The sequence below is a fragment of the Pseudomonas sp. MIACH genome, from assembly GCF_001269925.1.
In the GTDB taxonomy this organism is placed as follows: domain Bacteria; phylum Pseudomonadota; class Gammaproteobacteria; order Pseudomonadales; family Pseudomonadaceae; genus Aquipseudomonas.
In genome coordinates, this window is the sequence record NZ_LHVO01000012.1 from 1 (window position 1) to 57,671 (window position 57,671).

The 57,671-nt window shown below is 62.1% G+C and carries 51 protein-coding genes (1 of these 51 running past the window's edge); 29 read left to right on the forward strand and 22 right to left on the reverse strand.

What is annotated here, in order from left to right; translation table 11 throughout:
* From AD670_RS03610 to AD670_RS03660, 11 genes are all read left to right on the forward strand, one after another.
* Positions 1-1,054, forward strand: a 1,054-nt coding sequence (locus tag AD670_RS03610; protein ID WP_218187621.1) for a hypothetical protein, incomplete at its 5' end; no start/stop codon positions are given.
* Positions 1,055-1,306: 252 nt separating this feature from the next.
* Positions 1,307-2,503: an SfnB family sulfur acquisition oxidoreductase gene (locus tag AD670_RS03615; protein ID WP_053128421.1), complete on the forward strand. Its 1,197-nt coding sequence runs from the start codon at positions 1,307-1,309 to the stop codon at positions 2,501-2,503.
* A gap of 11 nt (positions 2,504-2,514) precedes the next feature.
* The gene (locus tag AD670_RS03620; RefSeq protein WP_053128422.1) at positions 2,515-2,841 is read left to right on the forward strand and encodes an acyl-CoA dehydrogenase; all 327 of its coding nucleotides are present in this window, start codon (positions 2,515-2,517) and stop codon (positions 2,839-2,841) included.
* Positions 2,841-4,271 carry an LLM class flavin-dependent oxidoreductase gene (locus AD670_RS03625; protein ID WP_053128432.1) on the forward strand — a complete coding sequence of 477 codons (1,431 nt, stop codon included), beginning with the start codon at positions 2,841-2,843 and terminating at the stop codon, positions 4,269-4,271. The genes AD670_RS03620 and AD670_RS03625 overlap by 1 nt, the downstream gene beginning before the upstream one ends.
* 126 nt (positions 4,272-4,397) lie before the next feature.
* The gene (locus tag AD670_RS03630; RefSeq protein ID WP_053128434.1) at positions 4,398-5,246 is read left to right on the forward strand and encodes an AMP-binding protein; all 849 of its coding nucleotides are present in this window, start codon (positions 4,398-4,400) and stop codon (positions 5,244-5,246) included.
* Positions 5,243-6,013 (forward strand): ABC transporter ATP-binding protein, encoded by a 771-nt coding sequence (locus AD670_RS03635; protein ID WP_053128436.1) that lies wholly within the window; start codon positions 5,243-5,245, stop codon positions 6,011-6,013. The genes AD670_RS03630 and AD670_RS03635 overlap by 4 nt, the downstream gene beginning before the upstream one ends.
* Positions 6,013-6,894 (forward strand): branched-chain amino acid ABC transporter permease, encoded by an 882-nt coding sequence (locus tag AD670_RS03640; protein ID WP_027606301.1) that lies wholly within the window; start codon positions 6,013-6,015, stop codon positions 6,892-6,894. The genes AD670_RS03635 and AD670_RS03640 overlap by 1 nt, the downstream gene beginning before the upstream one ends.
* 4 nt (positions 6,895-6,898) lie before the next feature.
* Positions 6,899-7,948, forward strand: a complete 1,050-nt coding sequence (locus AD670_RS03645) for a branched-chain amino acid ABC transporter permease (protein WP_053128438.1) — start codon at positions 6,899-6,901, stop codon at positions 7,946-7,948.
* 18 nt (positions 7,949-7,966) lie between these two features.
* Positions 7,967-9,307 (forward strand): ABC transporter substrate-binding protein, encoded by a 1,341-nt coding sequence (locus AD670_RS03650; RefSeq protein ID WP_053128440.1) that lies wholly within the window; start codon positions 7,967-7,969, stop codon positions 9,305-9,307.
* Positions 9,308-9,310: 3 nt separating this feature from the next.
* Entirely contained in the window at positions 9,311-10,078 is a 768-nt protein-coding gene (locus AD670_RS03655; protein WP_053128442.1) for an ABC transporter ATP-binding protein, read from the forward strand.
* A gap of 12 nt (positions 10,079-10,090) precedes the next feature.
* Positions 10,091-11,485: an FAD/NAD(P)-binding protein gene (locus AD670_RS03660; protein ID WP_053128443.1), complete on the forward strand. Its 1,395-nt coding sequence runs from the start codon at positions 10,091-10,093 to the stop codon at positions 11,483-11,485.
* A 114-nt stretch (positions 11,486-11,599) separates the two neighbouring features.
* On the opposite strand, the gene AD670_RS03665 is transcribed toward AD670_RS03660, so the two are convergent.
* The 4 genes from AD670_RS03665 to AD670_RS03680 are packed head-to-tail and all read right to left on the reverse strand — an operon-like array spanning position 11,600 to position 16,205.
* Positions 11,600-12,844 carry an efflux RND transporter periplasmic adaptor subunit gene (locus AD670_RS03665; protein WP_053128444.1) on the reverse strand — a complete coding sequence of 415 codons (1,245 nt, stop codon included), beginning with the start codon at positions 12,842-12,844 and terminating at the stop codon, positions 11,600-11,602.
* Positions 12,834-14,312, reverse strand: coding sequence for a TolC family protein (locus AD670_RS03670; protein ID WP_053128445.1), 1,479 nt, complete (start codon positions 14,310-14,312; stop codon positions 12,834-12,836). The genes AD670_RS03665 and AD670_RS03670 overlap by 11 nt, the downstream gene beginning before the upstream one ends.
* A complete protein-coding gene (locus tag AD670_RS03675; RefSeq protein ID WP_053128446.1) occupies positions 14,305-15,504 on the reverse strand; it encodes an ABC transporter permease in 1,200 nt (399 codons plus the stop codon). The genes AD670_RS03670 and AD670_RS03675 overlap by 8 nt, the downstream gene beginning before the upstream one ends.
* Positions 15,501-16,205, reverse strand: coding sequence for an ABC transporter ATP-binding protein (locus AD670_RS03680; protein WP_053128448.1), 705 nt, complete (start codon positions 16,203-16,205; stop codon positions 15,501-15,503). Before AD670_RS03680 ends, AD670_RS03675 begins: the two co-directional genes overlap by 4 nt.
* Before the next feature lie 360 nt (positions 16,206-16,565).
* Between AD670_RS03680 and AD670_RS03685 the strand changes: the two genes are divergently transcribed.
* A complete protein-coding gene (locus AD670_RS03685) occupies positions 16,566-17,318 on the forward strand; it encodes a TetR/AcrR family transcriptional regulator (protein WP_053128450.1) in 753 nt (250 codons plus the stop codon).
* Between the two features lie 281 nt (positions 17,319-17,599).
* Positions 17,600-19,360: a hypothetical protein gene (locus tag AD670_RS03690; protein WP_053128451.1), complete on the forward strand. Its 1,761-nt coding sequence runs from the start codon at positions 17,600-17,602 to the stop codon at positions 19,358-19,360.
* A gap of 10 nt (positions 19,361-19,370) precedes the next feature.
* Here the strand turns inward: AD670_RS03690 and AD670_RS03695 are convergent, their stop codons facing one another.
* Positions 19,371-20,432, reverse strand: coding sequence for an FUSC family protein (locus AD670_RS03695; protein WP_053128453.1), 1,062 nt, complete (start codon positions 20,430-20,432; stop codon positions 19,371-19,373).
* Between the two features lie 49 nt (positions 20,433-20,481).
* Positions 20,482-22,098, reverse strand: coding sequence for an NADP-dependent glyceraldehyde-3-phosphate dehydrogenase (locus tag AD670_RS03700; RefSeq protein WP_053128454.1), 1,617 nt, complete (start codon positions 22,096-22,098; stop codon positions 20,482-20,484).
* A gap of 152 nt (positions 22,099-22,250) precedes the next feature.
* On the opposite strand from AD670_RS03700, the gene AD670_RS03705 reads away from it, so the two are divergent.
* From AD670_RS03705 to AD670_RS03715, 3 genes are all read left to right on the forward strand, one after another.
* Positions 22,251-23,114 (forward strand): Dyp-type peroxidase, encoded by an 864-nt coding sequence (locus tag AD670_RS03705; protein WP_053128456.1) that lies wholly within the window; start codon positions 22,251-22,253, stop codon positions 23,112-23,114.
* Positions 23,115-23,234: 120 nt separating this feature from the next.
* Positions 23,235-24,602, forward strand: coding sequence for an MFS transporter (locus AD670_RS03710; protein WP_053128458.1), 1,368 nt, complete (start codon positions 23,235-23,237; stop codon positions 24,600-24,602).
* A 57-nt stretch (positions 24,603-24,659) separates the two neighbouring features.
* Positions 24,660-25,793: an MFS transporter gene (locus AD670_RS03715; protein ID WP_053128460.1), complete on the forward strand. Its 1,134-nt coding sequence runs from the start codon at positions 24,660-24,662 to the stop codon at positions 25,791-25,793.
* Between the two features lies 1 nt (position 25,794).
* Here the strand turns inward: AD670_RS03715 and AD670_RS03720 are convergent, their stop codons facing one another.
* The gene (locus AD670_RS03720) at positions 25,795-26,316 is read right to left on the reverse strand and encodes a DUF3087 family protein (RefSeq protein WP_053128462.1); all 522 of its coding nucleotides are present in this window, start codon (positions 26,314-26,316) and stop codon (positions 25,795-25,797) included.
* Between the two features lie 134 nt (positions 26,317-26,450).
* On the opposite strand from AD670_RS03720, the gene AD670_RS03725 reads away from it, so the two are divergent.
* A complete protein-coding gene (locus AD670_RS03725; protein ID WP_053128464.1) occupies positions 26,451-26,630 on the forward strand; it encodes a hypothetical protein in 180 nt (59 codons plus the stop codon).
* 12 nt (positions 26,631-26,642) lie between these two features.
* Complete coding sequence (locus tag AD670_RS03730; protein WP_053128466.1) at positions 26,643-26,843, forward strand: DUF6021 family protein; 201 nt, start codon at positions 26,643-26,645, stop codon at positions 26,841-26,843.
* Positions 26,844-26,874: 31 nt separating this feature from the next.
* Here the strand turns inward: AD670_RS03730 and AD670_RS03735 are convergent, their stop codons facing one another.
* Positions 26,875-27,111: a DUF6555 family protein gene (locus AD670_RS03735; protein ID WP_053128467.1), complete on the reverse strand. Its 237-nt coding sequence runs from the start codon at positions 27,109-27,111 to the stop codon at positions 26,875-26,877.
* A gap of 120 nt (positions 27,112-27,231) precedes the next feature.
* On the opposite strand from AD670_RS03735, the gene AD670_RS03740 reads away from it, so the two are divergent.
* The 11 genes from AD670_RS03740 to tssK all read left to right on the forward strand — a co-directional run bounded on the left by AD670_RS03740 (position 27,232) and on the right by tssK (position 41,418).
* Positions 27,232-28,056, forward strand: a complete 825-nt coding sequence (locus AD670_RS03740) for an arylamine N-acetyltransferase (RefSeq protein ID WP_053128468.1) — start codon at positions 27,232-27,234, stop codon at positions 28,054-28,056.
* Positions 28,057-28,308: 252 nt separating this feature from the next.
* On the forward strand, positions 28,309-29,343 hold the full coding sequence (gene tssA, locus AD670_RS03745) for a type VI secretion system protein TssA (protein ID WP_053128469.1): 1,035 nt from the start codon (positions 28,309-28,311) through the stop codon (positions 29,341-29,343).
* Between the two features lie 38 nt (positions 29,344-29,381).
* Complete coding sequence (gene tssB, locus AD670_RS03750) at positions 29,382-29,882, forward strand: type VI secretion system contractile sheath small subunit (RefSeq protein WP_053128470.1); 501 nt, start codon at positions 29,382-29,384, stop codon at positions 29,880-29,882.
* A gap of 88 nt (positions 29,883-29,970) precedes the next feature.
* The gene (tssC, locus tag AD670_RS03755; RefSeq protein WP_218187622.1) at positions 29,971-31,461 is read left to right on the forward strand and encodes a type VI secretion system contractile sheath large subunit; all 1,491 of its coding nucleotides are present in this window, start codon (positions 29,971-29,973) and stop codon (positions 31,459-31,461) included.
* Between the two features lie 31 nt (positions 31,462-31,492).
* Positions 31,493-31,975, forward strand: coding sequence for a type VI secretion system tube protein Hcp (locus AD670_RS03760; RefSeq protein ID WP_053128475.1), 483 nt, complete (start codon positions 31,493-31,495; stop codon positions 31,973-31,975).
* 64 nt (positions 31,976-32,039) lie between these two features.
* Positions 32,040-32,558, forward strand: a complete 519-nt coding sequence (gene tssE / locus AD670_RS03765; RefSeq protein WP_053128476.1) for a type VI secretion system baseplate subunit TssE — start codon at positions 32,040-32,042, stop codon at positions 32,556-32,558.
* Entirely contained in the window at positions 32,555-34,432 is a 1,878-nt protein-coding gene (gene tssF, locus AD670_RS03770) for a type VI secretion system baseplate subunit TssF (protein ID WP_053128482.1), read from the forward strand. Before tssE ends, tssF begins: the two co-directional genes overlap by 4 nt.
* The gene (gene tssG, locus AD670_RS03775; RefSeq protein WP_256243858.1) at positions 34,417-35,436 is read left to right on the forward strand and encodes a type VI secretion system baseplate subunit TssG; all 1,020 of its coding nucleotides are present in this window, start codon (positions 34,417-34,419) and stop codon (positions 35,434-35,436) included. The genes tssF and tssG overlap by 16 nt, the downstream gene beginning before the upstream one ends.
* Positions 35,429-38,050 carry a type VI secretion system ATPase TssH gene (gene tssH, locus AD670_RS03780; RefSeq protein ID WP_053128485.1) on the forward strand — a complete coding sequence of 874 codons (2,622 nt, stop codon included), beginning with the start codon at positions 35,429-35,431 and terminating at the stop codon, positions 38,048-38,050. The genes tssG and tssH overlap by 8 nt, the downstream gene beginning before the upstream one ends.
* 36 nt (positions 38,051-38,086) lie before the next feature.
* Positions 38,087-40,048 carry a type VI secretion system Vgr family protein gene (locus AD670_RS03785; protein WP_053128486.1) on the forward strand — a complete coding sequence of 654 codons (1,962 nt, stop codon included), beginning with the start codon at positions 38,087-38,089 and terminating at the stop codon, positions 40,046-40,048.
* A 38-nt stretch (positions 40,049-40,086) separates the two neighbouring features.
* Positions 40,087-41,418 carry a type VI secretion system baseplate subunit TssK gene (gene tssK, locus AD670_RS03790; RefSeq protein ID WP_053128586.1) on the forward strand — a complete coding sequence of 444 codons (1,332 nt, stop codon included), beginning with the start codon at positions 40,087-40,089 and terminating at the stop codon, positions 41,416-41,418.
* A gap of 294 nt (positions 41,419-41,712) precedes the next feature.
* Here the strand turns inward: tssK and nuoN are convergent, their stop codons facing one another.
* The 14 genes from nuoN to aceA all read right to left on the reverse strand — a co-directional run.
* Positions 41,713-43,176, reverse strand: coding sequence for an NADH-quinone oxidoreductase subunit NuoN (gene nuoN / locus AD670_RS03795; protein ID WP_053128487.1), 1,464 nt, complete (start codon positions 43,174-43,176; stop codon positions 41,713-41,715).
* 7 nt (positions 43,177-43,183) lie between these two features.
* Positions 43,184-44,716: an NADH-quinone oxidoreductase subunit M gene (nuoM, locus tag AD670_RS03800; protein WP_048728604.1), complete on the reverse strand. Its 1,533-nt coding sequence runs from the start codon at positions 44,714-44,716 to the stop codon at positions 43,184-43,186.
* A 39-nt stretch (positions 44,717-44,755) separates the two neighbouring features.
* Positions 44,756-46,609, reverse strand: coding sequence for an NADH-quinone oxidoreductase subunit L (nuoL, locus tag AD670_RS03805; protein WP_053128488.1), 1,854 nt, complete (start codon positions 46,607-46,609; stop codon positions 44,756-44,758).
* Entirely contained in the window at positions 46,606-46,914 is a 309-nt protein-coding gene (gene nuoK / locus AD670_RS03810; RefSeq protein ID WP_003174727.1) for an NADH-quinone oxidoreductase subunit NuoK, read from the reverse strand. The genes nuoL and nuoK overlap by 4 nt, the downstream gene beginning before the upstream one ends.
* 2 nt (positions 46,915-46,916) lie before the next feature.
* Complete coding sequence (nuoJ, locus tag AD670_RS03815) at positions 46,917-47,420, reverse strand: NADH-quinone oxidoreductase subunit J (protein WP_003174726.1); 504 nt, start codon at positions 47,418-47,420, stop codon at positions 46,917-46,919.
* 9 nt (positions 47,421-47,429) lie between these two features.
* A complete protein-coding gene (gene nuoI / locus AD670_RS03820) occupies positions 47,430-47,978 on the reverse strand; it encodes an NADH-quinone oxidoreductase subunit NuoI (RefSeq protein ID WP_003174725.1) in 549 nt (182 codons plus the stop codon).
* 11 nt (positions 47,979-47,989) lie between these two features.
* The gene (gene nuoH, locus AD670_RS03825; RefSeq protein WP_017737147.1) at positions 47,990-48,997 is read right to left on the reverse strand and encodes an NADH-quinone oxidoreductase subunit NuoH; all 1,008 of its coding nucleotides are present in this window, start codon (positions 48,995-48,997) and stop codon (positions 47,990-47,992) included.
* The gene (gene nuoG / locus AD670_RS03830; protein ID WP_053128489.1) at positions 48,994-51,708 is read right to left on the reverse strand and encodes an NADH-quinone oxidoreductase subunit NuoG; all 2,715 of its coding nucleotides are present in this window, start codon (positions 51,706-51,708) and stop codon (positions 48,994-48,996) included. Before nuoG ends, nuoH begins: the two co-directional genes overlap by 4 nt.
* Before the next feature lie 135 nt (positions 51,709-51,843).
* Complete coding sequence (gene nuoF, locus AD670_RS03835; RefSeq protein WP_027606325.1) at positions 51,844-53,199, reverse strand: NADH-quinone oxidoreductase subunit NuoF; 1,356 nt, start codon at positions 53,197-53,199, stop codon at positions 51,844-51,846.
* Complete coding sequence (nuoE, locus tag AD670_RS03840) at positions 53,196-53,693, reverse strand: NADH-quinone oxidoreductase subunit NuoE (protein ID WP_003232080.1); 498 nt, start codon at positions 53,691-53,693, stop codon at positions 53,196-53,198. Before nuoE ends, nuoF begins: the two co-directional genes overlap by 4 nt.
* 2 nt (positions 53,694-53,695) lie before the next feature.
* Positions 53,696-55,480 (reverse strand): NADH-quinone oxidoreductase subunit C/D, encoded by a 1,785-nt coding sequence (nuoC, locus tag AD670_RS03845; protein WP_053128491.1) that lies wholly within the window; start codon positions 55,478-55,480, stop codon positions 53,696-53,698.
* A 72-nt stretch (positions 55,481-55,552) separates the two neighbouring features.
* Entirely contained in the window at positions 55,553-56,227 is a 675-nt protein-coding gene (locus AD670_RS03850; protein WP_003174719.1) for an NADH-quinone oxidoreductase subunit B family protein, read from the reverse strand.
* Positions 56,228-56,237: 10 nt separating this feature from the next.
* On the reverse strand, positions 56,238-56,651 hold the full coding sequence (locus tag AD670_RS03855; RefSeq protein ID WP_003219575.1) for an NADH-quinone oxidoreductase subunit A: 414 nt from the start codon (positions 56,649-56,651) through the stop codon (positions 56,238-56,240).
* A 593-nt stretch (positions 56,652-57,244) separates the two neighbouring features.
* A protein-coding gene (gene aceA / locus AD670_RS03860) for an isocitrate lyase (RefSeq protein WP_003219577.1) crosses the window boundary here: on the reverse strand, positions 57,245-57,671 show its 3' end. It continues 899 nt past the right edge of the window; 427 of the gene's 1,326 nt are visible here — the last part of the coding sequence; its start codon lies beyond the right edge, outside the window; the stop codon is at positions 57,245-57,247.

Here is a 57,671-nt window from a genome sequence, read left to right on the forward strand (position 1 = left end):
GTCCAAGGTCGAGCCGAGCTTCAAGGACCTCGGTACATTCTTGTTAGATACCAGTCTGATGCCTGAACTCATTAGGGGGGCGGGTGAGAAGTCGCTCGTCAGCGACTCTGGAATTAAAAAAAACATCGATTCTTATCATGCTCTCGTTCAGCGCTATAAGCAGGCAGATAGCCACCTTGAAAACATTTATCAACGTTTTCCTGATGGCGAGCATCGGCGAACGCCGGGAGTGCTTAATGAAGTAAAGGCACAAAACCTGATTAAATTTTCGGCGCTGGAACAACTGAATGATTTACTGCCTTCGGAGCTAAAGTTTGACCAGCAGCAACACTACTTTGCGTCTCGGCTGATTAATAATTGGGATTATTTGAATTTTTCCTTTTGCAATTTTGGTTACTTTCAACCCGATAATGCCAAGGGTCAATACAGAGGCATGACTGTTGATTTTGGCGGAAGCGGTACCTTGGGTTTTGGTGGGCTTTCCAAGGCAGAGAGTTTTGAGCGTGCAACCCAGGGGGCACGACCGGAGAACCCATTGAAGTCCACCAGCCTGTTTGAGCGAAAGGATTCAACATTCTCCAGCGATTTTCCCCCCTCGCTAACGGGTATCAGCACTATCCCGCGGAGCCGGCCGCTACTTTCTACCATCAAAGATCTAGTCAAGACTGAAAACGATGTTTATGAAGCCAAAAATGTCCAGACTCACGAAAAGGCGCTCGGGCCGGCTTTGGAAGTCGCCTACAGATTGTCGATATTACCTGATCAAGCAATTCAGCAGTTTTTTGCCGAAAACTGGGTGGCAGGCAGTCAGGATTTTCCATATCGCGACAAGAGCCCGGAACATAATGTCAGCACACAACAAATGACAACGATCATGGTCGACAGGAAGAACGCATTTATCGACCTGTTCGGGCAGCGAAACATTCAACGCTGGGAGGCCAACAACTCTGGCAGCGCAGCGCAGGCGAGGGCTCAGGTGGAGCGTTCGGTCAATAGCCTGATTGAAGGCCAGCATAAGATCAGGCCACTTGGCGTTGGTAGCCAGACGATCTGACGCTGTCTACAACAAGCCTTCCTTGAACGTAACGCCTTGTTTATCGCGTTGGTTCTCTGGGGAAAAACTGATGGTCGTTTCGACACGAGAGGATTCAGCTGTTGGTAGCGCAACAGCAATTGGACATTTTGCTGTTTGGTGATGGGCAAAAAATAGCTCTTATTCCTGTAACCCATTGGCGCCTATGGTGATTTAAATCCGGCACGACTCCTGCAATTACTCCGATATCCCATCGGAGCCTGGAGTCGGCCCATGTCTGCCCACCCTCAACAACCTGCCCATATCATCCGCTCAGACGCGGAGGCCATCGAGGTCGCCAAACGCCTGGCCGAGCGCTTTGCCGTCGACGCCAGCGCGCGTGACCGTGAGCGGCGCCTGCCTGTCGCCGAACTGGACGAATTTTCCGCCAGCGGCCTGTGGGGTATCACCGTTCCCAAGGCCTATGGCGGCGCCGAGGTGTCCTATGTGACGGTGGCCGAGGTGATCAAGTTGATCTCCGCCGCCGACCCGTCCTTGGGGCAAATCCCGCAGAACCACCTGGGCGTGGTGGATATCCTGCTGCAAACCGCGACGGAGGAACAAAAGCGTCACTACTTCGGCAAGGTCCTGGCGGGTTATCGCTTCGGTAACGCCTTCTCCGAGGCCAAGAGCAAAAACGCCGGCACCTTCGATACCCAGATCCGCTTTCACGACGACACCGCGCAAATCAACGGCGAGAAGTTCTACTGCACCGGCGCGTTGTTCGCGCATATCGTGCCCACCGTAGGTAACAACGAAAAAGGCCAGGCCTTCATCGGCCTCGTCGAGCGCGATGCGCCAGGCCTTACCGTCATCGACAACTGGGACGGCTTCGGCCAGCGCACCACCGCCAGCGGCGGCGTAACCCTCGACGGCGTGAGCGTGCCCTTGAGCGCGGTGATTCCCGCCCACCTGGCGTTTGACCAACCCACGGCCGATGGGCCGATTTCGCAAATTATCCAGGCCGCTGTGGACACCGGCATTGCCCTCGGCGCCCTTGAACAGGCAAAAATCTTCGCGCGCCAGGCCCGTCCCTGGATCGATAGCCAGCAGGATCACGGCTGGCAGGACCCGTTCACCATCGCCGCCATCGGTGATTTGCAATGGCGTGTGCACGGCACCGAAGCGATCCTCGCCAAGGCCGGCCTGGCCGTCGACCGCGCCCTCGCCGAACCGGATGAAGACACCGTCGCCCAGGCCTCGCTGGTCGTCGCCCAGGCCAAGGTCCTGTCGGCCGAAACCGCGTTGCTCGCCAGCAGCAAACTCTTCGAACTGGCCGGCACCCGCTCCGTCACCGCCAAGCACAACCTCGACCGCTTCTGGCGCAACGCGCGGACCCACACCCTGCACGACCCGGCCCGCTGGAAATACCACCTGATCGGCAATTACGTGCTCAACGGCGTCAAGCCTGCGCGCCACGCCTGGAACTGAGGACCTGACCCATGACCGCACTGACGCTCGCACGCCAACTGCTGGACAGCACCCGTCGCCACGTCGAAAAAAGCGACGACCCCTACGTGATCAGCCGCTTCGGCGATTGGCAGATTCGCGTGGATGTGGCGGCCGCCTTGCTGGAACGCGCCGAAACCGATCCAAGCCCGGTCGCCCTCACCGAAGCGCAGATCGCCGCCGCTGAAGCCTTGCTCTTTGCCAGCAACACCGAATTCGAACTCACCGGCCAACGCACCGCGCTGCCATCGACCCTGGATGATCCGTTGCGCCGCAAATACCAGGTCGTCGGCAACTACCACCTCAACGGAGTGCTGTGATGTCCCGTGAAATCCGCTTGAACGCCTTCGACATGAACTGTGTCGGCCACCAATCGCCGGGCCTGTGGGCGCATCCGCGTGATCGCTCGTGGCAGTACAAGGATCTTGAGTACTGGACCGACCTGGCGAAGATCCTTGAGCGCGGCAAGTTCGACGGCCTGTTTATCGCCGACGTGCTGGGCATCTACGACGTCTACAACGGCAATGGCGACGCGGCGATTCGCCAGGCGACCCAGGTGCCGGTCAACGATCCGTTATCGCTGATCGCACCGATGGCGCTGGTCACCGAACACCTGGGTTTTGGCCTGACCGCGTCGCTGTCGTTCGAGCACCCGTATCCGTTTGCCCGCCGTCTCTCGACCCTCGACCACCTGACCAAGGGTCGTATCGGCTGGAACATCGTCACCTCCTACCTGGAAAGCGGCGCCAAGAACCTTGGCCAGAAAGCCCAGACCGAACACGACGCACGCTACGACTACGCCGAGGAATACCTGGAGGTCTGCTACAAGCTCTGGGAAGGCAGTTGGGAAGAGGGCGCGGTACTGCGCGACCGCGAACGTCGGATTTTCAGCGACCCGAGCAAGATCCACGAGATCCGCCATGTCGGCAAACACTTCCAGGTGCCCGGCATCCACCTGTGCGAACCGTCGCCGCAGCGCACGCCGGTGCTGTACCAGGCCGGTGCGTCCAGCCGTGGCAAGCAGTTCGCCGCCGAGCAGGCCGAATGCGTGTTCGTTGCCGCGCCGTCCAAGGTGCTGCTGAAAAAGACCGTCGCCGATATCCGCCGCCGTGCCGCCGAAGCTGGGCGCGACCCGAAGAAGATCCTGATCTTCAACTTGCAGACGGTGATCGTCGATGAGACCGACGCCAAGGCCAAGGCCAAATTCGACGAATACAAATCCTACGCCAGTTATGAAGGCGCGATGGCACTGATCTCCGGCTGGACCGGGATCGATTTCAGCCAGTTCAAGCCGGATGAACCGCTCAAGCACGTGCACACCAATGCGATTCAATCGGCGGTGGAAGCTTTCTCCACGGCGGACCCGAACAAGGTCTGGACGCCCAACGAACTGGCCGATTGGGTCGGTATCGGCGGCTTTGGCCCGCTGTTCGTCGGCGGCCCGGAAACCGTGGCGGACCTGTTGCAGGAGTGGGTCGAAGAGACCGACGTCGACGGCTTCAACCTAGCCTATGCGCTGACCCACGAAACCTTTGTCGACGCCGTCGAATGGCTGGTGCCGGAGTTGCAGAAGCGCGGCGTGTACAAGACCGAATACGCCCAGGGCACGTTGCGCGAGAAGTTGTTCGGCGACGGTGCAAGGTTGGGTGCGAACCACCCGGGCGCCGGCTATCGCGATCTATCGAATGCACATAAATCCAATGTGGGGGGCTTGCCCCCGATGGCGGTGGCTCAGTCAAAGGCGTTCTAACTGACACACCGCCATCGGGAGCAAGCCGAATCGTCGCACCGCCCCTCCCACAGTTGTCCTGTGTCGATCCAAATAATCAAGCCAGCGGACCACCGCACGCACACCCCCCAATAGGAGCAACCCCCTATGAGCGTGCACGAACCAACGGCCCTCCTGGAGCACCTGCAACGCTGGGCACAACTCACGCCGTTGCACATCGCCCTGCGCCACAAGCGCCAGGGCCAGTGGTACGCCTGGCGCTGGATCGACATCTTGCGCGACGTCGAACGCCTGGCCGATGGTTTGCGCCAGCAAGATTTCAGTCAACAGTCACGCTTGGTGCTCTGCGGCGCCTTTGAACCGAACCTGCTGTTGCTGGCGTTGGCGGCCCAGTCCGTCGGCGGGCAGGTGCTGACGCTGGCCGATAACCTCGAGCCGCAGGCCTTGGAGCAACAGCTGTGGCGTATTCATCCCAGCCACGCCTACGTTCAAGGTCGCCAGCGCGATTGGACGTTCACCCAGCGGTTGAATTTCGCCCAACTGCTCGGCCCTGTGGACCCGGCGCAACACCTGCAGCGGTGGTGGCAGCCAGCGGACGAAACCGCGCTGTGGAGCGAAGAGGGCACCCAGTGGCAAGGCGGCTTGGCCGTGGTGCTCGAGCAGTGGCTGAGCAGCGGCCACGGCCTGGCCTTCCCGGAAAGCCTGGCCTCGGCGCGGCGTGATCGCAGCGAAGTCGCGCCCACCGGCCTGCTGCTGTCGCCCGCCCGTTTGCTGCACCTGGCCGACGAGATCGAAAGCCGCCTGGCACCCCACGGCACCTGGCGTCGGCGCCTGTGCGACTGGGCCATCGCCCACCCGCACAGCGGCCTGCGCCGCCTGCTGAAAAACCGCGTGCGCAAACTGCTGGGTTTCCAGCGGCTGGTCTCTATCTGGCAGCCCCTCAAGTCCAATGCTGAGCCGACGTGGCTTGCCGAATTCAAACGGGAGCGTGCATGAGCCAAGCCATTCTCCAGGTGCGGGACATCTCGCTGTCGTTCAAGGGCGTCAAGGCGATCAATGGGCTGTCGTTCGAGGTAGCGCGCGGTGAAATCTGCGCGTTGATCGGGCCCAACGGCGCCGGCAAGAGTTCATTGCTCAACGTACTTAACGGCGTGTATCGCTTCGATGCCGGCGAGATCGTTTTCGAGGCGCAACACTTCCACCGCATCGACCCCCTGGGCGCCGCGCGCCGTGGTATCGGCCGTACCTTCCAGAACAACGCCCTGTTCAAGAAAATGAGCGTGCTCGACAACATCCTCACCGGCCTGTCGCGGCATATGCGCACCACCTTTATCGAACAGGCCCTCGGTTTGCCACGCGCACGCCGTGAAGCCGAAACCTTCCGCCTGCGCGCCCAGGGCATCCTTGAATTCCTGGAGCTGCAAGCCTACCGCGATGTGCTGGTGGGCAACCTGTCCTATGGCCTGCAAAAGCGCGTGGAGCTGGGCCGTGCGTTGATCGCCGGGCCGAGCCTGTTGCTGCTGGACGAACCCATGGCCGGCATGAACGCCGAGGAAAAACAGGAAATGGCGCGCTTTGTCGCCGACGTGAACCGCGACCTCGGCACCACCGTGGTGTTGATCGAACACGACATGGGCGTGGTCATGGGCCTGTCCGACCATGTGGTGGTACTCGACTACGGGCGCAAGGTCGGTGACGGCACACCCGCCGAGGTGCAGGCCAACCCCGAGGTGATCGCGGCCTACCTGGGAGTGACGCACTGATGACGTTCTTCTTCGAAACCCTGCTCGGCGGCCTGCTCGCCGGCACCATGTACTCCCTGGTCGCCATCGGCTTCGTGCTGATCTACAAGGCCAGCGGCGTGTTCAATTTTGCCCAGGGCTCGATGCTGCTGTTTGCCGCGCTGACCTTCGTCAGCCTCCATGACCAAGGCGTGCCGTTTGCCCTGGCGTTGCTGTTGACGGTGATCGTGATGATCGTCGGCGCCTTGCTCATCGAACGCCTGGTGCTGCGGCCACTGGTGAACCGCTCGCAAATCACGCTGTTCATGGCGACCTTGGGCCTGTCGTTCATTATCGAAGGCCTGGCCCAAGGCGTGATGGGCTCGCAAGTGCGCGCCCTGGACCTGGGCATCGACGACGTACCGCTGTTCGTCGGTCCGCTGATGCTCAGCCAGTTCGACCTGATCGCCGCAGCCGTTGCCGTGGTGCTGGTGACGGTGCTGGCGCTGCTGTTCAACAAGACCCGCATTGGCGTGTCGCTGCGCGCGGTGGCGGATGACACCACGGCTGCGCTGTCCATCGGCATCAACCTCAACCGCATCTGGCAGATCGTCTGGGCAGTGGCCGGCATTGTCGGGCTGGTGGCGGGGTTGTTGTGGGGCGCGCGCCAGGGCGTGCAGTTTTCGCTCTCGCTGGTGGTGCTCAAGGCGTTGCCGGTGTTGATCATCGGCGGCTTCACCTCGATTGGCGGGGCGATTGTCGGCGGGCTGATTGTCGGTGCGGCGGAGAACCTCGCCGAGGTGTATATCGGTCCGCTGATCGGTGGCGGTATCACGCCGTGGTTCGCCTATGTCCTGGCATTGTCCTTCCTGTACATCCGTCCCGCCGGCCTGTTCGGCGAGCGCGCCATCGAGCGAGTCTGAAAGCATGTCGATCCCTGTTGCTGAACACACCGCACCGTTGCTGCTGATTCAACGGCGCGTGCCCTGGAGCCTGGTCGGCCTGCTGGCAGTGGCGTTTATCGTGGTGCCGCTGTGGGGCAATGACTATTGGCTCAACGCGATCCTGATCCCGTTCCTGGTGCTGTCGCTGGCCGGGCTGGGCCTGAATTTACTCACCGGCTACACCGGACAAACCTCGGTCGGTGCCGCCGGGTTCATGGCCGTCGGCGCCTTCGCCACCTATGGGTTTCTGCTGCGCCTGCCGGAGCTGGGCCTGCCGGTGGCGCTGCTCGGCGGCGGGATCATCAGTGCGTTGGTCGGGCTGCTGTTTGGCTTGCCCAGCTCGCGGATCAAAGGCTTCTACCTGATGGTCACGACGTTGGCCGCGCAGTTTTTCCTGGAGTGGCTGTTCGTCAAATTCCCCTGGTTCTACAACTACGGTTCGTCCGGAACCATTTCGGCGCCGAAGCTGGCGTTGTTCGGCCATGACCTCAACACGCCGCTGGGCCGCTACTGGCTGACCCTGGTCACGGTGCTGCTGTTGACCTGGGCCGCCGTCAACCTGGTGCGCAGCCAGGTGGGCCGCAACTGGATGGCGATCCGCGACATGGACACCGCCGCCGCCGTGGTCGGCATCCCGGTGGTGCGCTACAAGCGCCTGGCGTTTGCGGTCAGTTCGTTCTACCTCGGCATCGCCGGCGCGTTGTGGGCGTTTGCCTACCTGGGCACGGCCAGCGCCAGCAGCTTCGACATCAATCGCTCATTCCAGATCCTGTTCATCATCATTATCGGCGGCATGGGCAGCATCGCCGGCAACTTCGTCGGCGCGGCGTTTATCAGTCTGCTGCCGATCTTCCTCAGCCATGCCGGGCAGGCGTTGTTCGGTGGCTCGGTGGACGCGGGGCAGTTGCAGAACCTGCAGAAAATCATTTTTGGCGTGTTGATCATCGTGTTCCTGATCAAGGAGCCCGAGGGCTTGATTCGCCTGTTGCACAACCTTCGCGATCGGCTGCGTCAGTGGCCCCTACGTTTCTGACTGAATAAGAGAATCCCTATGCGTGCATCCTTGAAACGCTCCCTGGCCGGCGCCGCCTTCGCGCTGGCTGCCCTGGCCGGTGCCGTGCCACAGGCAATGGCCTCGGCCGACCAGCAGTTCTTTCCCTTGGCCACCTACCGCGTCGGCGCCTACGCGTCCAGCGGCGTGCAGGTGTGGGCCGGGATGATCGACTACCTGCGCTATATCAACGAGGTCGAAGGCGGCATCAATGGCGTCAAGCTGGTGTGGCAGGAATGCGAGACCGAGTGGACGGCGGAGAAGGGCATCGAGTGCTACGAGCGCTTCAAGAACGGCCTGGATGGCGCGCCGGTCGCGGTGTACCAGCCCAACGGCGCACCGGCGGCGTATGCGCTCAGCGAAAGGGCAGAGGTGGACAAGATCCCGCTGATCACCCTCGGCTACGGTCGCACCGAAGCCACCGACGGCACCGTGTTCCCGTACAACTTCCCGGTGATGCTGACGTTCTACAGCGAGGCGTCGACCCTGGTGAACTACATCGCCCAGCGCGAAGGCGGCTTCGACAAACTCAAGGGCAAGAAGATCGCCACGGTCTACCACGACTCGGCCTACGGCCGCGAAACCCTTGGCCCGCTGAAATTGCTGGCGGAAAAATACGGCTTTGAAAACATCCAGATTCCGGTGGCCGACCCGGGTAACGAACAGTCTGCGCAATGGCGCCAGGTACGCCAGGCCAACCCGGATTGGGTGTTCCTGCGCACCTGGGGCGTGTCCACGCCGGTGGCGGTGAAAACCGCGGCCCGCTTCGGCTTTCCGGTGGACCATATCATCGGTGATATCTGGGCCAGTTCCAGCGAAGACGTATTGCCCGCAGGTGCCGCCGCCAAGGGCTACCTGGCACTCACGCCTTACCCGGCAGGTGCGGATTTCGAGATCCACAAACGCCTCAAGCAATACATCCTCGACAAGGGCCACAGCGACCTCAAGGACCTGAAAAACTTCGGCAGCGTCTACTACAACTCCGGCCTGGTGAACGCCGCCGTAGCCGTGGAAGCGATCCGCACCGGCCAGGCCAAGTTCGGCAAGCGTCCGCTCAATGGCGAAGAAGGCCGCTGGGGCCTGGAACACCTGAATATCGATGACGCGCGCTTGAAGGACATGGGCTACCTGGGCTTGATGCAGAACCTCAAGTTGTCATGCCGCGACCACGAAGGCGGCGGTTCAGCGCGCGTGCAGCAATGGGACGGTGCCCACTGGACGCTGATCAGCGACTGGATCGCTGCCGACCGCGCGTTGCTGCGCCCGCTGATCGATGAAAAATCCGCCGCCTTCGCCAAGGAAAAAGGCCTGACGCCACGCACCTGCACCGGGGATGAATAAACCATGAGCCAGCTCGCTACCGAAGCCACCAGCCCGTCGTTGTTGACGGTCAACGATATTGAAGTGATCTACGACGGCGCGATCCTCGCCGTGGCCGGCGTGTCGCTGAGCGTGCCCAAGGGCGCTATCGTCGCCTTGCTCGGGGCCAATGGCGCCGGCAAGAGCACCACCCTCAAGGCGATCTCCGGGTTGGTGCGTGCCGAGCGCGCCGAAGTCAGCCGGGGCGTGATCGAATACGCCGGCGTCGACCTGGCCGGCGTCGACCCCAGCCAGCGCGTGCGCCAAGGCATGGTGCATGTGCTGGAAGGTCGCCATGTATTCGGCCAGCTCACCGTCGAAGACAACCTGCGCAGCGGCGGCTTTGTCCGGCGCCTGAGCCGCAAGGCCATGGAGCAAGACCTGGAGCGCATCTACGCCTGGTTCCCCCGGCTCAAGACCAAGCGCCACACCCGCGCCGGCCTGACGTCCGGCGGCGAGCAGCAAATGGTCGCCATTGGCCGCGCATTGATGACCCGTCCTACTTTGGTACTGCTCGACGAGCCGTCCATGGGTTTGGCGCCTATGATCGTGCAGGAGATCTTCGAGATCATCGCGCAGCTCAACCGCGAGCAGCAGGTGAGCTTCCTGATCGCCGAGCAGAACATCAACGTCGCGCTCAACTATGCGTCCCAGGGCTACGTGCTGGATACTGGGCGCGTGGCCTTGAGTGGCAGCGCCGCCGAGCTGTTGGCGCGGGGCGATTTGCACGATATTTATCTGGGTAAACAGTAAAGGCGAATATGCATGACTGAATCCCTCCGCAACGCTGATGTCCTGATCATCGGCGGCGGCCTGAGCGGCACGATGCTGGCGGTGCAACTGCTGCGCCGGCCTGGGCAGCGCCGGATCCTGGTGATCGAACCGCGCGTGGAACTGGGCCGTGGCGAGGCCTACAGCGCCGTCGAACTGGGCCACACCTTGAACGGCAATGCGGCGCGCATGAGCGTCGACCCGGACAATGCCGATGACCTGACCCAATGGCTCACCGACTACATTGGCGCCGGTGGTTGGCCCGAGTCGGACCAGCAGCACGTGCCTATCAGCGAACTGTTCCCGCCACGCGGGATTTTTGGCCTGTATGCGCAGCAACGGCTGGCTGAAGCCAAGGCGTTGTCGGCGTCCACCGTCGAGCATATCCGCGCCGAAGTCGTCGACCTGCAAGTCGGCGACGATTCAGTGTTGCTGACCCTCGACAATGGCCAGCAACTGCGCGGCGCCCAGGCGGTGTTGGCCACCGGCATGTTCCCGGCGGCGCGCACGCCGCAGACCGAATCCAGCGGTTTGAACGCTGCTGCGGTGGATCCTTGGGACGTGCAGGCCATGACCCGGATCGACCCGCAGGCGCCCGTGCTGATCATCGGCTCCGGGTTGACCATGGTCGACGCCGTGGTGTCCCTGGAACAGGCTGGGCATCGTGGGCCCATCGAGGTGTTTTCACGCCACGGCTTGTTGCCCCATGTGCGCCGGCAGCCACCGGGCTGGGAGGATTTTCTCGCTGCTGACCACGCCTTGCGCAGCCCTCGGCAACTGCTGCACGAGGTGCGTCGCCAATGCGGCCTCGCACTGGCGCAGGGTATCGATTGGCAGGCGCCACTGGACACCGTGCGTGCGCATATCGGCCGGTTGTGGAGCCAGGCCAGCGAGGGCGAGAAACGTCAGTTCGTGCGGCATGTGCGGCCCTGGTGGGAAAGCCATCACCACCGCTCACCGCCGTTGAGTGCGCAGCTGGTGGCAAGGCTGCATGAAGCTGGGCGGTTGCGCATTCGCGCGGCGTCGTTCAAGGGGCTGGAGCCTGCGGGTGAGGGTGTGACCATTCGTTTGCGTTATCGGGGCGAACAGGCGATCACCCAGGTGTCGGGCGCAGCGCTGATCAATTCCAGCGGCATCGAATACGACTGGCGCCGCGTGGCCCGGCCGCTGCCGCAGCAGTTGCTCAAGCGCGGGCTGATCACGCCGGGGCCGTTGGCGTTGGGGATTGCGGCGGACACGTCCGGCGCCGTGCTGGATGCCCAGGGCCAGGTCAGCGCGCGATTGTTCGCCATGGGCCCGCCGTTGCGGGGGATGTGGTGGGAGAGCACGGCGGTGACGGATGTGGCGCTTCAGGCCAAGGCATTGGCATTGAAGTTGGCGCATTTCTAAATGTGGGAGGCACCTGTGGGAGGGGGCTTGCTCCCGATAGCGGTGTGTCAGACACAGGTTTTTAACTGATCCACCGCCATCGGGAGCAAGCCCCCTCCCACAGGGGATCTCCATTTATCTTGAGGTCTTTACGAAGCCGGGTTTTAGGCCGAATACTTCCACCCCCTGCGGCGTCGATTGCCCGGTGGTCACCTTCACCCGCTCCACCGGCTTATCCATCGCTTCTCGATACTCCACCGTCCTATCCGCCTGGATCGCTTCGCTCGGAATCACTATCGCCTGCGCATTGTTGTAGGTGACGATGGTCAACCGCGCGCTCATCCCCAGCCGTACCCGCTGCAACTGTTGCGGGGTCAGCTTGGGAATCGACAACGTCACCGGAAACTGCGCGCTGCCCTGGCTGTCGCTGGCGATCGCCAAGCCGCTGACCACACTCACCGAGCCGCTCAGCCGTTCGCCGTCAAAGCCATCGCCCAGCACTTCTACCGCCTGGCCCTGATGCAGTTGGTTGATGTCCAGCTCAGAGACCTTGGCGACGATTTTCAGCCGCTCGATATTGGCCAGGCCGAACAGCACCTGGCCCTGGCTGACCCTGCTGCCGGCCTGAATGGGCGCGTTCGTGTTGCCGCCGCCTGGGGGCCCATTATTGCCGGGCGCGGGCACGACGATGCCGGAGAACGGCGCCTTGATCTCCTTGCCTGCTAGCAACGTGCGCAGGGCCTCGTATTTCACCGTGGCGTTGGTCAGCTCCATGTCGGCGATCTGGCGGTATTCGCCCTTGCCCTGATCGAGGGCCTGTTGCAGTTCGCTGCGGGCGGAGGCGAGGTCCAGTTGTTGCTGCTGGGTCTGCTGCTTGAGATCGTCCAGCTCATTGCGCGGGATGATGCCGCGCTTGAACAGGTTTTCGCTTTCAGTGAGTTTGCGTTGGGTGTTGCCGGCGGTCATCTCGGCAGTGCGCAGGCTACGGTGCGCACGGCTGACGGTGGGGCCGCTGTCCCAGTCCTGCATTTCCTGCACTGTGCGCCGCGCCTTGAGCTGGGCGGAGAGGGCCTCGCGCAGTTGCACTTCAAGGGTGGCCGGGTCCATGCGCAGCAGTACCTGGCCGGCTTCGACCCGCTGGCCTTGCTCCACCAGATTGGCCTGTACATTGCCATCGAACGGCGCGGTGAGGGTGAGGGTGGTGTCGGGCTCGATCTTGCCCACCAGGCCGATCTGGTGCACCAGCGGGTCGGGCTTGACGGCCAGCCATTGCTCGCCGGTGGTGGCCGGGCCTTCGGCCGGGCTGCGCAGGGCCAGCCCGGCGCCGGCCAGCAGCACGATCAACACAGCGCCCAGCAGGCCTTTCTGTTTAATAGTCATTGAGGGCGATTTCCCAACTTTCCAGCGTCATGCCCAGGGTCAAGTCGAGCTGGGTCTGGGCGTTCAAATAAGCGATCAGTGCGTTGAGCTGTGCGTTTTCGGCGTTGCGCAGGTCGGTCTCGAAACTCAGTACCTGGAAGTTGGTGGAGCGCCCGGCGCTGAGCTTTTCCCGCTCGATCTCGATCTTGCGCCGCGACAACTCCACCGCGCGCTGGGAGATTTCATACTGGCGCCAGCGGGTGCCAAGGTCGCGCACCACGTCGTTGACGTTGCGTTCCAGTTCCTGGCGGGCGTCGGTGATGCGGATCTCCTGGTCCTCCACGTTGACCCGCGCGCGCACTTCGGCCTGGCGCGTGCTGATGTCGCCGATGGGAATCTGCACCTGCACCCCGGCGTAGCTGTCCCAGGTGCGGTTGTTGGTGCTGCCGCCGTCGTTATTGTAGGCGTCACGTATCTGGTTCGCGCCGGCCACCAAGTCCACCTGCCAGCGCCCGGAGTCCTTGGCGATCACCAGGTTGAGGTCGGCCTGCTGGCTGCCGAGCAGGGCGGCGAGGTATTCCGGTTGCTGGGTCTGCGCGAGGTTGAAGGCCTGGCGCTTGTCGATCTGCATGGGCTTGGCCTCCAGGGCTTCGGTGGCGCGAATCGGCGTCGACAGGTCCAGGGCCAGCAGGCGCAGCAAGGCCAGGCGGCTGGTGTCCAGTTGGTTCTGCGCTTCTTCGACGCCCAGTTGCTGGGTGGCGATGTCGGCTTCGGTCTGCACGATTTCGAATTCGGCCATGCGCCCGGCACTGATCAATGCCTTGTTCACCTCCAGCAACGTACCGGAGCGCTTGAGGGCGTCCTGCACAATGCTCAGTTGCTCCTGGGCCCGCAGCAGTTCGCGATAGGTGGCGATGATCTGGCTGATGGTCTGCGCCACGGTCGCCTTGAGGTTCAGGCGGTTGGCCTGCTCCGACAGGCGTGACAGGCGCAACGGTGCGGTGGTGGCGTCCCAGCCGGCGCCGCGCATCAATGGCTGGATGATCGCCAGGTCGAGGCCGTCGCTGCGGTAGCGGCCGGCGCGGTCGGCGTTGTTCAACTGCTGGGTCCAGGCCATGCTCAGGCGGGTGCCGTACTCACTGAGCAAGCTGGTGGCCGGCGCTACGTTGGCATTGCGCGCACTGTCCTGGGAGCCGCGGGTGCTGCGGTAATAGCTGTTGAGGGTGAGCTTGGGGTTGAACACGTCTTCGGCGACGCGCAGGTCGAATTTCTGCGCCACCCGTTGCAGGTAGGCGCTGCGGATCGCCGGGTTGTTGCGCAGGCCCAGGTACACCGCATCGCCGAGGGTGAGGGCGGTGACCTGGGCGTTCAGCGAAACGCTACGGTCGTAGCCGCTGCGCGTGGTACTCGGCGCCGACGGCTTGATGATCACATCGGCGGCCATGCCGTGCAGGCTGATCAACACGAGCAACCCTAGCCATTTACTCATCGCGCAAGGCCTCCACCGGCTGCAACCGTGAGGCAGACACCGCCGGGTAGATGCCAAAGAACAAGCCCACCAGCAAGGTACTGCCCACTCCCAAAGGCAGGGCGGCGGCGGCCAGGTCGAATACCCAGCCCGATAGCCAGGCATAGAGCCAGGCGGCGGTCATCCCGAGTACCGCACCGCACAGCGCGCCGACGGCGGTGAGGGTGACGGCTTCGAGCAGGAACAGGTTGCGGATGTCCCGCTGGCGAGCGCCCAGGGCCATGCGGATGCCGATTTCGCGGCGGCGCTCCGACACGTTCATCAGCATCACGTTCATCACCCCCACGCCACCGCCCACCAGGGAGATGGCGCCGAGGGCCAGCAGCAGGTAGGCGAAGGTGCGGCTTTGCCGGGTCATGCCGTCGATCATTTGCTGGGGCACCTGGATGTCGACCGTGTGGTCGGTGAGCTGGGGCTGCAAGGCGACGGCGGCTTCCCTGGCAATGTGTTCCATGTCCTGGCCGGGCGCGGCGCGGATAATCACATTGCCGATCTGCGGCATGGCATAGATGCGGCGCATGCCTTCGGCGGGGATGAACAGCGACTCGTTGGCCTGTACCGGCATCAGCATTGCCCTGGGCTGGTTCTGCAGAATGCCCACCACCAGGAACAGGTAATCGTTGATGCGCACGCGATCGCCCAGTTGCAACGGATCACCTGGCGTCCCGAGGGCCTCGGCGATCTGGGCGCCGATCACACCATAGGTTTCGTTGGCGTCGAAGCTCGACAGGAAGCGCCCCTGCTGCAGCACCATGCGCATCGCCTGGGGGATGTCCGGCGTAGTGCCGACGAAGTTCGCGTTGACGGTGCGGCCATGGAACACAATGGGCCCGCTGAACACGGTGAGTGCGCCGATATGGGCAATGCCCGGCACGGCCTGGCGTACTGCCTGCAGGTCGAGTTGCGTGCGCATCGGTACGTTGCTGCTGCCTTTGGGCGGGAACTGCACCACCAGGGTGTCGGTGCCCATGTCCTTGAAAATCATCGCGGCATCCACCGCCGCGTTATGGCCGATATTGATCAGTGCCACCACCGATGAACTGCCGATCACGATGCCCAGCAGGGCCAGTACCGAGCGCTTGCCCAAGGTGCGCAGGCTGACGAAGGCTTCATGCAGCAATTGGCTGAAGCTCTGTTCGACCCGCAGGCTCATAGGCGGTCGGCCTCGTGCACCACGCCATTGCGCACCAGGATCTTGCGGTCCAGGCGTGCGGCGATCTGCGGGTCGTGGGTGACGATGATCAGCGTCACCTGCTGCTCGCGGTTCAGCGCCAGGAGCAGGTCCATGATGTCCTGGGCGGTGCTGCTGTCGAGGTTGCCGGTGGGTTCGTCGGCCAGGATCACCGAAGGCTTGCCCACCAATGCACGGGCAATCGCCACACGTTGGCGCTGGCCACCGGAGAGGTCGGCAGGGCGATGGTGGGCGCGTTCCGCCAGCCCGACCTGTTCGAGCATGCGCAGGGCCTGCTCCACCGATTCATGCCGCGACACACCGCGATAGCTCAGGGGCAGGGCGACGTTGTCCAGGGCGCTGAGGCGCGGTAGCAGGTTGAAGCTCTGGAACACAAAACCGATCTGCTGGTTACGGATCGCTGCCAGTTCGTCCGGGGAGGCGCTGAAGATATCGTGGCCGGCAAAGTGGTACTGGCCGCTGTTGGGCAAGTCCAGGAGGCCGAGGATATTGAGCAGGGTGCTTTTGCCGGAGCCTGAGGCGCCGAGGATGCCGCAGCTGTCACCGCGAGCGATGGACAGGCACACCTCATTGAGAATGGTCAGTTCTTGCCCGGCGAGCTGATAGCGCTTGCCGATGCCTTGCAGGGAGATCAAGCCTGGGTGCGCGCGGGTATCTGTCATCGTGACTACGCCTGCAGTCTCGACGCCGCCGTCATGCCCCCTGTAAATCTTTGTAACAAGTTCGGGAGCTGTCTGGTTCGCGTCACGGACTGGTTTTATTTCTTGTTTTTAAAATATTGTTTGAATACTAACCGTGTTCCGTGGGCTTCGCCAGCCATGGGTGTAGAGCGGTTTCACCCTTTGAAACGATTTCAGTCGCGGGTGTGAGGGTCTACCAAAACACCCCTGACTCGCCTAAAAATGCCCGCTGGCAAAGGCTTTGGATAGTATGGCGGTGTGTCACTACTTGCTTTCAACCGGCCGCCCCGGTATAAAAAATCAAATTATTTTTTAAAACAATATTTCCGCCGTGGAACCCTTATGGTCGCGAAGAAACTCAGCGCTCCAAACGTTACCAAGACTCGATTGCTGGATGCGACAGAGGCTCTCTTCATTAAGTACGGTTATGACGCTGTCTTGTTACGGCAGATTACCGAGCGCGCCCAGGTGAACCTGGCTGCCGTGAACTACCACTTCGGGGACAAGGACTCCCTGATGAAGACCCTGCTGATGCAACGCCTGGAGCCGCTCAATGAACAGCGTCTGGAGCTGCTGGCGCGCTGCGAAGCCGAATCCGATGGCCCGCTGGATTGCGACACCTTGCTCGGCGTGCTCTTCGCCCCGGCCATGGGCCTGGAGCGCAGCGACCCGGCGAGCGGCGAAGGACGGTCGTTCATTCGTTTCCTCGGTCGGGTGTACAGCGACACCTCGCCGTTTATCCAGGAATACCTCAAGGTGCATTACCAACCGGTGTTCCAACGCTTCTTCGAAGCCTTCGCCCTGGCCTTGCCGGACCTACCGCGCAATGAGCTGGGAGTGCGCCTGCAATTTGCCCTCAAGGCCATTTCCGGGGTCATGGCCGGCACCGAACTGCGCCTGCTGATGAATTCCATGAGCCTGGGCCGCCCGGCGACGGATGCCGAGGTGATGGCCAAGCTGATCACCCTGGTCTCGGCGGCGATTCGTGTGCCGCAGCAAAGCCCGGAAGCCGAGCACGCGCTGGCCAAGGTGCTGGATACCCAGCGTGCCATTCGTGAACAAGCGGCTGCGCCAGCTGCCAAGGCCTCGCGTTAACTCAAATCCCAGGCAAAAAAAAGCCCGCTGGGGCGGCGGGCTTGATGTGCAACATTTGTAACGGATGAGGCTTCACCCTACGTCTCGGGATGTGAATAAAACGTGAAAAATATGTAAGGGAAAGTTAGAGGCGAAAAAATAGCGACTGTCAGCCGCCCGGCTGCCTTTCGTCGGTACCTGTTAATTCTGACAGTAGGCGATTTCCTCGTTTGGGTATTTGATTTCCACAATGTTCAGCCGCTGAAAGTGGAATGCGATGCTTATTAACAGGAGCCGCTTAAATGACCTCAGTCAAACAAAAACATCAGCTGGAGCCGGTAGATATTCCGTTGATGTTTCCTCGTATTGAAGATGACGTGGAGGGCGCCGATGGCGGGCTTGGCAGTCTGCATGTCACGCGTGACCTCGTCGTTCATGTGAACTATGCCTCGCCAGTGCCTGCGGGTACCACGTTCCAGCTGATGTGGCAGGGAGCAAATCCGGTAGGTTTTCATCTGGTTCGTGTTGGCGACCCACCGCGCACCCGTTTCCCTATTACGGTACCCGTTAACGTCATCCGTGAGCGCTGGGCCGACCCGGTGTATTGCCGAATTATCCCGAGCAATGCGCCGCCTCAGCAAACACTACCACTGCGGCTCAGAGTCAACCTGCAGAGACCCGGCGGCAAGGCTCCCGAGCCAACGGAAGACGGGCATCGCGGGCTGGTGTTTGAGCTTGAACCGGACGTGGCACTCGAAGGGGTCAGTGAAAAAAAAGCCAAGGTCGGGGTTCTGGTCACTTGTCGCAAGTGGCAGAACATGGGGGCTTATGACCTTCTTACGCTGGTTTGGGGGTCAGAAAAAATTGATCATCTGGTTCAGCCGGAAGAAGTTAATGACGACATAATCCTCACAGTCACTCCAGAGATGATTCGTGCAGCCGGTGACAGCGAAACGCTTCCCGTGGCAATGACAGTGACGGGGAATACCGGAAACCTGCCCGATGAGAATGCGCGTTGGTCAGTGGTTTCGCGTGTGGACGTGCATGCTGACAGTCAACGTATGGACTCGCCCTGGATTCAATACCCACCGGTCGACTCTAAGATCGACCTTGCAGATATCGGCAATGGCGCTGTAGAGGTTGGTTGCTATGTGACAACGAATGATGCGCTGCTCTACACCCATATCCATATGTTTTGGGTCGGTACGGCGGAAGATGGTGCATCTGTTCCGCACTCGGAAACCAGAGCAATAGCAGGTGCCAAATCCCATTACTTTGAAGTGCCCAATGGCTTGGTCAGTGCAATTGCCAAGGGCCGTGCGATTGTCTATTACACGCTTGACGGTCCTGAAGGGACATCTGCGCGTTCAAACTACCGGCATGTGATCGTCGAAGGTGAAATCCGGCAGTGGAAGTCACCCACCGTAGAGGGAGAGTTGGATGGCCAAATTGACCCGGATCTCCCCGAGGCGACGATCCACGTACCGATACAAGACGGTTGGCGATCATTTGAAGCGCTGGAAGTGAAGCTGCTGGCCAGTGATACGGGCGGCACGGTGGAACACAGCATTGGTATCGTACTGGGTGATATTCCACCGGGCGAGGAGCAGTTGGATGTCGTGCTTGACGGGAAGGATCTGCGCCGATTCAAAGGACGCCTGACTGAACTGTTCTATACGGCGGCCAAGGAAGGCGAAAGGCCGCGTGAGTCTTTGCGCCGTGTGCTGAAAGTCGGTGAACTGGAAGCGGATATGCCCGCACCGATCGCTCGCGATGCGCCGGATGGCGTTCTCCATCTGGACAGCGTTTCGCCGTTTGGTACGCCGGTTGACGCGCCATTCAACGATGTGGAATTCGGCGATTGGATAGCGTTGCACATCAATGGTGTGCACAGCGTGGACTTGCTCAAACAGGTGAATATCCCCGGTGTTGCCCTGTCTTTTGACGTATTGCCGCGCGACGTGGAGCCCAACCGGGGCGAAGATACTTCGCTCTACTACACCCTCAAGCGAGGTAACTTGCCTGAGCGCTACTCCCTGACCACGCCCTTGCATATTGTTTGAGGCCGCTCGGTCAGATTTTCCAGTGGCTGGCGCTCTTCGCCAGCCGTTGGCGCATCGCGTCCACATTCGCCGCCAGTTGCACCGTCAACAATCGATACCCATCCAGCGCACTGTAAACCGGCGCATCCAGCATGGGCTCGCCGCCGCCGATAGGGCTGGGTCGCTCCAGCCGCTCCGTGACCCCCGACTTCAATGCCCGTGCCATCCCCACCAACTGCACTCGAATCTGCCGGTGTTCGGCTTTCAACATCACCTGCATGCGCGCCATCGCCTGTTCATCCCGAGGGTTCGGGCGGGTGTTGCCGAGAATCTCCAGGGTGCTGATGCACATGCGCAGATGCCGTTGGATGGCGTCCAGTTCGGTCATGGAAATCCGCACTTCCTTGGACACCGACGGCATCAGCGAGCGCAATTGCAGCATGGCGGCGTTCAAGCGGTTGAGCACCTTGAGGTGCTCATCATCGGTGACCGACTGGCCATTGATGATCCGACTATAGATCGCAGCGCAGTCGCGCAACGCGCTGGACAGGTTGTAGCGCCACGAGTACACGGCATACAGCGGCAGGGCGAAGGAGAAGGCCAGGGCCAACACGATGCCGATGAGGATGTCGACCGTGCGCCACAAGCCATCCGAGATCGGATTGTCACCGTGTCCGGCCACGATAAACACCGTGATCGCCGACAGCAGTGCGATGTAGCCGCCCTTGCCGATGGCGTGATAGGAAAAGAACCCGCACACCACCGACATCAGCAGGTAGGTCAGCAGCGGCTGGCCGAAGTAGGCCTGTTGCACCACCAGCAACAAGCCGACGCTGGCGCCGATCAAGGTGCCGTAGGCGCGTTCCACGGCTTTCTTGCCGATATTGCCGTGGTGCTGCAAGCCGCCGATCACAATCAGCATGGTCACCGACGCCCATTCACCGTGGGGCAGGTTGATGCCGGTGGTCAGCAGGATCGTCGCCAGCAAGCCGATGGACACGCGCACGGCGTGGATCAGCTTGGCGTGGCGATAGCGGCGGTACGGGTCGAGCAAGGGGCGCAGCAGGCGCCGGGCGAAGAGTGGCAGGTTCATCAGTACTAAAGTGGCCTCGGTGTTGGAGAGGTGCACAATCCAAATGTGCTTAGAAGATATAGTCGGTGGTCAGGAAGCTTGAGTCACGGTTGCGCAGGATATCGCTGACCAGCGCCTTGTTGCTCTCCTGGAACTTTGTGGCCACCAGGGTGCGGATCGAAAACACGCGCAGCGCGTCATGTACCGACAACGTGCCCTCGGCCGAGTTCTTGCGTCCGTTGAACGGGAAGGTGTCTGGCCCGCGCTGGCACTGGGCATTGATATTGATGCGGCCGACCTGATTGGCAAAGGTGTCCACCAGGCGCCCGACTTCCACGGCGTTGGTGCCGAAAATACTCAATTGCTGGCCGAAGTCCGAGTCGAGTACGTACTCGATCACCGTGTCCAGGTCACGGTAGGGCACGATGGGCACCACCGGGCCGAACTGTTCCTCGTGGTACACGCGCATCTGCGGGTTCACCGGGTACAGCACTGCCGGGTAGAAGAACGACCCACGGCTGGTACCGCCATTGGCATTCACCACCTGGGCGCCATGTTGTTGCGCATCGGCCACCAGCCCGTTGAGGTAATCGACCTTGCCGATTTCCGGCAGCGGTGTCAGTGAGACGCCGTCTTCCCAGGGCATGCCGGGCTTGAGGGTCTCCAGCTTGCGGTTGAGTTTCTCGATAAAGCTATCGACCACGTCCTCATGCACAAACAGGATTTTCAACGCGGTGCAGCGCTGGCCGTTGAAGGACAACGAGCCGGTGACGGCCTCGCTGACGGCATTGTCCAGGTCCACCTCGGGCAACACGATGCCAGGGTTTTTCGCATCCAGGCCCAGGGCGGCACGCAAGCGGTGTGGCTTGGGGTGCAGCTTTTTCAAGTCACTGGCGGCTTTGTTGGTGCCGATAAAGGCAAAGATGTCGATCTTGCCGCTGGCCATCAATGCACTGACGGTTTCGCGGCCGCTGCCGTAGATCACGTTGATCACCCCCGCCGGGAAGCTGTCGCGGAACGCCTCCAGCAACGGACGGATCAACAACACGCCGAGCTTGGCCGGCTTGAACACCACGGTGTTGCCCATGATCAGCGCCGGGATCAGCGTGGTAAACGTCTCGTTGAGCGGGTAGTTGTAGGGGCCCATGCACAGCGCCACGCCGAGGGGCACACGGCGGATTTGCCCGAGGGTGTCCTGCTCCAGCTCGAAGCGGCTGCTGCGGCGGTCGAGTTCCTTGAGGGCATTGATGGTGTCGGTGATGTAGTCGCAGGTGCGGTCGAACTCTTTCTGCGAGTCCTTGAGGTTCTTGCCGATCTCCCACATCAGCAGCTTGACCACCGCGTCGCGCTGTTCGCGCATACGCCGCAAAAACGCTTCGACATGCTGGATGCGGTCTGCCACGCGCATCGTCGGCCATTCCCCCTGGCCACGGTCGTAGGCGCGCACGGCGGCGTCGAGGGCGGTGAGGGCGGTCTCGGCGTCCAGCAACGGCGTACTGCCGATGACTACGCGGCGGTCGCCCAATTGCACCGGGCTCTGCACCTGGGCCAAGGGGCCGTTCCACACCTGCAACTGGCCGTCCACCAGGTAATCACGCTGTTCGATGGGCGCCGCCAGGCGGTATTGCTCGGGAATATCGGCAACGCTGGTGGGAAACAGCTGGGCGAGCAGGTTGCTGGTGGTCATGTCACTTCCCCTGAAGTAGTTACAAAACATGACTAGAGAGTCACCCAACACAGGGCTCTATGGCAAGGCTTGTGCGCTTTGCAGTACGCACACGGGGCGTGTGGCCTGCTCTTCGAGATAGTAGACTGCGCGCCTTTCTTGAAGGAGTTCACATGAGTCAGTACCAGCCGGGCATTCTTGCCGCACCGGTGCCTTTGCAGGCACGCCATCTGTTTTTTGCCGTGGACACCCTGGCAGCCGTGCCCGCTGCGCTGGACGCACTGGTGCAGTTGACCGATTCGGCGGCAGTGGTCGGGTTTGGCGAGCCGCTGGTAAACGCGCTGGGTGCAACGGTTGATGGCTTGCGCAGCTTTCCAACCGTGAGCGCGCCGGGCGCACACAACCCGTCTACCCAGCAGGCGCTGTGGGTCTGGCTGCATGGCGTTGATCGCGGCGAGTTATTGTTGCGCAGCCGCGCTTTCGAGAAGGCCCTGGCCCCGGCGTTTCGCCTGGTACAGTCGACCGAAGGCTTCCGCTACAAGACCGGCTTCGACCTCACCGACTACGAAGACGGCACCGAAAACCCCCGCGACGACGCCGCCGTTGAAGCCGCCCTGACCGACAGCGGCGCCAGCTTCGCCGCGATCCAGCAATGGCAACACGACCTCGATGGCTTCGCCGCGTTGCCCGCCCAGGAACGCGACCACATCATCGGCCGCCGCCATGGCGACAACGAAGAGCTGGAAGACGCCCCCGAGTCCGCCCACACCAAACGCACTGCCCAGGAAAGCTTCAGCCCGGAAGCCTTCGTGGTACGCCGCTCGATGCCCTGGGCCGAAAACGGCCAGGCCGGGTTGATGTTCCTTGCATTTGGCCATTCCTTCGACGCGTTCGAAGCGCAACTGCGCCGCATGAGCGGGTTGGAAGACGGGATTGTCGATGGCTTGTACCGCATCAGCACGCCGTTGACCGGTGGTTACTACTGGTGCCCGCCGACCCTCGCTGGGCGGCTGGATCTGAGTGTGCTGGCAGGCTGAGCGTCTCTGCCTGGTAATCGTGGCTGAACATGAAAATTCGGACAGCCACGCAATCCCCCACTGAAAAAATCCCCATCTGCCCGTAATCTAGACGCCTTCGCCACCCTGTCCGGATTGTTCATGTCTTCTGTTGCCGATGGGCTCCCCCTCAATAAACGCCTGCCAGCCGTGATCGCAATTTCCCTGGGGATCGGCATGGCGACCCTGGACACGGCCATTGTCAACACGGCATTGCCGACCTTGGCCGAGGGGATTGGTACCGATTCCGCCTCGGTGATCTGGGTGGTCAACGCTTATCAGTTGGCGATTATCGCCACGGTGCTGCCGTTTGCGTCGCTCAGTGATGTGCTGGGCCACCGCCGGGTCTATCTCGGCGGTTTGCTGCTGTTTATCGTCTCGTCGCTGTTTTGCGGACTGGCCGGTTCGCTGGTGACCCTGACCGCTGCGCGAGTGGTGCAGGGGTTGGGGGCGGCGGCGATCATGAGTGTCAACACAGCCTTGCTGCGGCATATCTACCCGTCAAAAATGCTTGGGCGTGGCCTGGGCTATAACTCGCTGGTGGTGGGACTGGCCTTTACCCTGGGGCCGACCGCCGCTTCGGCGATTCTGTCGGTGGCGACCTGGCACTGGCTGTATCTGATCAATGTGCCGTTGGGTTTGCTGGCGTTGGCATTGGGCCTGCGCTCATTGCCGACCCTGCCGATGACCGGGCATGCCTTCGACCGCCTCGCGGCCATGCTGTGTGCCGGCTTGTTCGCCTTGCTGGTGCTGGGGCTGGGCACGGCGGTGCATGGTGCGCAGGGGGCGTTGACCCTGGGCTTGATTGCGGTGGCGCTGGTGTGTGGCGCTTTGCTGCTGCGCCGACAGGCCGGGCACCCGGCGCCGATGCTGGCTTTGGATCTGTTCAAGCGGCCGGTGTTTGCCTTGTCTTCCCTCACGGCCATTTGCGCCTTCAGCGCCCAGGGCCTGGCTTTTGTGTCGCTGCCCTTTCTGTTGCAGGCGGTGCTGGGGCATAGCCAGGTGGAAACCGGGTTCCTGATGACGCCGTGGCCGGCGGTGGTGGCGGTGATGGCGCTGGTCGCTGGGCGCCTGGCTGACCGTGTGTCCCTGGGCCTGCTGTGCGGTATCGGGCTGTTGATGTTGAGTGTGGGGATGGCCGCGTTGGCAACCTTGGGCAACGGTGCATCGGCCTTCGATATTGGCTGGCGCATGGCGTTGTGCGGTGCCGGTTTCGGCTTCTTCCAGTCGCCCAACCTCAAGGCCTTGATGACCAGTGCACCGTTGGCGCGCAGCGGCGGGGCCAGCGGCATCGTGGCGATTTCGCGGTTGCTGGGGCAGACGCTGGGGGCGTCGTTGGTGGCGCTGTGTTTTCACCTGTCCCTTGGCGGTGGTCCGCAGTATGCGCTGTGGCTGGGGTGTGGGTTTGCGCTGGTGGGCGCCGTGGCCAGTGGCTTGCGTTTACTGCCCTACGGGAAAAAGCCGTTGTAAAACCTGCGATGGGAGGGCTACCGTGGCGACCTGAATATTTCGGGATGTTTCAGATTTATGTCCAGCCTGGCCCTCCGCACTGCTGATACCCATTCCCGCCGCGCTGCGTTGACCCTGGCGTTATGCTTGCCCAGTGACGTGTTGCTCTATCTGCTGCTGCCCATGGAGTCCCAGGCCTTCGGCATCACGCTGGCCCAGGCCGGAGTATTGCTGGCGGCCAACCGCCTGGTGCGGATTTTCGGCTACCGGCATGTGTTGAATTTCTACGCGCGTAACGGTGATCGCCTGACCTGCATGATCGCCGCCGGCGCCGCCACCCTATGCGCCTTGGGCAATTCGGTGCTGTCGGGCTTTGCCGCATTGTTGGGACTGCGGCTGGTGTGGGGCCTGTGTTTCGCCGCGTTGAACCTGTCGACCCAGGTCTTGGCCACCTCCGAGCCGGAGGGCGCCGCGCGCCGGGCCGGGCGTTCGCGGGCCTTGATTGCCTGGGGGCCGATGCTGGCGTTGCCGTTCGGTGGCTGGCTGACGCTGTGGGCCGGGCCACGTCCGATCTTTGTGATCCTCGCCGGCTGTTGCCTGGTGGGGCTGTGGATGGCGCGCAGCCTGCCCAGCGCCGCGCATGATTTGCACAGCACCCCGGGACGTCGCTTCAAATGGCCCGACAGCGTGGCGCTGTGGTCGTTTATCGAAGGCGTGGCGCTGGATGGACTGTTTATTTTCGGTCTGTCGATCCAGGCGCAAAAGCTGCTCGGCGGCGACGCGGTGCTGATCGCGGGCGGCTTGATGGCGCTGCGTTATGTCTCGGAAATGCTCTTGAGTCCCCTGGGCGGCCACGCGGCCCAGCGCTTTGGCGCCACCTCGATGCTGTTGCTGTTTTCGTTCCTGAGTGCCTTGGCGTTGACGGCGTTCGGCAGCTATTGGGTGATCGTCGGTGCGGCGGCGGTGTTGGTGCTGCGCGCGCTGCAACTGCCCCTGGTAACCACCCTGGTCGCCGAGCGCAACCCCGGTTCGATGCGAGTGTCGGCCCTGGCGTCCAATGCGGTATGGCGTGACATCGGCGCGGGCCTCGGGCCACTGCTGGCGGGCCTGCTATTGCCCGTGGCCTCGGCGCCCCTGGTGTTTGGCGTGGCAGGGGCGGCGATTGCGGTGAGTGCGGTGTTCTGCTGGCGCACTCGCGTGGCTGCAGACTGACTTACGCGCTTTTCAAGGTTTCCAGCCAGGCGGGATCAAAACGGCGTTGCTCGGTGTCGATCCCCAGCGCGTGCATCTTCGCCTGATGAGCTTCGATTTCCCCCACCAACTGCGCCTGGGCGCTGGAATTGGCGTCCAGGGCGTGCATCTGCGTCAGGCCCAGGTGATAGAACCGCAGCACCTTCATGGCCGTCGGATCATTCGCTTGCACACGCTCGGTGACGGTGTGCATCACATTGGTCACGCGCATCAGGTTGCGCTTGAGCTGCCAGCCATACACGGCCGCCGCCAGCCACGGTTGGGTCCAGAACGGGCCGCGCACCAGGGCGAGGGTAATCAACACCCCGGCAAATACGCCGCCGACATTGAAGCGCACGTTATCACCGCCGGGTTCGCCGAACAGCATCACCGCCAGGCTCGACAGCAGCATGGCCAACGCCATGAACAGCACGGCCACGATCAGCGTGCTGCGCCGGGTCTGTTGGCGGTAGGTGACGGGGTCGCAGGGTTTGAGCTCGAACATCCGGTCCAGTTCTCCAGGGCGGGGTAGGGGCAGGCATCTTCTCATGGCCAGCGGTCAGCGGTGGGGCAATCAAGTTGAACCATGATCTGTGGCAGTTTCTCTAAACCGGTGTAGTCCCTTTGAGGTGAACCACCATGCCCGAATACAAGCAGCCCCCGCCCGGTACACCCGACCCGGATCGCACCCCCGGTGAAGAAGAGCGCGACAACGATGCCTTGCGCCCCAATGACCCGAAAGAGCGTGACGAACAGGATGACGCGCAGCGCGTCGAAGAAGACCTGGAAAACCTCCACGACAAAGCTCGCCCGCTATAACAGGAGACCGTGATGAACAAGCGCTCGGATGGCCCCCCCTCCAACGAACACGCCAGCGGCACGGATGAGCTGGGATTTGATCCGGACTCGCCCGATGTAGCTGATCCGCAGGTTGATCCGGTAGGTCCGGCCATCGCCCCGCTGGATAAAAAGGACAAGGATGAGGCGAAAAAAAAGCCGCCCTACGATCCGTTGGGCGACTTGAAGAAATGAGCTGAGCCCCGCCAATGAGCGGGGCTTTTGTTTATCTGGGCGGTGTCCAGGTGACTTCGGTAATGCCGTATTTCTCGGCCCACGGGCGAGTGGTTTTTTTCACCTGCTCATGGCCAACCCGGCCGATACGGCTGACATGCGCAATGTCAGCGTCAACGGCTGCCCAGTGCCAGGCCTCGGCGTTGTTCATCACTTCGGCACGCACCACAAAGGACTTCGGTTGGCCGTGCAGTTGGTAGTGGATGGTGTAGATTTTTGCGGTACTCATGTTGCCTCCCTGTCTTGTTATAGATGGATAGGAAACGGTTTAAAAAGGTTCATTCAAAATGACAATCTGCATGCCGGCGCGGCATAGTGCCGCATTCCTCTTGCGCCCAAGGATCGCGCCATGACCCTCCTGAACCACAGCCGTCTGTACCTGCAACGCCTGGGTTACGAGTCGCCGCCACCGCCCACCCTGCAGACCCTGCGGGATTTGCAACTGCGCCATGTGTGCACCTTCGCCTTTGAAAGCCTGTCGACCCTGCTGCGCCTGCCGGTGCCCATCGACTTGCCCAGCGTCGAGCAGAAAGTCTTGTTCGATGGGCGCGGTGGGTATTGCTATGAGTTGAACCAGATGTTCCTGGCGCTGCTGCAGGAACTGGGCTTCGACGCGCGCGGTATTACCGGGCGGGTGGTGATGGGCGGCCTGCCGGACGCACGCACCGCGCGCACCCACCGCCTGAGCCTGGTGACCCTGGAAGGCGTGCGCTACATCACCGACGTCGGCTTTGGCGGCATGGTGCCGAGCAGTCCGTTGCGGTTGGACACCGAGGCCGTGCAGGCCACGGCCCATGAGCCGTATCGCCTGGCATTCAATCAGCAGGAGGGCAGCTACACCTTATGGGCCGAGGTCGCGGGAGAATGGCGTGGCTTGTATGTGTTCGACCTGCAAGTGCAGGCGGCCATCGATTACGAAATCGGCAACTGGTACGTCTCGACCCACCCGGCTTCGCCGTTCCTGGGGCAATTGAAAGTCGCGCTGCTGGCGCCCGGTAAGCGCCATACCTTGAACAACGCCCACTACGCGATCCACTGCCTGGATCAGCCCAGCGAAAAGCGCGTGTTGAAGAATGCGCAAGAACTGCGGGTACTGCTGCGCGACACCTTCGGTCTCCGCGTGCCGACCCATCCGACACTGGAGGACGCATTTGTCGATGGGTGGCCGACCTAAAGGTAGGCAGCAGTGTTTTGGCGTGTGCGCCCTTAATCCACAAGCCCGGTATTCGCAGCTTATTCCTACGCCCTGCCATGATACTGCCTGCATTCGCGTGTAAGCCTAGCGCTATATAAATCCGCCCACGCTGATCATTTTCGGCCGTAGGCATAGCGATGGGCTCCAACCGGCTCAGTTTTTCTGAACCGTTGGATTCAACCTCTCGACGCATTGCTCTACAGCCAGAGCAATTTGCACGAGGGACACAGCATGGGGTTGCCTGCCGACGCTCAATCACTGGATTTCACCCGGTTGTCCTTGCCCCTGGGCGAGGCCGATGGCGGTGGCCAGAATTTCGAATATTCGGCGCAATTCTTCGCGCTGGAAGAAGAGACCCTGGGTAAACCCGAGGTGCAGTACGGCGATACGCTTACCCAGGCCATCGACCCGGACTGGAAGCGCGTAATGGCGCTGGCATTGCCGATGATGGAGCGTAGCCGCGACCTGCGCCTGGCCATCTGGGCCACGCGCGCTCAACTCAATCTGCACGCCTTCGCAGGCTTGGCCGCTGGCCTGGGGCTGGTGCAGGGGTTGCTGAACAACTGCTGGGACGGCCTGTACCCAAGACTCGACCCGGAGGATGGCAACGACCCGCTGCTGCGCATCAATATCCTCGCGTTTCTGTGCGCGCCCAACGGCCTGGTGTGTGATGTGTTGGATGCGCCGCTGATCAACGCCCGTGGGATCGGCGCGGTCAGCTTGCGGCTGGTCGATCTGGCCATGAGCGCACCCGGCGGCGAGGGCGGTCATCCGAGCCTGGCGATGATCGAAGGGGCGTTCGCCGATACCGATGCGCAACCGTTGCGGGCCGTTCACGCCGCGCTGACCGAGGCCTTGGCGCACAGCGTGCAGATTGAGCAATGGTTGACGGAAAAAGTCGGCGTGGACCGCGCCATCGACTTCAATGGCTTGGCCGCACCGTTGCGCCGTGCCGCTGAAATAGTCAGCCGGTTCCTGCTCGATCCTGCGCCGCAGGAGGCCGCTGCGGCCGCTGTCGCAACGCCAGCCGTGGCCGCCCCGAAACCCCCGTACGCTGAGATCCGCAGCCGCGAGGAGGCACGCGAGGTCATCGACCGGCTGTGCAGCTATTTTCATGCCCACGAACCCGCCAGCCCAGTGCCGTACCTGCTGCAACGGGCAAAGACACTGATCGACAAGAATTTCATCGAGTTGCTGCAAGACCTCGCACCCGACGGTCTCGCCCAACTGGCGCAGGTCAGCGGCATTCACCACAGCGACAACTGAACGTTTACCTACCCACTCCACTTACCGGAGCCCGTTCCGTGGCCAAAGAAAGCAGTCAGAAGTTCATCGCCCGCAATCGTGCGCCCCGCGTCCAGATCGAATACGACGTGGAGATCTACGGCGCGGAAAAAACCGTGCAATTACCCTTTGTGATGGGGGTGTTTTCAGACCTCTCAGGGAAACCGGCAGAGCCCTTGCCGCCAGTGGCCGAGCGCAAGTTCCTGGAGGTCGATGTCGACAACTTTGACGAACGCCTCAAATCCATGCAGCCGCGGGTGGCCTTCCAGGTGCCCAATACCCTCACGGGCGACGGCAACCTGCCGGTGGAGATGACCTTTGAGAGCATGGACGACTTCTCCCCAGGTGCCATCGCCAGCAAGGTGCCGAGCCTCAACCAGTTGCTGACCGCACGTCGCCAGCTGTCGAACCTGTTGACCTACATGGACGGCAAGGTGGGCGCCGAGGAACTGCTGGCCACTGTGCTCAGCGATCCCGGCTTGATGAAAACCCTGTGCGCGACCCCCCAACAACCCGAATAACTGACTGACTGTCGACTCTGCCGGTGCCCCGTTTGCCCCGGCATGGGGACGCTGTTGCCCAAATTTCAAGGATACCGTCATGTCCACCATGCAATCGGAACAGCCAGACCAGGCAACGGCGGCCACGGCCTTCGACGCCGGCGATTTTGCCAGCCTGCTGCAAAGAGAATTCAAGCCCAAGACCGAGAGGGCCCGGGATGCCGTGGAAAGCGCCGTGCGCACCCTGGCTGAACAGGCGCTGCTGGGCACGCCACTGATGTCCCATGACGTCATGGGCACCATTGAAAGCCTGATCGCCAGCCTTGACCAGAAGCTCACCGAGCAGGTCAACCACATCCTCCACCACGAGGAGTTCCAGGCCGTGGAAAGTGCCTGGCGTGGCTTGCACTACCTGGTGAGTAATACCGAGACCGATGAGTCCCTGAAGATTCGGGTGATGAACATTTCCAAGGCCGAGGTGCACAAAACCCTGCGCAAGTTCAAAGGGGTGGCCTGGGACCAGAGCCCGATTTTCAAGAAGCTGTATGAGGAGGAATACGGTCAGTTCGGCGGCGAGCCTTACGGTGCCTTTGTCGCCGATTACTACTTCAACAACAGTGCGCCGGACGTCGAGTTGTTGAGCCAGATTGCCCGCGTCAGCGCCGCCGCGCACTGCCCATTGATCACTGCCGCCGACCCCAGTGTGATGTTCATGGAGTCCTGGCAGGAACTGGCCAACCCGCGTGACCTGACCAAGATCTTCCAGACCCCGGAACATGCGGCGTGGCGCAGCCTGCGCGCCAGTGAAGACTCGCGCTACGTAGGCCTGGCCTTGCCCCGATTCCTCGCCCGTGCGCCTTACGGTGCAAAGAGCAATCCGGTCGAAGACTTCGATTTTGAAGAAACCACCGATGCCGCTGACGCCAAGGATTTCACCTGGGCCAACGCGGCCTACGCCATGGCCGTGAACATCAATCGCTCGTTCAAACACTACGGCTGGTGCTCGCAGATTCGCGGCATCGAATCCGGCGGTGTGGTGGAGGGCTTGCCAGTGCATACCTTCCCGACCGATGACGGCGGGGTGGACATGACCTGTCCGACCGAGATCGCCATCAGCGACCGGCGCGAAGCGGAGCTGGCCAAGAACGGTTTCATGCCGCTGGTGCACAAAAAAAACAGCGACCTGGCCGCCTTTATCGGTGCGCAGTCGCTGCATAAACCGGCGGAGTACGACGACCCGGATGCCACTGCCAACGCCCACCTGGCCGCGCGCCTGCCCTACCTGTTTGCCACCTGCCGTTTTGCTCACTACTTGAAGTGCATCGTGCGCGACAAGATCGGTTCGTTCAAAGAGCGCGACGACATGCAGACCTGGCTCAACAACTGGGTCGGTCGCTACGTGGAGCGTAACCCGGCGACCGCCACCGATGCCGACAAGGCGCGCAAGCCGCTGGCCGGTGCCGAGGTGGTGGTGGAAGAGGTGGATGGCAACCCCGGCTTTTACAGCGCCAAATTTTTCCTGCGACCTCACTACCAGCTTGAAGGGTTGACCGTATCCCTGCGGTTGGTCTCCAGGCTGCCCTCCACTAAAGCGTCATAACACAGCTGTTCAACCCTGAAAGGTACTCACCATGATCCTGCTGAACTTCAAAGATAAAAAAATCAAAGGCACTGCCAAGGTCGACGGTCACAACGAGTGGATCACCATCGACGCACTCCATATGAGCGTTGGCCGGGCGATTTCCAACGTTTGCCGCGCAGACCGTAGCCCCAGCACCCCGTCGTTCTCGGAGATGTCCCTGACTAGGGCCACCGACCAGGCCTCGCCTGACCTGTTTATGCAGTCCCTGCGCGGCGGGAGCCTGGGCGATGCCGAGATTCACTTTATCCATACGGGCACCCCGGAGCAAAACACACAGGTGTTCCTCAAGCTCATCCTGGGCGACGCGATCATCAGTTCCTACTCGGCCAGCAGTAACGGCGAGCGCCCGGTCGAAACCCTTTCCATCAGCTTCATCACCATCAGTTATACGGTCGACACCTTCGAGGGTAAAAGCGTGATCAGTGGTACGCCGAAGCAGTGGGACTTGGAAACGAATAAGGAAAAAATCTGATTCGGATGCCAGCGGACGGGCGCGTCAGTCCGCCCGCCGCACCGTCGATAAGAGGTCTCTCGCCATGGCTGAACTGACCAGTCTCGAACGCTTGCAGCCGTCCTTGCTCGATCGCTTGAGCGATGACTACCCCGAGCAGGTCGCAGAGCCTCGCGACCAGCGCATTTTGTCCATGCGCGGCTTGCGCAGGGCGGTACTGCGCGACCTGGGATGGCTGCTCAACAGCACCAGCCTGGGCAGCGTCCGTGATCTGAGTGAGTCGCCATTGGCGGGGCAATCAGTGGTCAATTTCGGCCTGCCCGATCTGGCTGGAAAAACCGCCGCCGGCCTGGACCGTGAAGCATTGGGGCGGCGCATTTGCCAGGCGATCCGGGATTTCGAACCGCGGATTTTGCGCGACAGCCTGCGTGTGGTGCCGGTTGCTCCCGCAGGCACACTCACCAGTCCCAACCAGATGGCCTTTGAAATTCATGGCGAGCTTTGGGGCCAACCGTTGCCCGAACGCCTGTACCTGAAGACCGAACTCGACCTCGAAGCAGGTGAAGCGCGGATCTTTGATATTGAGACAAGGGGCGTACGGTGAACGAAAAATTGTTGCGCTACTACGAGCGTGAGCTGGCCCACCTGCGGGAAGTCGGCGGTGAATTCGCCCGCGACTACCCCAAGGTGGCCGGCCGCCTGGGGCTGGAAACCTATGCCTGTGCCGACCCCTATGTGGAGCGGCTGTTGGAGGGGTTCAGCTTCCTCGCCGCACGGGTGCAATTGAAGATCGATGCCGAATTCCCCCAGTTTACCCATCACCTGCTGGAGCTGGTCTACCCGCACTACCTGGCGCCGACGCCATCGATGGCGGTCGTGCAACTGCAGCCGGACATGGGCGAAGGCAACCTGGTCGCTGGCTATAAAGTGCCGCGCAACACGGCATTGCACAGCCAGTTGGGCAAGGCTGACCAGACCGCCTGCGAGTTTCGCACGGCCCACGAGGTCACCCTGTGGCCGGTGGCGTTGGTCGAGGCGCGTTACTTCGCCTGCGGCACGCACGTGGCCGGGGTCGACCTGTCGCGCCTCGGCACGGTCAAGGCCGCCCTGCGCCTGCGTCTGAGCGTGGGGGCTGGCCTGAGGTTCAGCGACCTGTCCCTCGACACGCTGGCGTTGCACCTGCGAGGTGGCGACGCCATGCCGTCGCGCGTCCTGGAACAGCTGCTGGCCCAGGCGGCGGGTGTGTTGGCGATGCCTGTGCAAGCGCCTGTGCCCTGGCACCAGATCCTGCCCAACAGTGCGCTGCGCAGTGCCGGCTATAGCGACAGCGAAGCCTTGTTGCCCTGCGGGCCACGTTCGTTCCAGGGCTATCGGTTGTTGCAGGAATACTTCGCCCTGCCGCAACGCTTCATGTTCGTCGACATCGTAGGGTTGGGCCCCAGTGTCAGCCGCTGCACGACCGAGCAACTGGATGTGATCGTGTTGTTCAAACAGGTGGACCCGCTGCTGGAGCAAAACCTCAGTGCGGCCAATTTCGCCCTGTATTGCACGCCGGTGATCAACCTGTTCCCGATGCGTACCGAGCGCGTGCATCTGACCCAGCAATGCCCTGAGTACCACGTCAACCCCGACCGCACGCGGCCGATGGATTACGAGATCCACCAGATTCAAGCGGTGACCGGTTATGGCAGTGGCGCCGAAGCCAGCCAGACCTTCGAACCCTTTTACCGCGCCAATGACCTGCATGGGGGCACGCCGCCGCGTGCTTACTACCAGGTACGGCGCGACACGCGGGTCTTGTCCGAGCAACAGCGCAGTCGCGGCCAGCGCTCCAGCTATGTGGGCAGCGAGTTGTTTGTATCGTTGGTGGACGGCGGGCAAGCCCCGTACCGCAGTGACCTGCGCCAATTGGGCATCGACGCCCTGTGCAGCAACCGCGACCTGGTGCTGAGCATGCCGGTGGGCACTGGTCGCACCGACTTCAGCACCGAATCCGCTGCGCCGCTGCAGTCAGTGCGATGTGTGGCGGGCCCCACGTTGCCGGCGCCATCGTTCGTCGAGGGCGAAACCGCCTGGCGCCTGGTCAGCCATTTATCCCTCAACTACCTGTCGTTGCTGGACCAGGACGCGGAGCAGGGCGCCGTCGCCTTGCGTGACCTGCTGCGCCTGTATTGCCGTGTCGACGACGCCGTCGCGCATAAACAGATCGACGGCCTGCGCGCCGTGACCGCCGTGAGCATCGTGCGGCGCCTGCCGTTGCCGGGGCCCGTCACCTATGGGCGGGGCTTGCAGATCAGCGTGAGCGTGGATGAAGCGGCCTTCGAGGGCACGGGCGCCTGGGTGCTGGGCTCGGTTCTGGAACAGTTTTTTGCCAAGTACGTGTCGCTCAACGCCTTCACCGAGACGCGGATCACGAGCACGGCACGTGGCGTGATCATGCAGTGGCCAGCGCGGGTGGGCAGATGCGAGATCCTTTGACCCTGCTCAGTGCCCTTGAAGCGCACCCGGCGCGTTTTGATTTCTACACCGCCTTGCGCCAGTTGGAGTGCGCCTTTGCACACCTGCCGCGCATCGGCCAGGCCACGCGCCCGGCGGATGAGGCGGTGCGTTTCGGCCAGCATCCGTCGCTGGCGTTCGAGCCGGCAATGATTGCCGGCCTGGTCCCGGGCGCCACGCCGAAACTGCTGCTGAATTTCTTCGGCCTGCTGGGCGCCAATGGCCCCTTGCCGACGCACCTCACCGAATACATCCGCGATCGGCAACGCAACCTCAACGACCCCACGCTGGCGGCGTTTTGCGACGTGTTCCATCACCGCATGATCAGCCTGTTCTACCGCGCCTGGGCGAGTGCACAGCCGACGGTGAGCCTGGACCGACCGGGCGCAGATCGCTTCGCCGGCTATTTGGGCGCATTGATCGGCATCGGCATGCCGTCGCTGCAGGCGCGTGATGGTGTGGTGGATGTCGCCAAGCTGCATTTCGCCGGACGCCTGGGACCGCAGACGCGCAATGCCGAGGGCTTGGCGGCATTGCTTGGCGACTACCTCGGCGTACCGGTGCAGGTCGAGCAATTTGTCGGCCACTGGATGAGCTTGCCCGACGACGGCCTGTGCACCCTGCGCAGCGGCCCCGACGCGGCTGTACTCGGCCAGGCCACGGTCCTGGGCAGGAAAGTCTGGAACGCCCAGCACAAGTTTCGCCTGCTGATCGGCCCCCTGGACCTGGCGCAGACCCGCCGCCTGCTGCCCGGTGGGGACAGCCTGCAACGTCTGCAGGACTGGGTGCGCCAGTACGTTGGCCTGGCGATGGACTGGGACGTCAACCTGATCGTCAAGAAACGCCACCTGCCGCGCTTTCGCCTGGGCTCCACGCGATTGGGCCGCACCAGTTGGCTGAGCAGCAGGACGCCCCGTAGGGATGATCGGCAATTGCTGATCAATCCTCGAACCGCATTTTTCTCGCAAGGACCTGTCCATGGCTGATATCAGTCGCGTCGCGCTTTTCGGCAAGCTCAACAGCCTGTGCTACCGGGCGATTGAAAGCAGCACCGTCTTCTGCAAACTGCGGGGCAACCCGTATGTGGAGGTGGTGCATTGGTTGCAACAGTTGCTGCAACTGACCGACTCGGACCTGCTGCGCCTGATCCGCCATTACGGCATTGATCCGGCGGTGCTGGACCGCGACCTCACCGCCGCCCTCGACCGCTTGCCACGGGGGGCGACGTCGGTCACGGACCTGTCCTCCCAGGTCGAGGAAACCGTCGAGCGTGCCTGGGTCTATGCAACGTTGATGCTGGGCGAGTCCCAGGTGCGTTCAGGTCATTTGCTGCTGGCACTGCTGAAAACCCCGGCCTTGCGCCACGGTGTGTATGGGCTGTCCCGCGAGTTCCATAAGGTCAGCATCGAAGCCCTCAGCGCGCAGTTTGGCGCACTGCTCCAGGGCTCGCCTGAGGCACAGATGACGGCCAGCGACGGATGCCAGGTACCGGGTGAGGCGGTTGGCGCACTGGCACCCACCCGCTTGCAAGCCTTGCAGCGCTTTACCGTCGACCTCACCGAGCAAGCGCGCCAGAACAGCATGGACCCCATCGTCGGACGCGATGAAGAGATCCGCCAGGTCATCGATATCTTGATGCGCCGCCGCCAGAACAACCCGTTGCTGGTGGGCGAGGCGGGCGTGGGCAAAACCGCCGTGGCGGAAGGGTTTGCCCAGCGCATTGCCTGCGGCGACGTGCCGCCGAGCCTCAAGGACGTGCGCTTGCTGGCGCTCGATGTGGGGCTGTTGCAGGCCGGCGCGAGCATGAAAGGCGAGTTTGAACAACGCCTGCGCTCGGTCATCGATGAGGTTCAGGCCAGCGAACAACCGGTGGTGCTGTTTATCGATGAAACCCACACCCTGGTCGGTGCGGGTGGCGCCGCCGGGACCGGCGATGCTGCCAACCTGCTCAAGCCGGCGTTGGCCCGTGGCAGCTTGCGTACCCTGGGCGCAACCACCTTCAGCGAGTACAAAAAACACATCGAAAAAGACCCGGCGTTGAGCCGGCGCTTCCAGACCGTGCAGGTCGATGAGCCGGATGAAAGCCGAGCGTTGCTGATGTTGCGGGGCCTGGCCCACACCCTGCAGGCGCACCATCAGGTGCAGATCCTCGATTCGGCGCTGGAAGCGGCAGTGCGCCTATCCCACCGTTATATTCCGGCGCGCCAGTTGCCCGACAAGGCGGTCAGCCTGATCGACACCGCCTGCGCCCGTGTCGCCGTCAGCCTGCATGCCACCCCGGCTGAGGTGGATGACAGTCGCCGACGTATCGAGTCCCTGGAAACCGAGCTTGGGATCATCGGACGTGAAACCGCCATGGGCGTGGACACTGCCAGTCGCCGAGCTTCGGTCCTGGCGTTGCTGGCGACCGAGCGCGAGCGCCTGGATGGAGTGCAAGGACGTTGGGCCAACGAGTTGGCGGTGGTGGCGCAGATCCAGCGCCTGCGCAACCAACTCGCCGAGTCAGACGACCGCGCCGCCGGCCTGGTAGAGCTGCGCCAGTTGCAGCAGCACCTGGCGGCCTTGCAAGGTGAACACCCGTTGGTGCTGATCAATGTCGACGAACACGCCGTGGCCGCGGTGGTGCAGGGCTGGACCGGCATCCCCGTGGGGCGCATGGTCAAGAACGAAGTCGAAACCGTGCTGCGCCTGGCAGAACGCCTGGGCCAGCGCATCATTGGCCAGGACCATGGGCTGGAGATGATCGCACGGCGCATCCACACCTCCCGCGCCGGCCTCGACAACCCTGGCAAACCGGTCGGTGTGTTCATGCTCGCCGGCCCCTCCGGGGTGGGCAAGACCGAGACCGCTCTGGCCCTTGCCGAGGCGTTGTATGGCGGCGAACAGAACGTCATCACGCTGAATATGAGCGAGTACCAGGAAGCCCATAGCGTCTCCACCCTCAAGGGCGCACCGCCCGGTTACGTGGGCTATGGCGAAGGCGGCGTGCTCACTGAGGCCGTGCGGCGCAAACCCTACAGCGTGGTGCTGCTGGACGAGGTGGAGAAGGCTCACCCGGATGTGCACGAGGTGTTTTTCCAGGTGTTCGACAAGGGCTGGATGGAGGACGGCGAAGGTCGAATCATCGACTTCAAGAACACCCTGATCCTGCTCACCACCAACACCGGCACCGACCTGATCAGCCACCTGTGCCGCGATCCGCACACCCGGCCTGCGCCGGACGCCATAGCCAAGGCTCTGCGCAAGCCGCTGCTGGAGGTGTTCCCGCCGGCCCTGCTCGGGCGCTTGGTGGTCATCCCGTACTACCCGCTGAGCGACGCCATGCTCGCGCGCATCATCCGCCTGCAACTGGGGCGGATCGAGCAGCGCATCACCGAGGGCTACAAAATCCCATTCACTTACAGCGATGACGTGGTGCAGTTGATCGCCAGCCGCTGCACCGAATTGGAGAGCGGTGGGCGGATGATTGACGCGATTCTGACCCATTCCATCCTGCCGACCATCAGCGCGCAGATGCTCAGCCGTCTGCTCACTGGGCCACCGGCCGCCTGTGTGGCGGTCACGGTAGAGGGGGCTCAGTTCGGTTACCGGTTCGAGTAGTGAGCCGCTTTTTCATTGATGACAGGAGTGGCACCCATGCCCGCGACCCAAACCCACCGCGAAATCCAGGTCACCAGCGTATTGCCTGTCGATGTGCTGCTGTTTCGGCGCATGCAGGCGTTCGAAGGGTTGTCGCAACTCAGCGAGTACACGCTTGAGCTGTACAGTGAGCGCGGCGACTTGAATATCAACGACCTGCTGGCGACTCCGATGACCGTTGCGGTGGACCTGCCCACAGGCGGCAGCCGCTACTTCAGCGGGCACGTCAGCCACTTTTCGGTGACCGGTTGCCAAGGCCGCTATGCGACCTATACGGCGGTAGTGCGCCCCTGGTTGTGGTTCCTGACGTTGGCCAGCGACTGTCGGATATTCCAGGCACTGAGCGTGCCGCAGATCCTCAAGCAGGTGTTCGCACCCTATAGCATCGCCGACGTCGACACCTCGGGCCTGAGCGGCAGCTACCCGGCGTTGACCTACTGCGTGCAATACCGCGAGAGCGACTTCAACTTCGTCAGTCGGCTGATGGAACGGGAGGGTATCTACTACTTTTTCAAGAGTGCGGCCGGGCGTCATACCATGGTGCTGGCCGATTCTTATGGCGCTCATTCACCGGCGCCGGGCTACGCGCAGGTGCGCTTCAGGCCGAGTGACGACCCTGCCATCCGCCACAGCGAGGTGATCTATGACTGGCGCATGAGCGGCGAGGTGGCGCCAGGCGGCTACACCCTGCAGGATTTCGACTTTGAACGGCCGGCTGCCAACCTGCTCGCCAAGTCGACCCTGGCCGGTGATTATCCGCAGTCGCGCCATGAGCGATATGACTATCCAGGCCAGTACACCGAGCGCAAGCACGGCGAAACCTACGCCCGGAGCCTGATCGAATCCGCGCATGTCGGCACCTGTCGCGTCACGGCGGCCACCGGCGCGCGCGGCTTGTTTCCGGGTGCCTTGATGACCCTTGTTGAGCACCCGCGCAGTGAGCAGAACGCCGAGTTTCTGGTGCTGGAGGCGCGCTATAGCGTGTCTTCGGCCCCCTATGAACCGACCCCAGCGGACGATCGCGCTCCGCTGTTCACCTGTGAGTTCGTCGCGCTGTCGTGCCAACAACCATTCCGCGCGCCGTGCCTGGCGCGCAAGCCGCTGATGCACGGCCCACAGACGGCCATCGTGGTGGGCAAAGAGGGCGAGGACATCTGGACCGACAAATACGGGCGCATCAAGGTGCAATTTCACTGGGACCGCGAGGGCCAGCGTGACGAAAACAGTTCGTGCTGGATCCGCGTGGCCCAGGGCTGGGCCGGCAAGCGCTGGGGCAGCCTGTATCTGCCGCGTATCGGCCAGGAGGTGGTGGTCAGCTTCCTTGAGGGCGACCCCGACCGGCCGCTGGTCACCGGCAGCGTGTATAACGCCGACACCCTGCCGCCGTATGCATTGCCGGAACATGCCACACGCTCAACGATCATGAGTCGCTCGTCCAAGGGCGGCGGTGGTTACAACGAGCTGCGCTTCGACGACAAGAAAGGCGCTGAACAGGTGTTCCTGCACGCGCAGAACAACCTCGATCAGCGCGTGCTCAAGGACTCCCTGGAGTGGGTGGGCGGCGACCGTCATACCAAGGTCGACAAGGATCTGTGCGAGCAGGTCGGCGGTGACCGGCACTCGTCAGTCGGCGGGGCTCGCAACGAGAAAGTCGAAGGGGCACTCTCGATGACTGCCGGCGCCGACATGATCCTCGCGGGTGCGTTGAAGACAGGCGTCAGCGCCGGTACCGACGTGTATATCAAAGGCGGCATGAATGTGGTGATCGAGGCGGGTGCGGGCATCACCCTGAAAGTCGGCTCGACCTGCCTCAACATCACGCCGGGCGGGATCCTCGCGTCGGTCGCCCCCGTACCCTCGCCAGCGGCCGGTATGGCCGCCACGGCGCTGGCGCAGTCGGCTGCTACCGGTCCTGCGGGCGTACCGCAACTGCCCAAGGAGGCCGACGATGGCCAGTAATGTTCTGCAGCGGGCGCGTCCGCACCAGTGGGAAGTTTATGGCTTGGAATAACAAAGTGGTCTGGTCCGAAGGCATGCTGTTGCAGCCCCAGCATCTGCAACAACATGACCGTTTCCTGCAGGCCCAACTGGAAGCGCGGGTCGGTCGGTTGCGCGCCTATGGGTGGGGCTTTTCCACACTGGAAATCGACCGGCAGCAACTGGCGCTGGGCAAACTGGCCTTGCTGTCCTGTGACGGGGTATTCCCGGATGGCACGCCGATGGGCTTGCCGTTCACCGATGAGATGCCGTTGCCCCTGGACATCCCTGCCGATGCCCGCGACCTGAACGTGGTGCTGGCGCTGCCCAGCCTGCGTCCCGGCGGGGTGGAAGTGGACGACGATCCGGGTTGGGAAAATTTCGCCCGCCATCGCAGCGTTGAATACGAAGCCTGGGACAGCAATGGCCTGGACAGCAGTGCGCTGATGAACGTCGGTAAACTGCGACTGCGCCTGGCATTTGCAGGCGACGTGGCTGACGCCCATACCACCCTGGGCATCGCCCGCGTGGTGGAGAAACGCGCGGATAACAGTGTGCTGCTCGACCGCGATTATTGCCCGCCGTGCCTGGACATTCGCGTCGCCGAGCCGTTGGGGCGGTGTATTGATGAACTGTTGGGGCTGTTGCAGCAGCGGGGCGAAGCCCTGGCTATGCGCCTGATTGGCGCTGATGGCAGTGGGGAGACGCACATCGCGGACTTCCTGTTGCTGCAGGTGCTGAATCGCAGCGTGCCGTTGGTGCGCCACTTGTCACTGATGACTGGCCTGCACCCCGAGCAGTTGTACCGCGACCTCGCCAGCCTGGCCGGGGAGTTGGCAACGTTTACCCGCTCCGATAAACGCGCGGCGACGTACCCGGTCTACCGTCATACCGCGCTTGCCGAAACCTTTACCCCGGTGATTGATGACCTGCGTCGCACGCTGTCGACCCTCACGGATGTGCGCGCGGTTGCCATCGCGTTGGAAGAGCGCCAGTTCGGCATTCGCGTGGCGGTGTTGGCGGACAAGGAACTGCTGAGTTCGGCGACGTTCATCCTGGCGGTACAGGCGCAAATACCGGCTGACAGCCTGCGCGACAGTTTTCCGCGTCAGGTCAAGATCGGCTCGGTGGAGAAGATCCGCGACCTGGTCAACCTGCAGTTGCCGGGGATCGGTTTGCTCGCGCTGCCGGTCGCGCCACGGCAATTGCCGTTCCATGCAGGCGCCACATATTTTGAACTGGATCGCGCCAGCGAGTATTGGCAGTTGCTCAGCCAGTCGGCGGGCTTTGCCCTGCATATCGCCGGGGCATTTCCGGGACTGGATATACAGTTCTGGGCGATTCGCAACTGACGGCGGGGGCTGCCTTTAATGCCGTTCAGTCCAGGGAGAACCCTGTACCTGTGGCGAGCGGGCTTGCCCCGCGTTGGGACGCGTAGCGGCCCCAGTAAAGCCGCTGCGGTGTGTCAGGTCGTTTGAGGGCGGCAGTTTTTGGGGCTGCTGCGCAGCCCAACGCGGGGCAAGCCCGCTCGCCACAGGTTAATGTGTACCCCCGTTCTGTTTCTTGATTGAACGGCATCGGGGCTGCCCTGGAAATGCAAAACGGCGCCCGAAGGCGCCGTTTTGTTTACCGCATCGACTAAGCGATCAAACGCCCAGCACCGCGTGCTGCACCAGGGTGAGCAACGGTTGTGGGTACACGCCCAGGAAGAAGGCGAGCAGGGCGATGGCCAGCAGCATCACACCACCGGCTTTCTGTTCCCAGTGCAGCTCGGCATCCACACGGCGCAGGTTTGGCTCGATCAGGTACAGGGTGACCATCACGCGCAGGTAGTAGAACACGCCGATGGCACTGCCCAGCACCAGGGACGCAACCAGCCACCACTCGTGGGCTTCGACACCGGTAGCCACAATGTAGAACTTGCCGATAAAGCCTGCGGTCAGCGGGATACCGGCCAGGGACAGCATCATCACGGTCAGTACGGCGGTCAGGTACGGACGGCGCCAGAACAGGCCGCGGTATTCGTACAGGGCGTCGGCGTCACGGCCTTTGTAAGGCGAGGACATCAAGGTGATCACGCCGAACGCGCCGAGGCTGGTGATCACGTAGGTGACCAGGTACACGCCGATGGCTTCCACGGCCAGGCCTTTGCTCGCCACCAGGGCGATCAGCAGGTAGCCGAAGTGAGCGATGGACGAGTAACCCAGCAGACGCTTGAGGTTGTTCTGGGTCAGCGCCAGCAGGTTGCCGAACAGGATCGACGCGATGGCGATCACGGTCAGCACGTCGCTCAGTACGCCGGTGTTGGCCGCAGGCGAGATCTGGAACAGACGCACCATCACCGCAAACACAGCGACCTTGGACGCGGTCGCCAGGAATGCCGCCACCGGCGCCGGGGCGCCTTCGTACACGTCCGGGGTCCACAGGTGGAACGGCACCAGCGACAGCTTGAACGCCAGGCCGATCAGCATCATCGCCAGGCCCAGTTGGGCAATCGGCGCGGGGCTGTTGGTGGCGGCCAGGGCGTGACCGATACCGGTGAAGCTCAGGCTGCCGGCTTCGGCGTAGAGCAGGGCCATGCCGAACAACAGGAACGCGGAACCGGCGGCCGACAGCACCATGTACTTGATGCCGGCTTCCAGGGAGCGCTTGTTGAAGAAGGCGTAGGCCACCAGGCCGTAGGTCGGGATCGACAGCAGTTCCAGGCCGATGAACAAGCCGGCCAGGTGCTGCGCGCTGACCAGCACGATACCGCCGGCCGCAGCCAACAGGATCAGCAGATACAGCTCTTCGCGGTTGCCCGGGTAGCCGGTGCCGCCTTCGCCGAGGTAGGCGTGGGCGAGGGTGACGCAGGCGAGGGTGGCGACGAGGATCAGCGCGATATACAGCAGCGCGAAGTCATCGACCATCATCAGCGGAGTCACCGCCAGTGGCGCGACCTTGAGTGCCGGGATAATCGACAGCAAGGCCAGGTTCAAACCGGCGCAGGACAGCAGGAACGTTTGTGAATGATTGCGGCGCCAGGCGATCGCCAGCATCACCACCACGATGGTGAGGCTGGTGATCAGCAGCGGCGCAAGCGCGATAAAGTGTTGGATCGTGAATTCCATAGCGCTCTTACCGGGCCGAAGCGAGTTGAGAGAAGGCGGTGCCGAACCACTGCTGCACGCCATGCATCGTCGCGGCAGAAGTGTCCAGGAACGGTTGCGGGTACACGCCGATGTAGATCAGCAATACCGCAAGGCCGAGCACCATGATCAGTTCGCGAGCATCCATCCCTTTCAGGACGGCGTCGGACTTGGCCGGGCCGAAGTAGGCGCGGTGGATCATGATCAGCGAGTAGACCGAGCCGAATACCAGGCCGGAGGTAGCAATGGCGCTGATCCACGGCGTTTGCACGAAGGCACCCATCAGGATCAGGAACTCGCCGATGAAGTTACCGGTACCCGGCAAGCCCAGGGAAGCGGCGGCGAAGAACAGGCTGATCGCCGGCAGGTACGCAATGCGCGACCACACGCCGCCCATCTCACGCATGTCACGGGTGTGCAGGCGCTCGTACAACTGGCCACTCAGGATAAACAGTGCGGCGGCCGAGACACCGTGGGCCAGCATCTGGATCACAGCGCCTTGCAACGCCAACTGGCTGCCGGAGTAGATGCCGATCAGTACGAAGCCCATGTGGGAAACGGACGAGAAGGCAATCAGACGCTTGATGTCGGTTTGCGCGAACGCCAGGAACGCACCGTAGAAGATCCCGATCAGACCGAGGGTCATGGCAATCGGCGCAAACTCGGCCGAGGCATTCGGGAACAGCGGCAGGGCGAAACGCAGCAGGCCGTAGGCCGCCGTCTTCAGCAGGATACCGGCCAGGTCCACGGAACCGGCGGTCGGCGCCTGGGCGTGAGCGTCAGGCAGCCAGGAGTGGAACGGCACCACCGGCAGCTTCACCGCGAAGGCGATGAAGAAGCCCAGCATGAGGATGTACTCGGTGGTCAGGGACATCTTGGTTTTCAACAGGTCGGCGTAGTTGAAGGTAATCACGCCCGTCGAGTTGAAGTTGACCAGTACCAGGCCCAGGATCGCCACCAACATGATCAGGCCGGAAGCCTGGGTGAAGATGAAGAACTTGGTCGCCGCGTAGATCCGGGTTTTCTTGCCGTCCGAAGAACTGTGACCCCAGAGCGCGATGAGGAAGTACATCGGCACCAGCATCATTTCCCAGAAGAAGAAGAACATGAACAGGTCGAGGGCGAGGAACACGCCGACAACGCCGCCCAGGATCCACATCAGGTTCAGGTGGAAGAAGCCCACGTGACGCTGGATCTCTTTCCAGGAGCAGAGTACCGAGAGGATACCCAGCAGGCCGGTCAGCAGGATCATCAACAGCGACAGGCCATCAAGGGCCAGGTGCACGTTGATGCCGAAGCGTTGGATCCACACGTGCTTGAATTCAAGCGCGAACGTTGGATCGACACCCGGTGCCGGAGCAAATGAATAGTCGCCATGGGCCCACAGCCAGAGGCCGAGTGCGAGTTCCAGGGACATGGTCAGCAACGCAATCCAGCGGGGGAGGGTGGCGCCGAAGCGTTCACCCATCCAGCAGAGCAGGCCGCCGATAAAGGGGATCAGGATTAGCCAGGGCAGAATCATGACGGGCTCGTTTCCTTTCGCAAGTTCGCAAAGTTCATATCAGACCGCAACCACAACGATGGCGCCGATCACCAGCACGGCACCGACTGCCATGGACGCTGCATACCAACGCAACTGGCCAGTCTCGCTGCGGCTCAGGGCGTTGTGACCGGCCTTGGCGGCGCGCGGGATCAAACCGATGGTCTGGTCGAGCGGGTCTTTGCGCAGCACGTGGCTGATCGCAAGGTAAGGTTTGACGAACAGTTTGTCGTAGATCCAATCGAAGCCCCAGGCAGCAAACCACCAGGCCGAGAGGAAACGGCCAATGCCACTGTTGGCCACGGCGGTCACGAAGCGACGCTTGCCGAGGAACAGCAGGGCGGCCAGCAGGATACCGGCGAGGGCAATGGCACCCGAGGCGATTTCCAGGCTGTGCTTGGCGGCGCCGCCGGCATGGCCAGCGCTTTCCGGCAGGACACCGGCCAGTGGCGGGGTGATCATGGCGCCGATGAAGGTCGACAGGATGATCAGCACCGACAGTGGCAACCAGTGGGAGATGCCATGGCCTGCGTGGGCTTCGGTCTTGGCTTCACCGTGGAAGGTGATGAAGATCAGGCGGAAGGTGTACAGCGAGGTCATGAACGCGCCCACCAGGCCGGCGTACAGCAGGTTCTGGTTACCGCTGGCAAACGCTTCCCAGAGGATTTCGTCCTTGGAGTAGAAACCGGCGGTCACCAGCGGCAGGGCTGCCAGGGCGGCACCACCGACGATGAAGCTGGCGTAGGCCAGTGGCAGTTTCTTCCACAGGCCGCCCATCTTGAAGATGTTCTGCTCGTGGTGGCAGGCAACGATCACCGCACCGGAGGCCAGGAACAGCAGGGCCTTGAAGAAGGCGTGGGTCATCAGGTGGAAGATCGCCGCGTCCCAGGCGCCGACGCCCAGGGCCAGGAACATGTAGCCGATCTGGCTCATGGTCGAGTAGGCGAGGATACGCTTGATGTCGGTCTGCACCAGCGCGGCGAAGCCGGCCAGTACCAGGGTCACGCCGCCGACGATGCCCACCAGGTGCAGGATGTCCGGCGCCAGGGTGAACAGGCCGTGGGTACGGGCGATCAGGTAGACACCGGCGGTAACCATGGTTGCGGCGTGGATCAGTGCCGATACCGGGGTAGGGCCGGCCATCGCATCCGCCAGCCAGGTTTGCAGCGGCAGTTGCGCCGATTTACCCACGGCGCCGCCCAGCAGCATGAGGGTCGCCAGGGTGATCCAGAAGTCGCCGACCTGGAATTTCTGCGGTGCCAGCACCAGCAGTTCCTGGATGTTCAGCGTGCCCACCTGTTGGAACAGGATGAACAGGCCGATGGCCATGAACACGTCGCCGATCCGCGTGACGATAAATGCCTTGAGCGCCGCGTTACCGTTGTTGCGGTTGCTGTAGTAGAAACCGATCAACAGGTACGAGCACAGACCCACGCCTTCCCAGCCGAAGTACAGGAACAACAGGTTATCGCCGAGCACCAGGAACAGCATGCTGGCGATAAACAGGTTGGTGTACGAGAAGAAGCGCGAGTAGCCCGCTTCACCGCGCATGTACCAGGACGCGAACAGATGGATCAGGAAGCCCACACCCACCACCACGCCGAGCATGGTGATCGACAGGCCGTCGACGTAGAGGGCGAAGTTGGGCTTGAAGCCTTCCACCGACATCCACTGCCACAGCACTAAGGTGTAGTGACCGCCTTCCGGCGGCGCCACGTTGAATTGCCAGATGACGTAGGCGGCCACGATGGCCGACAGGCCAATGGAGCCCACACCGATCAGGGCAGAAAGGTTTTCCGACCAGCGTCCGCGAGAGAACGACAGCAGCAGGAAACCGATCAGGGGAAATACGAAAGTCAGAAAGATCATGTTCATCCGCGCATCTCACTGGCAGCGTCGATATCAAGCGTGTGGAAGCGACGATACAGTTGCAGCAGGATCGCCAGGCCGATACTGGCCTCGGCGGCTGCCAGGCTGATCACCAGGATGAACATGACTTGTCCATCCGGCTGGCCCCAACGTGCACCTGCCACGATGAAGGCCAGTGCCGCAGCGTTCATCATGATTTCCAGGCTCATCAACACGAACAGAATGTTACGGCGAACCATCAGGCCGACCAGGCCAAGGCAGAACAGGATGCCGGCGACCGCCAGACCATGCTCCAAAGGGATAGCAGGCATCGTCATTGCTCCTTGGCTTCGTTGCGGCCCAAGTGGAAGGCGGTGATGGCTGCGGCGAGCAGCAGCATCGAAGCCAGTTCGACCACCAGCAGGTACGGGCCGAACAGGCTGATGCCCACGGCTTTGGCGTCCACGGTGGTGTGGCCGATGGCCTGGCCGCTCTGGTGAGCGAACAGCACATACAGCAGTTCACCCAGCAGCAGCGCTGCGAGGACAACCGGGCCGAGCCAGATGCCGGGCTTGAGCCAGACGCGTTCCTGGGCGACCGAAGCCGGCCCGAGGTTGAGCATCATCACCACAAACACGAACAGCACCATGATGGCGCCGGCGTAGGCGATCACTTCGAGCACACCGGCGAACGGTGCGCCGAGGCTGAAGAAGGTCATGGCCACGGCGATCAGCGAAATGATCAGGTAGAGCAGGGCGTGCACGGGGTTGGTGTTGGTGATCACGCGAAGCGTAGACACCACTGCAATACCCGATGCGAAATAGAAAGCGAATTCCATCTTTCTTCCTTAAGGCAGCAAGCTCTTCACGTTGATCGGCTCGGCTTCGTTTTGTGCGGCGCCTTTCGGCTTACCGGCAACGGCCATACCTGCAACACGATAGAAGTTGTAATCAGGGTTTTTACCGGGACCAGAGATCAGCAGATCTTCTTTCTCGTACACCAGGTCCTGACGTTTGAACTCGGCCATCTCGAAATCCGGTGTGAGCTGGATCGCGGTGGTCGGGCAAGCTTCCTCGCAGAGGCCGCAGAAGATGCAGCGCGAGAAGTTGATGCGGAAGAAGTCCGGGTACCAGCGACCGTCTTCGGTTTCAGCTTTCTGCAGGGAGATGCAACCCACCGGGCACGCCACGGCGCACAGGTTGCAGGCTACGCAACGCTCTTCGCCATCGGGGTCGCGGGTCAGCACGATGCGGCCGCGATAGCGCGGCGGCAGGTACACCGCTTCTTCCGGGTATTGCAGGGTGTCGCGCTTGCGGAAGCCGTGACCGAACACCATCACCAGGCTTCGCAACTGGGTACCGGTACCCTTAACGATGTCGCCAATATATTTGAACATGGGTCAAATCCTCACTGAACCGCGCCCGCTGGCGTGTTCAACAACACAACGGCAGCAGTCACCAGCAAATTGATCAGGGTCAGCGGCAGGCAGAAGCGCCAGCTGAAATCCATCACCTGGTCGTATCGTGGACGCGGAATGGAAGCGCGCAGCAGGATAAACAGCATGATGAAGAACGCGGTCTTCAGGAAGAACCAGAAGAACGCCAACTGCGGCAGGATGCCGAACGGACCGTGCCAGCCGCCGAAGAACAGCGTGACCAGCAGGGCCGAGATCAAGATGATGCCGATGTATTCACCGACGAAGAACATGCCCCATTTCATGCCGGCGTATTCAATGTGGTAACCGTCGGCCAGTTCCTGTTCTGCTTCCGGCTGGTCGAATGGGTGACGGTGAGTCACGGCCACGCCAGCGATGAAGAAGGTACAGAAGCCGAAGAACTGCGGAATGATGAACCACAGGTTCTGCGCCTGGTACTCGACGATGTCGCGCATGTTGAACGAGCCGACCTGCACCACGATGCCCATCAGCGCGAGGCCCATGAACACTTCGTAGGACACGGTCTGGGCCGAGGCCCGCAGGCTGCCCAGCAGGGCGAACTTGTTGTTACTGGCCCAACCGGCGAACAGCACCGCGTAGACCGACAGGCCGGCCATGGCGAAGAAGAACAGCAAGCCGATGTTCAGGTCCGCCACACCCCAGGTCGGGGTGATCGGGATGATTGCGAAGGCAATCAGCAAGGCGCTCATGGCCACGACCGGTGCCAGGGTGAAGATCACCTTGTCGGCAAACGGCGGGGTCCAGTCTTCCTTGAAGAACATTTTCAGCATGTCGGCAGCGATCTGGAACATACCGAACGGGCCAACGCGGTTCGGGCCGTAACGGTCCTGCCACCAGCCCAGCAGGCGACGTTCGACGAAGCTGAGCAGGGCGCCCGCAACGACCACGGCCAACAGGATCACGATGGCCTTGACGACCGAGATGATCACGTCGATCACTTCAGGGGTGAACCAGGTCATTGCGCTGCCTCCTGCAGACCGTCAACGGTTTTGCCAAAGATCGCCGGCGGGATACCGGCGAGGCCTTTAGGCAGGGCAACCAGGCCAGCACCCAACTCTTCGTTGATGCGCAGCGGCAGACGCAGGGTCTGGCCGGCCACGGTCAAGCTGAGCAGGGCACCGTCGTTGACGCCCAGGCGGTCGGCTTCGGACTTGGCCACGGACACGTAGGCTTCTGGAATGCGCTCTTGTACCGGCGCGGCCTTGGAAGAGGTCTCTTCGCTGCCGAACAGGTGGAAGAACGGCACGACCTGCCAGGTGCCCTGGGCCGGGTTGAACGGACGCGGTACCGCAGCGAACCAGTTCAGCGAGTCGCCCTGGGTTTCGATCAGGCGGGTGCCCGGGTCGCCAGCGCGGATATGCCCACCGACTTCGTCCTGGAACTTGTTCCAGGCCTGTGGCGAGTTCCAGCCCGGCGACCAGGCAAACGGCACCTGCTGACGTGGCTCGACCGAACCCGAGTAACCTTCCATGGAGAAGGCGAACGCGGTGTCGTTGTCTTGCGGCGTACGTGGTTCGTGCACGCTGATGTCGGCGCGCATGGCGGTCCGGCCGGAGTAACGCAGCGGTTCACGGGCAAGTTTCAGGCCCTTGATGCGGAACGCGGCGGACGGTGCGGCGTCGACGATACGCGCCAGCTGCGGCGCGCTCGCGGCGGCTGCGGCGGTGACGTGGTCGAGCTGGGTCCAGTCGATCGGCTGGTTCAGCAGGGTCGCGCGCAGGGCATGCAGCCAACGCCAGCCTTCGTGAACCAGGATGCTGGCGTCCATGTACTTCGGATCGAACACCTGGAAGAAACGCTGGGCGCGGCCTTCCTGGCTGACCAGGGTACCGTCGCCTTCGGCGAAGGTGGCGGCTGGCAGCACCAGGTCGGCACGCTCGCTGGTGGCAGTCTTCTGGTGGTCGGCGACGATCAGGACCTTGGCGGCGTTCAACGCGGCGTCAACCTTGGCGGCGTCGGTGCGGGTGTACAGGTCGTTTTCCAGCACCACGATCGCATCGGCAGCGCCGTCGATCACGGTTTGCAGGGCGGCGTCCAGGGACTCGCCGCCGAGCATGGCCAGGCCGAGGCTGTTGGCTTCCGGCACGACCAGGCTGATGGAACCGTTCTTGTCGCGCAGCTTCAAGGCCTTGGCGATGTTGGCGGCGGCTTCGATCAAGGCCTTGGAACCCAACGAGGTGCCGGCAATGATCAATGGACGCTTGGCCGCCAACAGGGCGTCGGCAATGCGTTGGGCCAGTTCGAGGGCTTCAGTGTCCAGGCCTTCGACGGCAGGGGCGCTGGCGTCGAGGGCGTGGGCCACGGCGAAACCGATGCGGGCCAGGTCGTCCGGTGCGGCGTGGACGCATTCTTCGGCGATGTCGTCGAGCTTGGTTTCGGCCAGGCTGGCGATAAACAGCGGGTTCAGCGCGTGCTGGCCGATGTTTTTCACCGCAGCGTCGAGCCAAGGTTGTACGCGCATGGCGTCGGCCATCTCTTCGGCCTTGCCTTTGACCGACTGACGCAGGGACAGCGCGATACGCGCGGCGGTCTGGGTCAGGTCTTCACCGAGCACGAAGATGGCGTCGTGGTCTTCGATGTCGCGCATGTTCGGCACTGGCAGCGGGCTGTCGTTCAGTACCTGCAGGACCAGGCGGATGCGCTCCAGTTCACCGGCTTCGATACCGGAGTAGAAGTGCTCGGCGCCCACCAGTTCGCGCAACGCGTAGTTGCTTTCGAGGCTGGCGCGGGGCGAGCCGATACCGACGATGTTGCGGCCGCGCAGCAGGTCGGCGGCTTTATCCAGCGCCGCGTCCAGGCTCAGCTTGGCGCCATCGGCCAGCAGTGGCTGGCGAGGGCGGTCTTCGCGGTTGACGTAGCCATAGCCGAAACGGCCACGGTCGCACAGGAAGTACTGGTTGACCGAACCGTTGAAGCGGTTTTCGATGCGACGCAGTTCGCCGTAGCGCTCGCCCGGGGAGATGTTGCAACCGCTGGAGCAGCCATGGCAGATGCTCGGCGAGAACTGCATGTCCCACTTACGGTTGTAGCGCTCGGAGTGGGTCTTGTCGGTGAACACACCGGTCGGGCAGACCTCGGTGAGGTTGCCGGAGAACTCGCTTTCGAGCACGCCGTCTTCAACGCGACCGAAGTACACGTTGTCGTGGGCGCCGAATACGCCGAGGTCGGTGCCGCCGGCGTAGTCTTTATAGAAGCGTACGCAGCGGTAGCAGGCGATGCAGCGGTTCATCTCGTGGGAAATGAACGGGCCCAGTTGCTGGTTCTGGTGGGTACGCTTGGTGAAGCGATAACGGCGCTCGTTGTGGCCGGTCATCACCGTCATGTCTTGCAGGTGGCAGTGACCGCCTTCCTCACAGACCGGGCAGTCGTGGGGGTGGTTGGTCATCAGCCATTCGACAACGCTGGCGCGGAACGCCTTGGATTCATCATCGTCGATGGAGATCCAGGTGTTGTCGGTGGCTGGGGTCATGCAGGACATGACGATACGACCACGGGTGTCGTTTTCGTCGGTGTACTGCTTGACCGCACACTGGCGACAGGCACCGACGCTACCAAGCGCGGGGTGCCAGCAGAAATACGGGATGTCGAGGCCGAGCGACAGACATGCCTGTAACAGGTTGTCCGCCCCATCGACTTCGAGCGCTTTGCCGTCTACGTGGATAGTGGCCATGGTTCAAAGTTCTTCGTTGGCCCGTTGTCAGCGGGCGTGGCTAATGGAATCTTGTTGTTCATGTGCATCTACACAGCCTTGATGGCGTCAGCACATGAGCAGGCTTGGGGCACGGACCCTTCGCCTGTTTAAGCGTTACGCGCCGACTACGATCGGCCTTGCCAGAGGCGGGACGGCGGCGCTGGTAGGCGCGATGCCGGCTTCGAACTCCGAGCGGAAGTATTTGATTGCGCTGCCCAATGGCTCCACGGCGCCCGGTGCGTGAGCACAGAAGGTCTTGCCTGGGCCAAGGAAACCGACCAGGCCCAGCAGGGTTTCGATATCACCCTCGCGGCCCTCGCCATTTTCCAGGGCCATCAGCAGCTTGACGCTCCACGGCAAACCGTCGCGGCAGGGGGTGCAGAAGCCGCAGGATTCGCGGGCAAAGAACTGCTCCATGTTGCGCAGCAGCGAGACCATGTTCACGGTGTTGTCCACCGCCATCGCCAGGCCGGTACCCATCCGGGTGCCCACCTTGCCGATGCCGCCGGCATACATCTGTGCGTCGAGGTGCTCGGGCAACAGGAAGCCGGTGCCGGCGCCGCCTGGCTGCCAGGCCTTGAGGGTGTAGCCGTCGCGCATGCCACCGGCGTAGTCCTCGAACAGCTCGCGTGCGGTCACGCCGAACGGCAATTCCCACAGGCCCGGATTCTTGACCTTGCCGGAGAAGCCCATGAGCTTGGTGCCCATGTCTTCACTGCCTTCACGGGCCAACGATTTGTACCAGTCCACGCCGTCGGCGATGATCGCCGGCACGTTGCACAGGGTCTCGACGTTGTTCACGCAGGTCGGCTTGCCCCATACGCCCACGGCGGCAGGGAAGGGCGGCTTGGAGCGCGGGTTGGCGCGGCGGCCTTCGAGGGAGTTGATCAGTGCGGTTTCTTCACCGCAGATGTAACGCCCGGCGCCGGTGTGCACGAACAGTTCGAAGTCAAAACCCGAACCGAGGATGTTCTTGCCCAGCAGGCCTGCAGCCTTGGCTTCTGCCACGGCACGGTTGAGGTGCTTGGCGGCGGTGGTGTATTCGCCGCGCAGGAAGATGTAGCCACGGTAGGTTTTCAGCGCGCGGGCGCTGATCAGCATGCCTTCGATCAGCAGATGGGGCAGTTGCTCCATCAGCATGCGGTCTTTCCAGGTGTTGGGTTCCATTTCATCCGCGTTGCACAGCAGGTAGCGGATGTTGATGGATTCATCTTTGGGCATCAGGCCCCACTTCACGCCCGTGGGGAAGCCTGCACCGCCGCGACCCTTGAGGCCGGCGTCCTTCACGGTCTGGACGATGTCGTCCTGGGCCATGTCGGCGAAGGCCTTGCGCGCAGCGGCGTAGCCGTTCTTGGCCTGGTACTCGTCAAGCCATACCGGCTCGCCGTCGTCACGCAGGCGCCAGGTCAGCGGGTGGGTTTCGGCCGAACGCTTGATCAGGTTGGCCGGGCCGAAGGAAGTCAGGGTCATGGGTAGCCCTCGAGCAATTGGGTCACGCCAGCAGGCTGCACGTCACCGAATGTGTCGTCGTCGATCATCAACGCCGGCGCCTTGTCGCAGTTGCCCAGGCAGCACACCGGCAGCAGCGTGAAGCGGCCGTCCGCAGTGGTCTGGCCGAGGCCGATGCCCAGCTTGGCCTGGATTTCGCTGACCACTGATTCGTGGCCACCGATGTAGCAGACCATGCTGTCGCACACGCGAATGATGTGGCGGCCGACCGGCTGGCGGAAGATCTGGCTGTAGAACGTCGCCACGCCTTCAACGTCGCTGGCGGGGATGCCGAGGATCTCGCCGATGGCGTAGAGGGCGCCGTCCGGCACCCAGCCACGTTCCTTCTGGACGATCTTCAAGGCTTCGATCGACGCCGCGCGCGGGTCTTCGTAGTGATGCAGCTCGTGCTCGATGGCCGAGCGCTCGGTTTCACTGAGGGTGAAACGGTCTGTCTGGATAAGCGTGCTGTTCATGCTTAGCGGTCCACGTCGGCCATAACGAAATCGATACTACCCAGGTACGCAATCAAGTCCGCGACCATCTCGCCTTTGATCACCGAAGGGATCTGCTGCAAGTGGGCGAAGCTTGGGGTACGAATCCGGGTGCGGTAGCTCATGGTGCCGCCATCGCTCGTCAGGTAATAACTGTTGATACCCTTGGTCGCTTCGATCATCTGGAAGGATTCGTTGGCCGGCATTACCGGACCCCACGAAACCTGCAGGAAGTGCGTGATCAGGGTTTCGATGTGCTGCAGCGTGCGCTCTTTCGGCGGCGGCGTGGTCAGCGGGTGATCCGCCTTGTACGGGCCGGCCGGCATGTTGCGCATGCACTGCTCGATGATCTTCAGGCTCTGGCGCATTTCTTCGACGCGCACGATGCAACGGTCGTAGGCATCGCCATTGGCCGCCAGCGGTACTTCGAACTCGAAGTTCTCGTAGCCGGAATAGGGGCGCGCTTTACGCAGGTCGAAGTCGCAACCGGTCGAACGCAGGCCGGCACCGGTGACGCCCCATTCCAGGGCCTCTTTGGTGTTGTAGGCAGCGACGCCGATGGTCCGGCCCTTGAGGATGCTGTTATCCAACGCAGCTTTTTGGTACTCGTCCAGACGCTTGGGCATCCAGTCGATGAATTCCTTGACCAGGCGTTCCCAGCCATTGGGCAGGTCGTGGGCGACACCGCCGATGCGGTACCAGGCCGGGTGCAGGCGGAAACCGGTGATGGCTTCGATGACCTTGTAGGCGCGCTGACGGTCGGTGAAGGTGAAGAACACCGGGGTCATGGCGCCGACGTCCTGGATATAGGTACCCAGGAACAGCAGGTGGCTGGTGATCCGGAAGAACTCGGCCATCATGATGCGGATGGTGTCGACGCGGTCCGGGACCTTGATGCCGGCCAGCTTCTCGACCGAGAGTACGTACGGCAGGTTGTTCATCACGCCGCCGAGGTAGTCGATACGGTCGGTGTACGGGATGAAGCTGTGCCACGACTGACGCTCGGCCATCTTCTCGGCACCACGGTGGTGGTAGCCGATGTCCGGTACGCAGTCGACGATTTCTTCGCCGTCCAGTTGCAGGATGATGCGGAAGGCACCGTGGGCCGAAGGGTGGTTCGGGCCCAGGTTGAGGAACATGTAGTCCTCGTTGGTGCCGGAACGCTTCATGCCCCAGTCTTCCGGACGGAAGCGCGCGGCCTCTTCTTCAAGCTGCTGCTTGGCGAGGTTGAGGCTGAACGGGTCGAATTCGGTGGCGCGGGCAGGGAAGTCCTTGCGCAGCGGGTGACCTTCCCAGGTCGGCGGCATCATGATGCGGGTCAGGTGCGGGTGGCCCGGGAAGTCGATACCGAACATGTCCCAGACTTCGCGCTCGTACCAGCTGGCGTTGGGCCAGATGCCGGTGACGGTCGGGATGCTCAGGTCGCTCTCGGACAGTGCGACCTTGATCATCACGTCGCTGTTACGTTCCAGCGACATCAGGTGATAGAACACGGTGAAATCGGCGCCGCTCGGCAGCCCCTGGCGCTTGGTGCGCAGACGCTCGTCCACGCCATGCAGGTCATAGAGCATGACGTACGGCTTGGGCAGGTTGCGCAGGAAGGTCAGGACTTCGACGAGCCTGGCGCGCGCCACCCACAGCACCGGCATACCGGTGCGTGTGGCCTGGGCGGTGAAGGCGTCAGGGCCAAAACGGTTATTGAGTTCGACGACCACATCCTGGTCGTCTGCCTTATAAGGCGGGATGTACAGAGCACTGCCTGTAGTCATGGTTTTTTATCGCTTTCGGTCAACGTAAAGAATGAAGCCAGGTTTTCGTTCTATAAAAGAAGCGGTGCTGGATCAGACTTCGTCGGGGCTGCGCAGGTTGGTGACTGCGATTCGCTGTTCGCGGCGCTGTTCCTTTTGCGACGGCATCTCGGCGCGGTACACGCCTTGATCGCCGACGACCCAGGAAAGCGGGCGACGCTCCTTGCCAATCGATTCCTGCAACAGCATCAAGCCTTGCAGGAATGCTTCTGGGCGGGGCGGGCAGCCAGGCACGTAGACGTCCACGGGCAGGAACTTGTCCACCCCCTGAACCACGGAGTAGATGTCGTACATGCCACCGGAGTTGGCGCACGAACCCATGGAGATAACCCACTTCGGTTCGAGCATTTGCTCGTAGAGACGCTGAATGATCGGCGCCATCTTGATAAAGCAGGTACCGGCGATAACCATGAAATCCGCCTGGCGCGGTGATGCCCGGATAACTTCGGCGCCAAAGCGCGCGATGTCGTGGGGCGCCGTGAAGGCGGTGGTCATTTCCACGTAGCAGCACGAAAGACCGAAGTTGTACGGCCACAGGGAGTTCTTACGTCCCCAGTTGACCGCGCCACTCAGCACGTCTTCCAGCTTGCCCATGTAGATGTTTTTGTGGACTTGGTCTTCTAACGGATCGGAAACGGTTTCCCGTTCGCCGATGGGGTACTGCTCGTTAGGAGCATCCGGGTCGATCCTGGTGAGATTGTATTGCATCGCCAAAGCCTCATTGTTTCAGCTTCGCTTGCCGCTTACGACGAGCTTCCGGAGCCCAGTCAAGGGCGCCCACTCGAAATAGGTAGACAAGGCCTGCCAACAGAATTGCTATGAAAACGAGGGCTTCGACGAATCCGGTCCAGCCGCTTTCGCGGACGGACACAGACCAGGCAAAGAGAAAGAGGGCTTCGATGTCGAAGATCACGAAGAGCATCGCGACCAGATAGAATTTGGCTGAGAGCCGCAAGCGGGCGCCACCTGTAGGTAGCATGCCGGACTCGAACGGTTCATTTTTGCTGCGGCCCCAGGCTTTTGACCCGAGGAGGCTGGAGACGCCGAGCATGAAGGCGCAAAGGCCGACAACACCGAGGAGGAAAATGGCAAAGCCCCAGTTGTGGGCCATGAGTCCTGTCGCTTCGGTCATGCTGGAAATCCTTAACAGAGAGCAAAGGTCTCTGAGCTCGAAAAAGTAACGATGCAGTGACGATATGTCGCACTGCAATCAATCGCGGTGATTTTATGGCTAAACACCGGGCAAGTAAAATTCCTATAGCGAAATTATTCGATGGAATAAGCACATAGTGCACCTTCTTGGGGCTGTAGCCCTTGCGGGACGGGCATTAGCGGGCGTTTGATCAATTGTGTTTTGTTTAACCTGCAACGAAGTTTTCATGTTCCAAATGATAATGAATATTGTTTGCGCGGGGTTTAAGCGATTGTTTCTCATGCAGCGGGGTAAGTTGCCGTTACTTGCTTGATTAGCGCTAGTTGCCGGAGCGGATCTTTTAACCGATTTATCTGCAGCGAATACCGCTCTGGATCAAGGTTTTGTACAAAATCTTCAGGTTGCGTGCGTTCCCTTGTGGGAGGGGAAAGCCCCCTCCCACATTTTGCCCTTATTGAATCAGTGAGATGTGCACCGGCAAAAAAACGCCCCGAACCAGTCGGGGCGTGATTGTCGTGCGGCACTGCGGTTAGCTCTTTAACGGGTCCGCAGTGGCCGTGTACTCACATCGATCAGTGGAACTGTTCTTCTTCGGTCGAACCGGTCAGCGCGGTCACGGACGAGGTGCCGCCCTGGATCACGGTGGTCATGTCGTCGAAGTAGCCGGTGCCCACTTCCTGCTGGTGGGCCACAAAGGTGTAGCCCTTGGCGGCGTCAGCGAATTCCTGCTCCTGCAGCTTCACGTAGGCGGTCATGTCGTTGCGGGCGTAGTCGTGCGCCAGGTTGAACATGCTGTGCCACATGTTGTGAATGCCGGCCAGGGTGATGAACTGGTGCTTGTAGCCCATGGCGGACAGTTCGCGCTGGAACTTGGCGATGGTCGCGTCGTCCAGGTTTTTCTTCCAGTTGAAAGAAGGCGAGCAGTTGTAGGACAGCAGTTGGTCCGGGTATTCCTTCTTGATCGCTTCGGCAAAGCGACGGGCTTCGTCCAGGTCCGGC

Excerpts from the sequence above, each read along its gene's own strand:
- AD670_RS03615 (WP_053128421.1), top strand. The coding sequence starts at position 1,307 with ATGTCTGCCCACCCTCAACAACCTGCCCATATCATCCGCTCAGACGCG.
- AD670_RS03620 (WP_053128422.1), top strand. The coding sequence starts at position 2,515 with ATGACCGCACTGACGCTCGCACGCCAACTGCTGGACAGCACCCGTCGC.
- AD670_RS03625 (WP_053128432.1), top strand. The coding sequence starts at position 2,841 with ATGTCCCGTGAAATCCGCTTGAACGCCTTCGACATGAACTGTGTCGGC.
- AD670_RS03630 (WP_053128434.1), top strand. The coding sequence starts at position 4,398 with ATGAGCGTGCACGAACCAACGGCCCTCCTGGAGCACCTGCAACGCTGG.
- AD670_RS03635 (WP_053128436.1), top strand. The coding sequence starts at position 5,243 with ATGAGCCAAGCCATTCTCCAGGTGCGGGACATCTCGCTGTCGTTCAAG.
- AD670_RS03640 (WP_027606301.1), top strand. The coding sequence starts at position 6,013 with ATGACGTTCTTCTTCGAAACCCTGCTCGGCGGCCTGCTCGCCGGCACC.
- AD670_RS03645 (WP_053128438.1), top strand. The coding sequence starts at position 6,899 with ATGTCGATCCCTGTTGCTGAACACACCGCACCGTTGCTGCTGATTCAA.
- AD670_RS03650 (WP_053128440.1), top strand. The coding sequence starts at position 7,967 with ATGCGTGCATCCTTGAAACGCTCCCTGGCCGGCGCCGCCTTCGCGCTG.
- AD670_RS03655 (WP_053128442.1), top strand. The coding sequence starts at position 9,311 with ATGAGCCAGCTCGCTACCGAAGCCACCAGCCCGTCGTTGTTGACGGTC.
- AD670_RS03660 (WP_053128443.1), top strand. The coding sequence starts at position 10,091 with ATGACTGAATCCCTCCGCAACGCTGATGTCCTGATCATCGGCGGCGGC.
- AD670_RS03665 (WP_053128444.1), bottom strand. The coding sequence starts at position 12,844 with ATGACTATTAAACAGAAAGGCCTGCTGGGCGCTGTGTTGATCGTGCTG.
- AD670_RS03670 (WP_053128445.1), bottom strand. The coding sequence starts at position 14,312 with ATGAGTAAATGGCTAGGGTTGCTCGTGTTGATCAGCCTGCACGGCATG.
- AD670_RS03675 (WP_053128446.1), bottom strand. The coding sequence starts at position 15,504 with ATGAGCCTGCGGGTCGAACAGAGCTTCAGCCAATTGCTGCATGAAGCC.
- AD670_RS03680 (WP_053128448.1), bottom strand. The coding sequence starts at position 16,205 with ATGACAGATACCCGCGCGCACCCAGGCTTGATCTCCCTGCAAGGCATC.
- AD670_RS03685 (WP_053128450.1), top strand. The coding sequence starts at position 16,566 with ATGGTCGCGAAGAAACTCAGCGCTCCAAACGTTACCAAGACTCGATTG.
- AD670_RS03690 (WP_053128451.1), top strand. The coding sequence starts at position 17,600 with ATGACCTCAGTCAAACAAAAACATCAGCTGGAGCCGGTAGATATTCCG.
- AD670_RS03695 (WP_053128453.1), bottom strand. The coding sequence starts at position 20,432 with ATGAACCTGCCACTCTTCGCCCGGCGCCTGCTGCGCCCCTTGCTCGAC.
- AD670_RS03700 (WP_053128454.1), bottom strand. The coding sequence starts at position 22,098 with ATGACCACCAGCAACCTGCTCGCCCAGCTGTTTCCCACCAGCGTTGCC.
- AD670_RS03705 (WP_053128456.1), top strand. The coding sequence starts at position 22,251 with ATGAGTCAGTACCAGCCGGGCATTCTTGCCGCACCGGTGCCTTTGCAG.
- AD670_RS03710 (WP_053128458.1), top strand. The coding sequence starts at position 23,235 with ATGTCTTCTGTTGCCGATGGGCTCCCCCTCAATAAACGCCTGCCAGCC.
- AD670_RS03715 (WP_053128460.1), top strand. The coding sequence starts at position 24,660 with ATGTCCAGCCTGGCCCTCCGCACTGCTGATACCCATTCCCGCCGCGCT.
- AD670_RS03720 (WP_053128462.1), bottom strand. The coding sequence starts at position 26,316 with ATGTTCGAGCTCAAACCCTGCGACCCCGTCACCTACCGCCAACAGACC.
- AD670_RS03725 (WP_053128464.1), top strand. The coding sequence starts at position 26,451 with ATGCCCGAATACAAGCAGCCCCCGCCCGGTACACCCGACCCGGATCGC.
- AD670_RS03730 (WP_053128466.1), top strand. The coding sequence starts at position 26,643 with ATGAACAAGCGCTCGGATGGCCCCCCCTCCAACGAACACGCCAGCGGC.
- AD670_RS03735 (WP_053128467.1), bottom strand. The coding sequence starts at position 27,111 with ATGAGTACCGCAAAAATCTACACCATCCACTACCAACTGCACGGCCAA.
- AD670_RS03740 (WP_053128468.1), top strand. The coding sequence starts at position 27,232 with ATGACCCTCCTGAACCACAGCCGTCTGTACCTGCAACGCCTGGGTTAC.
- tssA (WP_053128469.1), top strand. The coding sequence starts at position 28,309 with ATGGGGTTGCCTGCCGACGCTCAATCACTGGATTTCACCCGGTTGTCC.
- tssC (WP_218187622.1), top strand. The coding sequence starts at position 29,971 with ATGCAATCGGAACAGCCAGACCAGGCAACGGCGGCCACGGCCTTCGAC.
- AD670_RS03760 (WP_053128475.1), top strand. The coding sequence starts at position 31,493 with ATGATCCTGCTGAACTTCAAAGATAAAAAAATCAAAGGCACTGCCAAG.
- tssE (WP_053128476.1), top strand. The coding sequence starts at position 32,040 with ATGGCTGAACTGACCAGTCTCGAACGCTTGCAGCCGTCCTTGCTCGAT.
- tssG (WP_256243858.1), top strand. The coding sequence starts at position 34,417 with ATGCGAGATCCTTTGACCCTGCTCAGTGCCCTTGAAGCGCACCCGGCG.
- tssH (WP_053128485.1), top strand. The coding sequence starts at position 35,429 with ATGGCTGATATCAGTCGCGTCGCGCTTTTCGGCAAGCTCAACAGCCTG.
- AD670_RS03785 (WP_053128486.1), top strand. The coding sequence starts at position 38,087 with ATGCCCGCGACCCAAACCCACCGCGAAATCCAGGTCACCAGCGTATTG.
- tssK (WP_053128586.1), top strand. The coding sequence starts at position 40,087 with ATGGCTTGGAATAACAAAGTGGTCTGGTCCGAAGGCATGCTGTTGCAG.
- nuoN (WP_053128487.1), bottom strand. The coding sequence starts at position 43,176 with ATGGAATTCACGATCCAACACTTTATCGCGCTTGCGCCGCTGCTGATC.
- nuoM (WP_048728604.1), bottom strand. The coding sequence starts at position 44,716 with ATGATTCTGCCCTGGCTAATCCTGATCCCCTTTATCGGCGGCCTGCTC.
- nuoL (WP_053128488.1), bottom strand. The coding sequence starts at position 46,609 with ATGAACATGATCTTTCTGACTTTCGTATTTCCCCTGATCGGTTTCCTG.
- nuoK (WP_003174727.1), bottom strand. The coding sequence starts at position 46,914 with ATGCCTGCTATCCCTTTGGAGCATGGTCTGGCGGTCGCCGGCATCCTG.
- nuoJ (WP_003174726.1), bottom strand. The coding sequence starts at position 47,420 with ATGGAATTCGCTTTCTATTTCGCATCGGGTATTGCAGTGGTGTCTACG.
- nuoI (WP_003174725.1), bottom strand. The coding sequence starts at position 47,978 with ATGTTCAAATATATTGGCGACATCGTTAAGGGTACCGGTACCCAGTTG.
- nuoH (WP_017737147.1), bottom strand. The coding sequence starts at position 48,997 with ATGACCTGGTTCACCCCTGAAGTGATCGACGTGATCATCTCGGTCGTC.
- nuoG (WP_053128489.1), bottom strand. The coding sequence starts at position 51,708 with ATGGCCACTATCCACGTAGACGGCAAAGCGCTCGAAGTCGATGGGGCG.
- nuoF (WP_027606325.1), bottom strand. The coding sequence starts at position 53,199 with ATGACCCTGACTTCCTTCGGCCCGGCCAACCTGATCAAGCGTTCGGCC.
- nuoE (WP_003232080.1), bottom strand. The coding sequence starts at position 53,693 with ATGAACAGCACGCTTATCCAGACAGACCGTTTCACCCTCAGTGAAACC.
- nuoC (WP_053128491.1), bottom strand. The coding sequence starts at position 55,480 with ATGACTACAGGCAGTGCTCTGTACATCCCGCCTTATAAGGCAGACGAC.
- AD670_RS03850 (WP_003174719.1), bottom strand. The coding sequence starts at position 56,227 with ATGCAATACAATCTCACCAGGATCGACCCGGATGCTCCTAACGAGCAG.
- AD670_RS03855 (WP_003219575.1), bottom strand. The coding sequence starts at position 56,651 with ATGACCGAAGCGACAGGACTCATGGCCCACAACTGGGGCTTTGCCATT.